The organism is Bradyrhizobium barranii subsp. barranii, from assembly GCF_017565645.3.
Lineage (GTDB): Bacteria > Pseudomonadota > Alphaproteobacteria > Rhizobiales > Xanthobacteraceae > Bradyrhizobium > Bradyrhizobium barranii.
Genome location: NZ_CP086136.1, coordinates 2,587,501 through 2,645,171 on the forward strand (window position 1 = coordinate 2,587,501; position 57,671 = coordinate 2,645,171).

The window sequence follows — 57,671 nt, forward strand, 5'->3', positions numbered from 1 at the left end:
CTATCGTGCGCCAGGCGAAGGTCCTGAAGCTGGCTCGCAGCACGGTCTACTATGAACCTCGGCCAGTTTCGGCCGAGGACCTTGCCTTGATGCGTCGGCTCGATGAGCTGCATCTCGATTATCCCTTCGCGGGAGCGCGTATGCTGCGATCGTTGCTGCGGCGGGAGGGCGTATACGCCGGTCGCCGCCACATCGCGACGCTGATGAAGCGCATGCGGATCGAGGCGGTCTATCGTCGCCCGAACACGAGCAAGCCGGCTCCGGGTCACAAGATCTACCCGTACCTGTTGCGCGGATTGAAGATCGAGCGGCCCGACCATGCGTGGGCAATGGACATCACCTACATTCCGATGCGGCGTGGCTTCGTCTATCTCGCGGCGGTCGTCGATGTGTTCAGCCGACGGGTCCTGGCCCATCGCGTCTCGATCACAATGGAGGCGGCCTTCTGCGTCGAAGCGGTCCAGGAGGCGTTGGCGAAGCACGGCAGGCCCGAGATTTTCAACACGGATCAGGGCAGCCAGTTCACCAGCCTCGAGTTCACCGATGTGCTGCTGGACGCGAAGATCGCCATCAGCATGGACGGCAAGGGCGCCTGGCGCGACAACGTGTTTGTCGAGCGGCTCTGGCGCACGGTCAAATACGAAGAAGTATATCTCCGCGCCTACGACAGCGTGTCCGAGGCGCGAGCGTCAATTGCCAAGTATCTGGCCTTCTACAATCAGGGACGCCCTCACTCGAGCCTTGACGGGCGCACGCCCGACGAGGCTTACTTCGGCACGCAAGCTATGGTGATGGCCGCATGACCGTCGCCGACGGTTTTGTCGTCGCTCTGGTCGGGCTACGCCCTCCCGACGCAACGACAAAACCGTAAAGCCCCGCGTTCAGCATAACCCGGCAGGAATCCACTTAAATCCAGCGGGGCGCTGTCCAAACAACCGGGGCCAGCTCTTTATAAATTCCGACATTCGCGCTCAGGAATAATGGTTCGAACGGACAAAGCGGCGCGGCTCCTGGCGCGGTTCATTCTATTCAAGGGAGACCAGCGTGGGCACAGCGATTCGTAGCAGCGGAATGATCCGCGAGGCCTCTCGGCTCGCCGCAGCCGGCGAGCTCGGAAATTCGGATGTCATTCGACTCTTGCAGATTCCTCATAGCAAAGAGGACGTTCAAGAAGTCCTTCGCACCTTCGAGCAGCAACTGTCCCGAGAAGCGAAGAGCAAGTTGACTTTGGACGCGTTCGTGCCGCCACCGTCCGATGTCGATAATGAGCGGTACGAACCACTCTTCGACAAGTACATCATCACGGGCAAGACCTATACGACCGCCAGCGGCGCAGTCGTGCCGAATGAGCTTCAGTATTATAACGGTCAAATGGTGCACCTCTACGGCGAGTGCTCCAATGTACCTCTCGTGAATGCCGCATTGGCCGGCAGTGGCTACAGGCCGATAACCTTGAAGTACGCGGACGGCAGGCACGCGGCTGTCGCACAGCTCTGGTCGAATAAGTTCACCGACACCTCGATCGGGCCGTATGCCGCTATGTTCATAGTGGTTGCTGCCGTGGCGGACAACGCTCCCGAAAGCCAGGCGTCCCTGAGGGCGGCCTCCAACGGCGCATCGAGCGTGCTTGTGATGCTTGATGGATCGTTCGATCCCGCAGCAGCGGTGTATGAGAACAAAGCGCGGATGTACATGTTCCGACTGCTCGATACGACCCAGGTTGCGATCGACGTCGGCCGCGAGCGCATGGGTACCGACAAGCGGCCCGGGACCATCGACATGGCGTGCAACGGACGCCGGCTTCACTTATCGATCAAAGACCAGCACAGACGTGGCGTCGTCCAGGGAGACCTGGAGCTAACCGGGGATCCGACGGCATACGGGTCCGTGTTAGCACAGGCGGCCAAAACAGCCGGCGTCACGCTGCAGGCGCTTCCGCGCGGTACCGAATGCGTCTACCCGGCGGTCGCGCGCATCGGGCAGGAGCCGGTCGTTTGCTGGCAGTGGCGAAGCGATGTCGCCCCTCGGCTGCAGCCGGTGATGCCAGGATCTTTGCACTTCGACCGGAGCTCGGAAGAAGGTCGGACCCTTCTCGCATGGGGCTTCACGCCCAAAGTGCTGGGTTTTTTTCCCAAGGTGCGGGGGGTGATCACCGGCCTGGCGGATCAGACCCCGCGTTGCGCCCGCGACAGTTCGGCTGCATGCGAGGGAATGGCAAGCGCCGGCTCGCGCCTTCGTTGGGGGGCATCCGAAGAGGCCGCCTCTGCCCCATCCCGCTTGGCTTGGAATACGAGCTTCCTCGGATCATTGAAGGTAGTGCTCCGCAAAGAATTGGTCGGCCCAATGTCCGACGGCCTCCGGGTCAATTGGCACATCACGGAAGGGACCTTCGTTGGGCCGGGTCACGATGCCGTCGTGTTACCCGGCGCGGCGGATTGGATGCATATCCGCCCGGATGGAATTGCGATCGTCAACGTCCGGGCGTGTTTCGAGACGCGGGACCGTGTTCGCGTGTACGGCGCCTACGGTGGGGTCGCCGATTTTGGTCCCGACGGCTACGCTCAGGCGCTGCGCGGTGAGTATGACCAGCAAATCTCCGCCGTGGTCACACCGACATACGAGACTGCGGATCCGAGGCTCGAATGGCTCAACCGCGTCCAGTGCATCGGTGTGGGGAAGGTGGACATGAGCGCGCTTCGCGCGCAGTTCGACATGTACGTGGTGCGGGTGGGGGAGCGAGCACAAGAGGCGTCCAGCGCTGCAGCACAGTCACCGATACCGGAGCAGATCATCACCGCGGTTGAACGTTTTCGCGCCGCGATTCCTGCCAATTTCGATCCGATCTACGTCGAGAAAGTCGTCATACCGTTCTTCCTGACGAACGTTTACGAAGGGGAGCGGCCCCTGTTGCCAATGATTGACCTTAATTTCAGTAAGGAGAATGCACTCCCTCGTGATCGTTTTGGCCTCATCTATCGTGACTGGAAACCGACCCCTGAGGAGGGCGTGATGGTTTTCCTGCAAGGTCTCGAGAAGCGGGGTGAGAATAATCTTCGCAAGCGAATCTATTTTTCGGCGGTGACGCCCGATCTCTATAAGCCGATGTACCGCGCCAAAGTTACAGCTTTTTTTGACAAGCTCTTAGATCAGAAATTCGCTGACAGGCCATTCATGCAGCATTACCTCGACCACTATTTCGACCTCTATTGGGACCTTCACCTTGGACTTGTTGGCAGCGATATTCCCCGTGATGTTCGTGAAATAGGAGAGGCGTTCAATACGGTCTTTGCCTATCGGGATCCGTTGCTGCCAGTTACCTACCAAAACTATATGAAGGTTCGTGAGCTTCAGGATTTTCTCAAATCGTGGATCGGCAAACGCATCGACGATATCCAATCGGGCAAAATCAAAAATCCCGAGAGAACCATGGCTTGGCATTGGCTGAAGAATGCCCAGGACGGCGGTCATTTCAGCAAGAAGGACATGGTCATTGAGTGCCTCCACGATTTCGTCGCGCTAAGCCAATGGGGCAATGCGATTTTCCGGGTCATGTCGCTCCTGTCGGAAGACCGCGGCGACCAGGCTGTGCGAGCATCATTTCAGAAGACAATGAGCGGAAATTTCGACACTGCCGGAGGTGCGTCTTTCTCGCCACTTGAGCTATTCGTAATGGAATTGTTTCGCGTGATTTCGCCGAACGGTGGCAGCGTCTCCGCCATCCATGATGCGAGATCAAGCGTCCGCGGGGAGGCTCCGCAGCAAAAGCTCGACATGCCGTTTGAAAGGGACAGCTATGTATCCACACCGCATGCCAGCACCAGCCTGGATCCGGTTCACTGGACGGATCCGAATACGTTCGATCCGCAACGATATCTCCGCGTCCCGACCAGCGCGCAGATCAACGATGACAAATGTCGGCAAATCGGCCTGGCACGGTGTCCCTTTGACATCACCAGTTTCAAGATCAAGGACGGACGAAATGCCCGTATTACAAATAGCGGCTTCGGCACGTTATTTGTCGTTGCGGACGAACGAAGCTATCCGGTTTGTGACTATGCCGGCTTTGCTCCGTTCGGCTTTGGATACCGACGATGTGCGGGTGAACGACTGACAATTCTCGTATTTGAGGACTTTTTGCGAAAGGTCTGGCGCGACAAGATCGCGTTTCGGAAGCTTGATCTGGCGAATCCTGCTCGCGTACCAGTCGGACTGGACGCAGTGATCCAAGACGATATCGGGTTCTACAGATCCGCCTTGCGATAGCGTATCGCGCCGCTGGCAAGCGGTTTTTCGCCGTCGCAAGCGGGCTGGCGCCGGCGTGGGGAGATCCAGCAGGTCGCCCAACTACCGGCAGCAGCCCCTGTCCTGTACACGCAATACAATGTAGTCTATTAGACAGAACCAGGATCCGAAGTCGGTCGAGCAAATGCAAGGCAAATGCTATGGATCGAAAAGCGCGGTCGAAGACTCGGGGCTCTCTCCTCCGGGGGCGTCGCCGCTGTCGCGTTTACCGGAACTTGCCGATGCGGCTGGCGTCCAGACCGGGGCGGCCCAAAAGCGCGGCCTTCTTCGACAACCTTTTGACGCGCTTCAATCAGCACGCCAAAACGCTGCGCGCTTGGGAGACTCCTCGGTGCGGCAGGCGGCGGCTTGCACACCCCCCATGGTGACCAATCCCGGCGATCTCATTGCGCGCGCACTCGAAATCCTCGCCGAGGAAGACGAAGCATGGCGGGTGCGCCGGGGTCTCGATCTCACGCCGCGGAGCGTCCGGTGAATTCCCCGTCGCGCGGATTCGTCGATAGACGGCCGTGCGTTTTCGCGGAAGCTGCGGCAAAGCCCTCGCCTATTCCGGCGTGTGACCGGTTTCTTCCGGCGCCTTCCCTGACGCTGCAAACGGATGAAGCTTTAGCTACGGCAGCATGCATGCCTTCGATGCAGCGCGCACGGGACGGCTCGGAGTTGCGATGGGGCGAGGCGGATACGCCCGTGCCCCCCGCGGTGATTTCTCCGGGAACCCCGGCATCGGTCACGGTAGCGGTCTCTCCAGTGCGGCCGGGTCACGCTGTCACGGTAGAGTACCGGGTGAACGGAGGCCCGGTCCGTCAGGCAATCGGGCAATCCGCCCCGCGCGTCCACGGTGCGAACGGTCGGCTATTCCGGGCGCTCCTGCCGGGCCAATCCGGCGGAACGGTGGAGTTTCTGCCGGTGCTTGGCTTTGCCGGCCAGCCGATCTCTCCGCGCCTACGGGAGTCCGCCAAATGTCCCCGGTACCAGGTGGGTTGCGGAGCGGCCCCGGTCGAGACCGCTGCTCTACCTGCAGGCGAGCCCCGCTGGGACTGGGATGCCACGTTCCTCTGGGCCGGCACGGTGGCCATCCGTACGGAAGTAATAGGCGTTATGCCGGATGGACTGCGGATCAACTTGCACGTCACGGAGGGACGCTTCGTTGGGCCGCGCTTCGAGGGGATCGTCCGGCCCGGCGGGGTCAACTGGCTGCGCATCCGCAAGGACGGTGTTGGAATAGTCAACGTGACGGAGTGTCTGCAGACGCGGTCTGGTGCGCGGATCGACTGCTTGTATGATGGCATCCTAGACCTGGGTGCGGACGGCTACGCACGTGCCATCCGCGGCGACTTCGGTATATTGCCGCCGTTCGTTCTTGCTCCGACCTACGCGACTGCTGACAAAGAACTCGCCTGGCTCAACCGCGCCCAGTGTATTGGCGTTGGCAGAGTGGACATGAAGACGCTTCGCGCCGCGTACGACATATACGTCGTAACGGCGGGGGCAGCAAAACATGTAGAGTGAAGACTTATTCGAAGCCGCACTCGTGGAGTGCACACCGACGGTGTTTTGAGTTCAAGATATTTGCGTTCGTGCGCAAGCACAAACGACATCTCGTTCCCGATGTATCTAATTAGGGGGGCCTCTGAGATGACAACCGATAATCCGCAAGTGCCTTGGACCGACGAGCAGTGGGCTCGCGTCAACAAAGCCGTTCAAGAGGAAGCTAGCCGCGTGCGGATCGCGGCGACGTTCCTTCCGTTGCTTGGACCGCTGCCCGGGGATACCGACTTCGTGAGGCGGGAACGTATCCCGCCGGATGCGATGACTATTCAGGACAGGCGTGTCATCCAATTGGCGACGTTACAGGTAAGGGTGACCGTGCGCGGTGCGCAGATGGCCGATCCGGAGATGACCAGCGTGCTGGCCTTATTCCGGCGCGCTGCCAGCGTACTGGCTCGTCTTGAGGACGCCGTCGTCTTCAGGGGATTGGTGCCAGACCCGGCAAACAAGGGACCGGATGATAGGTTTGCCCCTCCCATAAGTGTCGGCCCACGGCAAAGGGTCTGGGAAATCACCGGCGGCCAGGAAAGCCGTGGACTTTGGACAATCCCACACCGATTCTCTCAGGTGCCGGAGGTTGACATTGCAGCGGTGCCGCTCGCAACCAAAGACGCGCGGCTGGTGGTCGGGGTAGCCCAGGCCATTGGCCTCCTGGAAGCGCAGGGCCACTTCGGACCGTTCGCGGTGGTGCTTGACCAGGCGCTGTTTCTTGTCGCTCAGACGCCATCGCCGGCTCTTGTATTGGCGCAAGATCGCATCCTCCCGTTTCTGGGCGGCGGTCCGCTGCTCCGCTCGTCCACGCTTAATGCGGCTCCCGGCGTTGCAAACGGCGTGGTTGTGGCACTTGGCGGCGAGCCAGTCGAGCTAGTCATCGCCACAGACGTATGCGTCCAGTTCTTGCAGGTCACAGCCGAGCCGAATTTCGTCTTCCGTGTGTGCGAAAAGATGGCGCTCCGCATCAAGGAACCCGAAGCGATCGTACGGCTGATTGATTAGGTGCCGCGACTTCGGGGCACCATAGCGATTGACATTTCCGACGATCGCGGCGTGTACGGACAATGTCTCGGGGCCAAGCTCACTTGATCGCTACTCACCTCGGTACAAAACTAGGAGGAGATGCAAATGCAAATCGCAATAAACACTGCGGTTTTGAAATCTGTCCATGCGATGACAGAGGAGGAGGCCGGGGAGACAATTGGACAAACCAGAAGAGTGAGGATCAACGAGGACACGCTAATCGAACCGGAACGCCAGAAAGACGAGTTCACCGTGGAAGCGCCCAACCTCGATGACGGTCTATTGTTCATTAACTTAATTGACGTACACGGGGCGTCCATCGCTGACCTCGCATATGATCTGAAAGCAGGAAAATTCCGTCGGTTTGAATCAGACACCAAACCTGCGGCTTCCGCTAAGGCCAATCCGCAGGCCGATCCAGGGCGCGACCTTGGGCTCGCGCTGCAGATCGGTAACAGGACTGCGGTCACAACGTTTTTGAAACATCATCCCAAGGGATTCTACGCCGACCTGGCAAAGGCTCAGCTTGAGAAGATCGAGACCGAGGAAGCCGCAGCCAAGAAACCGTGAACTTTTCTACTTGGTCAAATACAGATGGCTGCTGGCGTACGTTTGGCAACTTTGGGCAATGAAGCTCGTGCTTGAAAGTGCTCGCGAGATCGTCGAGAGTGATCCGATGTGTCGCGTCCCGCGCGATCGGTGACGCCTCCAAAGCTGGCTAAAAGTCGAACTAAGTGGTCATGGCTCGGTGAAGCATGCCTACTAAAGTTATCGTCTTGGGCGGCGGTGTCGCCGGCATGAGTGCCGCGCACGAGTTGGTCGAGCGCGGCTTTGATGTCGTGGTGCTCGAGAGCGGCGATATTCCGGGAGGCAAGGCCCGCAGCATTCCCGTCATCCACGAGGGCGAGGACACCAGTGGACATCATCTCGCCGATGGCGCTGGGGCGTCGATCCAGCATCGGGTGCCCGGCGAGCACGGGTTTCGATTCTTCCCAGGTTTCTACAAGCACGTAATCGAGACAATGCGCCGCATACCGTCGTTTGACGGGCGCAAGGTGGCGGATCACCTGGTGCCGACCACGCGGCTGGAGTTCACGCAATACGACGAGCCCCCGTTCGTCGTACCGGCGGGCTTTCCGCTCTCGCCCCGCGATGCCGGCACCATGTTGCGGGACATCCTGCTGTTGTTCGAACACTCCACTGGCCTCACTCCCGACGATCTGGCATTCTTCGGTGCGCGCGTCTGGCAGATACTCACGTCGTGCCACCAGCGCCGGCTCGCAGAATACGAACGCACGAGCTGGTGGGAGTTCGTCGGCGCCGAGCAGCGGTCGGAGTCATACCAGAAGTTCCTCGCTACCGGCATTACGCGCTCGCTGGTGGCGTCCAAAGCGCGCAAGGCCAGCGCGCGCACTATCGGCGACATCTTTGTGCAGCTGGTGCTCACGATCCTGAACCCGATCGCGGGATCGACTGATCGCGTGCTTGATGGGCCAACGAATCTCGTCTGGATCGACCCGTGGCTTGCGTATCTCGAATCGAGAGGGGTGCGGTACGTCAAGAACGCGCGGGTCGAGGAGATCCTTTACGAGAGCGGACGGATCACCGGCGTCGTCGCTCGCCAGCAGGGCCAGCGCATCACGGTGCACGGCGACCACTACGTGGCGGCGCTCCCGCTCGAGGACATCGCCCCCCTGGTGAGCGACCGCCTGGCAGCTGCCGACCCGACGCTCGCCAACCTGCGCGCGCTGGCTCCGAACCTGGAGTGGATGAACGGCGTACAGTTCTATCTGCACCGCGCGGTGCCGTCGGCGCACGGGCACGTGATTCACATCGACACCGAATGGGCGCTCACGAGCATCTCGCAGCTTCAGTTCTGGCGTGATGTGCCGTCTGAGCTGTTCCGAGACAGCGATGTGCACGGCATCCTCTCGGTCGATCTTTCCGATTGGACGGCGCCGGGATCGGACGGACGCCCAGCTATGCGGTGCTCGCGTGAAGAAGTGGTGCGCGAGACATGGAATCAACTGAAGCGCTCGGTCAATGATGCCGGTGATGAAGTGCTGCGCGATGAGGATTTGCATTCGTGGTTCCTCAGCGCAAACATTGAGAACGATCCCGCGCGCCCGGGCTGGCTGCGGAATTCCGAGCCGCTGCTGGTGAATCACGTCGAAACCTGGGTCTTGCGTCCCGAGGCGACCACCGCCATTCCAAACCTCTTTCTGGCGTCGGACTACGTTCGCACGCATACCGACCTCGCGACGATGGAGGCAGCCAATGAGGCGGCTCGGCGCGCAGTGAATGGGCTGCTTGACGCCGTGAAATTCGACGGAAGCCGCTGTGAGCTGTGGCCGCTGCACGAACCTGAAATCCTCCTGCCATGGCGGCTGCACGATGCTGCGCGATACCAGGCCGGCCTGCCGTGGGACGCTTCACTCGCGCAGGTAGCTGCTCACGCCTTACGCGGTGCGTCGCCGCTCCTGGAGCAGGCGAGCTCCCTGCTCGAGCAGGTATCGCCGTTCACCCATGCCGTCGCCGACACGCTCGACCCGCACAGTGCCGCCGCGGATGATGTCGGCGCGCTTGATACGGTCGACCCGGCGACGATGGCGCGCCGCTTGGTTGATGTGCCCACCCTGCAGGATGCGTTGATCAAGGTCGCGGACACTGTGCCATTGGCCGGCGAGATCGTAGGCCCGGCCGGCTTCCTGGACCGCCTGGTGTGGTATCGCGACATGCTGGCCGATATGCTCACAGAAGGTGTACCGACGTGGGAACCGCAGCGCCACCTGTATGGGCTCGTGACGGATTTCATGGGCCGGTCAGGCAAGGGCCTTCGTCCTGCCCTCTGCATCGCGACCGCGAGAGCGCTGGGCGGCCGCGCGGAGGATGCGTTTCCTGCCGCCGCCGGCCTGGAAATGCTGCACAATGCATTTCTCGTGCACGACGATATTGAAGACGGTAGCGACTGGCGGCGTGGCGTTGCGACAATGCATCGTCGCGCCGGGATTCCAATTGCCGTGAACACCGGCGATTCCATGAACGCACTCGCTATGCGCCTTTTCCGCAAGACCGGCGAGCGGCTCGGCCCGGTGACGGCGCTGCGCATCTTCGACGAAGTCGATCACATGGTCGTCGAGACCTTGGAGGGGCAGGCCAACGAACTAGGATGGGTACGAGACAATGATCTCACAGTTACGACAGACGATTATCTGCGGCTCGTGCTCAAGAAAACGGCCTGGTACAGCTTCATTCACCCCATGCGGATTGGTGCACTCGTTGCCAACGGCGAGGACCAGAATCTCGGTCGATTTGATCGGTTTGGCTATCTGCTTGGACTGGCTTTCCAGATCACCGACGATGTTCTTAACCTGGTTGGGGACGTTGGGCGTTACGGCAAGGAGATCGACGGAGATCTCTGGGAAGGCAAACGGACGCTTCTGCTCGCGCACGCCCTGGGTCGGGCGAATCCCACTGACCGTGCGTGGATTAGCACCTTTCTGGCGCGGCCCCGCGAGCGACGTTTGCCGCGCGAAGTGCTGAGGCTACATCAGATCATCGCGGACGGCGGGAGCATCCCATGGGCGCAGCGAGCGGCAGCCGAATTTGCAGAGGCTGCAGCGCGCGAATTCCACAACTCGGCGTTCGCCGGTGTGCCTGCAGGTCCAGACCTCGAATGGCTGCGCACTTGCATAAACTTCCTGACCCAGCGCGACGCGTAATCGGGTTCAGGTTGGAATGAATGGGGACATCGTAACCCGATTGCTCTTAGATCCCTTGATTGAGTCCCGCCAGGAAAGCTGGATCTGCGCGCGACCGCGGCACAGCCGTCCTACTGCAATTTTCCAGGGTTATAGTAAGTTGTCGCGGAACGTCTGCGCGACAACGTTCGGCAGCACCGGAGAATCGTATGGAGCGCCTCAGCAAGCCAATCGATGCGGACATCCCGTTCCTTGAGAAAAGCGCTGATCAGCTCGGCTATGTGGTGCCCGATCTTGAGCAAGCCATCAAGGGCTGGATAGACCAGGGTATCGGGCCCTGGCTCACGGTTGGTCCGGTGGTGGTCACTGATAACAAGTATCTGGAGAGGCCCTCACGCCCGCTGATCATGTTCGGATTCTGCCAGGTCGGCGGGGTGCAGCTGGAGCTTATTCAGCCGCTCGACAATGAGCCGTCAAGCTGGCGCGCCTTCCTTGCGGCCGGAAGGAGCGGTCTTCAGCACTGCGGTTTTTGCGTCGCGCCGCACGATTACCAGCGGTCCGTCGCGCAGACCAAGGCGTGTGGCGCGACGATCCAGCAGATGATGTCTTTTTCGGGCGCCCGCTTCACCTATTTTTCCCTGCCTGCTCGCGCCGGTCCTCTGATGGAACGAATTCGTCTTGGAGAGGTGGCGCCTGAAAAAGCAAACGCAGTGCGCAATTCCATCGCGGGGGGTTGCGAGATCGTAGAACTGATCGAGTTCCAGCCCCGTATCCGCGAGATGTTCGCAAAAGTTATGCAAGCAGCGGCCACTTGGGACGGCAAGGCCAGGCCCGTTCGTCACCTGATAGGGCCTGTCGCAAAGGCAGCAATCGGTTCGCACTTGCTCCGAACTATGCGATTCCGGTGATGTATTTTCGTGGCGGCGCGACGCACGGTATGTGGCGGCATGCTCGCCTTTGACGGCGGCGCATTAGCCTTGATCGCGATCCGCTGCACCGGCATCACGCCGAACGAGCGCGGCCGGTTTGCGAGGCTTGGCGGCCAAGCTCGATCCGCCGACATCGCGCGGCGATCCTTTGAAATCGATGGTTGCGGTCATGGCGGCATCGATGCGCGCGCCTGTTCGAGCGATCAATTGCGCGACGTTTCGCTGCTCTCGCTCATGCCTTGAGCTGCTCCAGCAGCGATTTGGCCTCCTTCAAGTCCAGCGTGTCGAAACCCTCGGTGAACCAACCATAGACCGGGGCGAGAATATCGTGGGCCTGCTGTCGTTTGCCCTGATCGTACCACAGCCGCGCCATGCTCACAGCCGCACGCAGTTCCCAGGACTTTGCCTGCTGCTGACGAGCGACCGCCAGCGCATGTTCGAAATATTCTTCCGCTTTCGTTGCGTTTGGGTTGGGCGACGATAGCTCGATTTCGCCTGCCATGCGCTTGATCTCGGCCTCAAACCAACTTTCCTTGGTTGTTTCTACCTGGGTCATCGCTTCGCGAATGCAGTCCCGTGCTTCATCGAAGTGGTCGAGTTCAGCATGAGCGCCCGCCAGATACGACAAGCAGAATGGCACTAGCGCTGTTGCCGCCGTTGACCGACGTGCGATGATACCCGAGTCGATCACATGGACCGCGTCTGAGGCCTTCCCAGTGAGGGCCAAGACGCAACCTTGGACCACCATTCCGAGCGACCCCCAAAACAATGAACCTCTCTCGTCTGCCAGGGGGACAAGTTCATTAGCTTCGGCGCTTGCTGCCGCATAGTTTCCGCAGCAGATATGCGTAAAGGATGTATGGAACAGGGCATACATCAAAGTGGCTGCTTGGCCGATCTCGCGCGCTTCCTTGAGCGCCTGTTCAGCGTCTCTGCCTGCAGCCTCCGGGAAGCCAAGAAGCCATAGAGCCCAGGACCGATAGGATAGGGCTGCGACCCTAATGTCCTGGCCAAATCGAGCCGCCAGCGTACGATGCTCGGCGGGTTCGTAGATCGCGATCGCCTGATCGTAATGTGCCAGACTTTCTGCAAGGACGCCCGTACACGTCAGAGACGTAGCCATAATACGATGCCCAAGCATGAGCGGAACCATTGTTCCCTGCTTCTCGGCAAGCGCCAAGCACTCTGTCGCAAGGTCGAGGAGAGCGTCGCTTTTGAACTTTATATAGTTCGTGACCCAGAACCCATAGAGGACTGAAAACAGGAGCAACGGGTCTTCAGGGGGCTCTCCGAGTGACTCCGCTTGCTCGATGAAGGCGCGGGCTCGATCGAGAGATGCGATAGTCTCAGGGGCCGCGTGGCCCTTGGTGTTCATCAAGGCATTCACAAGCGCGACCTCCAGTTTGATCTGGTCGCCACGCAGCGCTGGTGTGCCCGGCAGCGTCGCAATCTGTGAAAGAGCGCGGATTAGCTGAACCGTCGCCTCTACTAGCGCTGAACGCGCTAGCGACCGCTGTCCCGCCTTGCCCCATAAGGCCGCCGCCCTCTCGATCAGCCCGGCCTCAGTGCAGTGATGTGCTAGCCGTTCCGGCTGGCTCTCGGCTGTTTCGGCGAATTGGCTTTCAATTGCTTCGGCAATGCGTGCATGGAGCGCGCGGCGGGGCTGGCGCAGCAACGTGCTATAGGACGCGTCCCGCACCAAAGCATGCTTGAATAGGTAAGTTGCATTCGGCGGCGAGCCTAACCTGAAAAGCAAACCAGCCTTTATGAGACGGTTCAGCACTGATCCCAGTTCCGCCGCTGGCACGCGCACCACCGCCGCCAGGAGAGCATGCGAAAACTCCCGGCCGATCGCCGCGCCAATCTGTGCCACTTCTTTGGCGGGGCCGAGCCGGTCGAGCCGCGACATCAATGAGGCGTGCAAACTTGCGGGGACTGCCCAGGCCGGGGACGGAATGACGGCAATCGTGCGTTCGACTGCGCCGTGGCCCTCCGCCTCCAGCACTGCCTTCGTCATCTCCTCCACGAACAGGGGGACGCCATCGGTACGTTCGATGATGTCCTGCCTGATGCCCGCCGGCAGCAGCTTGCTGCCGACTACGCCGTCGATCATGGCGCCGACTTGGTGTTTCGTCAGCCGATTGATCGTCATGGCGGTCACGTGCTGCCGCCCGATCCAGGGCGGATCGAATTCCGGGCGGAATATCACAATCATTAGCGCGCGAAGGGTCTCAATCCTGGCCACGATCCGGCCGAAAGCTTCTAGGCTCGTAGGATCGGTCCAATGCGCATCCTCAAAGATTATCAAGACTGGGCTTTGCCGTGTAAGCGCTTCTAATTGTGAGATGAGCGCTTCGAATGTTCGCTGCCTGTGCTGCTGCGGGGTCAATTTGAGGGCGGGATAGCGTCCATCATTCGGAAGCGACAGCATCTCGGCAAAGAGCGAAGCGTCCCCGATCGAGGTCGAGGTCTGAGCGAGCAGGGTATCAAGCTTGTCGAGCCTCGCGTGCAGTGTATCGTCGTGCGCCAGCCCGGCGGCACGTTCCATCTGCCCGATGATCGGATATAGCGCGCTGTCGGTGTGCTGCGGCGAGCAGACATAGCGCAAACGCGTATGCGGCTCTCCGGTGAGTCGTTCCAGAAGCGCGGCAGTGAGACGCGACTTGCCGATCCCAGCCTCACCGGCGATCAGGACCGCCTGGCCTTCACCTGTCTTTGCCCTGGCCCAACGCTGTAGAAGCAATTCGAGTTCTTCTTCCCGCCCGACGAGGGCAGTCAGGCCAGTCGCGTGTAGCGCCTCGAAGCGGCTCTCCACGGAGCTCGCCCGCAACGCCACCCAGGCCCGCGTTGGCGCGGCGATGCCCTTGAGGTCCTGCGGCCGGAGGTCTTGTAGCTCGAAGAGGTTTCCGAGCAGCCTTCGGGTGCCTTCGGCGATGACAACCGTGCTCGGCTCAGCGATCCCCTGCAGACGAGACGCCAGGTTCGGCGTCTCGCCCACCACCCCGCGTTCCTGGGCCTCGCCGGCACCAACGAGATCGCCAACCACGACCAAGCCTGTCGCGACCCCGATACGCACCCGGAGCGGCTCCTGGATACCCAGATTGCCGATCGCCTCGATGATCGCCAGTCCTGCGCGGACGGCACGCTCGGCATCATCCTCATGAGCGTGGGGATAGCCGAAATAGATGAGCACCCCATCGCCCATGTACCTGGCCACGAAGCCGTCGAACCGGGCGACCGTCTCCGCGACGCACTTATGATAAGCGCCGATTACCGAACGCAGATCCTCTGGGTCGAGCGTGGTCGAGAGCGCGGTCGAGCCAACGAGGTCGGTGAACATCACCGTCAGTTGGCGACGCTCGGCGTCGTCTCGCCGAGTTGGCTCGATATCCACGAGTGCAGAAGGTGCCGTTACGGCAGCCGAGACGTTGCTGAGATCGCGGATCGCATGCAGCATTTTCAACCGGTGGCCGAGCGAAACGCCAAGGTCTTTGAGATGTTGGTCGGTCAAGTCGGGGAGAACGGCCATATCAATGTCGTTCTCGGCGAACCTCTGCGCATACTCGGACATGCCGAGCTTTTTGAGCCAGTCCGCAATTTGTTGCACCGCGGTCACCGTGATCCGTGCGTCGCCTATCTAAGTGTTGGCCCGACGACTACAGAAAGAGATTACACAAGAAAGACCGCGAAAGCACGTCCTCACGGGCGCGGAATCGCGATACCAATCGAGCCCTGAATGCCCGCCCTGTGCGCTAGCGATTGGTATAGAGGACCAACAAATCAATGCATGACGTACCGACGCTCGACATGGAGCAGGCCCGGGCGCTATTCCGACAGTTTGCCGAATCCGTGCCCGCGCGGACCTCGGACCAGCGAATTGCTGATCGATGCGCTGGCGAAGATCGCCTGCCCGGGCCCCCCGGCAAAATTGATTTGCCGCTCGGGGCACCGGACCGTTCTCTGGAAGTCGACGACCTTGCTTCACGCAGTCGATGCAGATGAACACCGCATCGATCCAACCGCATCGATCCAAGAGCGCAGCTGCGTCCGCCCACACCCGCCGCAGTAGCAAACATGTTGCCCGCTAGACTAGGCAAATCCGCCGAGGCGCTTGGCGATGCGGTGCGGATGGCAAGTGATTTTGCTCAGCGCGTCGACATTGTCGAGCGCTGGGTCGGGTCGATGCTCGAAAGCGGCACGCAGGACTGCGCGATCGGCCTCTCGTCCCGGATGATGGTCGCCGCCGGCGGCCGCGCGCGGATCAAGGACTGTGTTGCAAAATCCGGCCTTAGCCAGTCAATTCCAGCGCCGGTTTGCGACGCAAGTCGGAATGGCACCAAAGCTGTTCGCACGCACCATCCGGGTTCGACCGGGCGCTGGCGTCTCGTCGCAATACCCCGAGCCGTCGAGCCTCTGGTCCGTTATTTGCGCAATGATCTGAAGGCTGCGCGTACCTCATCTGAAAACAGCTTCGGCTCCTCCCAGGCGGCGAAATGTCCGCCACGTTCGACCTCGCTGAAGTAGGCGAGGCCGGGGTACATAATCTCGACCCAACTTCGGGGCGCAGCAAAGATTTCGCCGGGGAACGTCGAAAATCCCACGGGAACCGCGACCGCAGGAGGAGACTTGCCGGCCGCACGGGCTGCGGCCTGTCCGGCCTCCCAGTACCACCGTGCGGCCGAGGCCCCAGTGCCCGTCAGCCAGTACAGCGTGATGTTGTCGAGGATGCTGTCCCGGGTGAGATTGCCCGCGGGCTTACCCTCCACGAACGCTTGGGAAATCTTGTAGTAGCTGTCCGTGTCATGGTCGAGCATCCAGCTCGCGAGCCCGAGGGGTGAATTCAGCAGGGAGTAGCCGATCGTCTGTGGCCGCGTCGACTGCTCTAGGAAGTAGCCAAAGCCACTCGCCCTAAACGTCGCGGCCGCCTTCTGCGCCGCGCGTTCCTTCTCGGATTCTGCGGGCAGCTTGTCGGACATTGCCGCCACACCCGCGAGCAAGTTGACGTGGATGCCGAGAAGTCCCTTGGGTGCCTGGCGCCCCATCGCATCCGTTACTGCCGCTCCTACGTCGCCACCCTGGGCGACGTAGCGCGTGTAGCCGAGGCGATCCATTAGCCCCGCCCACGCACGCGCGATGCGCGCGGCGTCCCATCCGAGTTCGGTCGGCTCACCCGAGAAGCCGTAGCCTGGCAAGGACGGCAGCACCAGGTGGAATGCATCGTCGGGAGTGCCACCATACTTGGTCGGGTCAGTCAGGGGACCGACGGTATCGAGGAGTTCGATGACCGAGCCAGGCCAGCCGTGCGTCATGATCAGCGGCAGCGCGTTCTCATGCCGGGACTTGACGTGGATGAAATGGATCTTCACCCCGTCGATCACGGTCGTGAACTGTGGCAACGCGTTCAGCCGTGCCTCGCACTTGCGCCAGTCGTACTCAGTCGACCAGTAGCGGGCGAGCGCCCGCAGCGTCGCCAGTTGCACACCCTGCGACCGATCCTCAACGAGCTCTTTGGTGGGCCAGCGCGTGGACGCGAGGCGCCGGCGGAGATTAGCGAGGTCTTCACCCCGGACATTGACGCGGAAGGGAAGAATTGCGTCGGCTTTGGTCGTACCAAACGGGGACCCTCCTTGCTTCGATTGCGCGCGTGCGGCGACGAAATGTATTGGAAGCAAGCTGACGGCACCAGTTGCGACTGACCCTGCGAGGAGGCTGCGCCGGGTGGGTGAAGAGGAGATTGCAGTCATGTTCGGCCTCCTTGTTTACAAGCCCGCTCCTAGACTAGTGAACTGCGATGCGTCGCTCTGACCCACAAAAGGTTGGCCGAGACATAGGCCCGGTAGGCTCGCACATACTCGCGGAACTCTCGAACCCACTCACGCACAGGGCTCTAACGCCTGATGTTTGCCGCTCGCCTTGACGATTTTACTCTACTTGCGAACGGCACGCCGCCAAATTCAGCGATCCTTGCTCGGCGCAGCTTGTTGAACCAGGGCCCCAGCGCTCGGCCATCGAAGTGATCCGCGATTAGCGCGCGACCTCCCTGTGATGCCCCAGGTTCGTCGGCATGGTAGTCAGCGAAAGTGAACTCACGGTCGGTATTGGCCCGAACGCGAAGCCTTGGAATCGAATCGGACCCAATTTGGCGCGACAAAGCGAGCGAAGGCTGGTGGGCCCGGCAGGACTCGAACCTGCAACCAGACCGTTATGAGCGGCCGGCTCTAACCATTGAGCTACAGGCCCCGCCGCGGGACGGCCGCGGATGTGCGGCCAGCAACGGTGCGCGGTTCGTTTACAGGGATGGAGGCGGGGGTGCAATGCTGGCTCCGGCGGATGGAAACCCCTGGCGCAGCATTGCCAATGATTTTCGAATAACCGAAATTGGTGACGATGCCCTTATGCTCCTGTTTTGCCCGACGAGTCAAATCGGCTCGCGAAGGCCCGCTTTTTCACTTTCGTAACCTACTGTGATCACACGACTTTTCTACTGTGCATGGGGCTGTTTTCGCACATTTTGATTCCGGAGGGGCCTGCAGGTCCCTCCGAATGCTTTGCCGGCGCGCTACGGCACGCCGCGCAGGGCCGTCCCTAGTCCACCGAAACCCCGGCGAACTCCACCACCTTCTTCCACTTCTCGGTCTCGTCGGCGACCAGCTTGCCGAACTCGGCTGATGTCATCGGCTTCGGGATGCCGCCGTTCTCGGTCAGCCGCGCGATGACCTTCGGGTCCTTGAGGACTTCGCCGACGGCCTTGTTGAGGATCTCGATCACTTCGGGCGGCGTGCCCTTCGGCGCGGAGATGCCGTAGAAGCCGACCGATTCGAAGCCCGGCACGGTCTCGGCGATCGCCGGCACGTCGGGCACGGTTGGCCAGCGCTGCGGCGAGGTGACGCCGAGGGCGCGGACAGTGCCGCCGCGCGACTGCTCGAGCGCGGAGGGCAAATTGTCGAAGATCAGCTGCACCTTGTTGGAGATGATGTCGGGGAAGGCGATGGCCGAGCCGCGATAGGGCACGTGCACCATGTCGCACTTGGTCATCACCTTGAACAGCTCCGCCGACATGTGCACCGAGGTGCCGTTGCCGGACGAGGCAAACGAGATCTTGCCGGGATTGGCCTTGCAGTAGTCGATGAACTCCTGAACCGTCTTCGCGGGAAACGCGTTGGAGACGACCAGCATGTTGGTGAGCTGCATGATGCTTGCGACCGGCACGGTGTCGCGCAGGAAGTCGTAAGGCAGCTTCTTGTAGAGCGAGGTCGAGATCGCGTTGTTGGGCGCGACGAACAAGAGCGTATAGCCGTCGGGGGCTGCGTTGATCGCGGCGGCGGCCGCGATGTTACCGCCGGAGCCGGCGCGGTTCTCGACGATGAATTGTTGGCCGAGGCGATCCGAAAGCGCCTGCGCCATGATCCGCGCCACGATGTCGACCGGGCCGCCGGCGGCGAAGCCGATCATCCAGTGCACGGGGCGGTCGGGGTAGCCGGCGGCGGAGGCGGGAGGGGAGGCGTTGAGGAGAGTTGAAAGAAACAGCAGCCCAAAAACAGTGTTACGCAAAATTCGCAACATGACGTCTCCCATTGTTCTATTGTCGTTGGGCTGCATGCTTTCACAAAAACCGCCCGCTGCCTACATCGCCGCAAGTCGATGTTGACGCGGGGCGGCCGGGACTCATCATGAGATTCGCAATCACAATCCTTCTCGGCGCGGCGCTGCTCGCAAATCCACTCGCAAGCCCCGCCGATGCTCAAACCGGAGGCAAGGCCATTCCGACCACGACACTCAGCCTGGGCACCGCGACGCCCGGCGGCGGCTTTCCGCTCTATGGCAACGCCTTTGCGGAAGCGATGAACGCGGCCGATCCGCAAATCACCATCGCACCCCGCAACACCAAGGGCAGCAACGAGAACATTCCGCTGCTGGAGAAGGGCGAGCTCGATCTCGCGCTGGTCGCGGGCGAGCCGGCCTACGAGGCCTTTGCCGGCATCGGCCGCGCGCCTGTGCGGTTGAAGATACTCACCGCGATCTATTCCAACCCCGGCATGTTCGTGGTGCGGGCGGACAGTCCGTACAAGACCATTCGCGATCTCGTCGGCCAGCCCGTCGCGTTCGGCGCCAAAGGCTCGGGCCTGCCGATCCTGGCGCGTTATGTGCTCGATGGCCTCGGCCTCAAGCAGGACGAGGATTTCAAGGCGATCTATCTCGACCGCGCCGGCGATGGCCCCGCGATGGTCGAGGATGGCCGCGTCGCCGCGTTGTGGGGCGCCGGCATCGGCTGGCCCGGTTTTGCCGCGGTGGCCTCGAGTGCGTCAGGAGCCCGCTTCATCGCGCCGACCGCTGAAGAGATCACGCGCATCCGCGCCAAGCATACGTTCCTGAAGCCGCTCACCGTGCCGGCCGGCTCCTATCCGAAGCAGGCCGAGCCGATCGCCTCGCTCGGCTCGTGGAGTTTCGTCCTCACGCGCGAAGACATGTCCGATGATGTCGCCTATCGCCTCGCGAAGACGCTGCACGGCGCCGAGGCGACGTTCTGCAAGCAGCTCGCGCAGGCCTGCGAGACCACGGCGTCGAACACGGTCGCAGCGGCGCCGAAGCCGGAGCTGATCCATCCGGGCGTGATGAAGTATTTTCGCGAGATCGGGGTCGTGAAATAGGACGCGACTGCATCGACAATCGTCATGCCCGGGCTTGTCCCGGGCATCCACGTTCTTGGCGCCGCACGAAAGATCGTGGATGGCCGGGACAAGCCCGGCCATGACGACGACCTCTCTCTACGCGGTCATTTCTTCACCAGCGGACACGCCGGGTCCGGTGGCCCGAACGCCTTGTCGCCCGAGATCGTCGTGAGGATCTTGTAATAGTCCCACGGATATTTGCTCTCCTCCGGCGTCTTCACCTGCACCAGCCAGAGATCGTGCACCATCAGATTGTCATCGCGTAAGTGGCCGTTGCGGGCGAAGAAATCCTCGATTGGCTTTTCCCGCATCTTCGCCGCGACCTTGAGCGGGTCGTCGGTGCCGGTCTCCTTGATGGCGTTGAGATAGTGCATCACGCTCGAATAGACGCCGGCCTGCCACATCGACGGCATCTTGTTCATCTTGGCGAAATAGCGCTTCGACCATTCGCGGGTCTTGTCGTCCATGTCCCAATAGAACGACGTCGTCAGCAACAGCCCTTGGGCGGCCTGCAGGCCGAGGCCGTGGATGTCGGTGATCAGCGCCAGCAGCGCCGCCATCTGCTGGCCGCCCTTGAACACGCCGAACTCCGAGCCGGTCTTGATCTCGTTCATGTTGTTCGGGGGACCTGCGGCAATGCCGATGATCTTGGCCTTGGAGGCCTGCGCCTGGAGCACGAAGGACGAGAGATCGGGCGTTGCCAGCGGCGGCCGCACCGAGCCCAGCACCTTGCCGCCATTGGCGGTGACGACGCTGGAAGCGTCGCGCTCCAGCGAATGGCCGAAGGCGTAGTCGTCGGTGATGAAGAACCAGCTGTCGCCGCCGCGCTTGACCACCGCATCCGCAGTGCCGACCGCGAGCGCGCGAGTGTCGAACACCCACTGGATCGCGTAGGGCGAGCAGAACTTGCCGTGGAAATCCGCGGTGCCGGTCGAGTGGGTGATGAACAGCCGCTTCTTCTCGTTGGCGACGTTCTGCACCGCGAGCCCGACCGCGGAGACCGGCACGTCGACGATCAGGTCGACCTGATCAACGTCGTACCAGCGCCGCGCGATGCCGCCGCCGATATCGGCCTTGAGCTGATGGTCGCCGATCACGATGCTGATCGGCTTGCCGAGCACCTTGCCGCCGAAATCGTCGATCGCCATCTGCGCCGCCGTCACCGATCCCTGGCCGGTCGGCGCGGAGGCGGGGCCGTTCATGTCGGTGAGCACGCCGATCTTGACGATGTCGTCGGAAACCTGCGCCGACGCCGCACCCGGCAGCAGCGCCGCCGCCAGGAACGTCGCTGCAAAGCCGGCCGCGACCGGCAGTCCAAATCTCGTTGGATTCACGCTTGTCCTCCCCTGATCCGGCTCGTTGGCCGGTGTTGCCCGGGTATGGCCCGGCTGAATTGGTTTCTTTTGCAACTATTTGGGGGCGGGCGTCAACGTCAGGCCGCGAAGCGGATCTGCCCCGCCGGCGAGGGATCGTAGCCGGTCAGCTCCTCCGCGCGCTGCCGCAGCCGTCTTTCGCTGAGGAACCGGATCAGGGCCTGCATCGGCGGGCGGAAATAGCTGCGTTGCCGCATTGCGAGATCAAAATTCTCCCAGACCAGCGGCACGAAATCGAGCCCGGCCGAGCGCGCCGCCGCACGCGTCGCGATTCCGCAATCGGCTTGTCCCGCGCGGACGATCTCGGCGAGATCCGGCCCGGTGAGGGCCGGCGTCTCGACCCGGCGCAGGTCGCGCGTCGAGGCGCCGGCGCGCTTCAACAGCACGTCGAGCAGCATCTGCGCGCCTGTGCCCTGTTGTCGCATCGCCATCCTGACACCGAGCGCAAGCACGTCGGAGAGGCCGCGCAGCCGTTTCGGATTGCCCGGCGGCAGCACGAGACCCTGCTCGCGGCGCACGAATGCGACCAGCACCGCATCATGCAGGTCAGGCGCGTCACGCAGCGTCGTCGCACTGGCGTCGGAGGCAAGATTGCCGTCGGCCTCCAGGCTGTGGAAGTGCACCGCCGCGGCCATCACCTCGTCGCGTTGCAAGCGCTCGAGCCCGCGCGCGCTGCCCTCGCTCATCGATCCCAGGCCCGAGCCGGATTCACGCAGGCTCCAGTCCAAAAGCTCGTCCTGGCTGCCGCCCACGACCGGCGGCGGCTCCGCAGTCAGCATGCCGGCCGGACGCGCCAGCCCCGACAGGACCCATAGGTCGAGCTCGTGCCGCGGGAAGAGCCACTTCCCGGTCACCTTGGTGCAAGGAATCGCGCCGGTGGTGACGAGTTCGTAGAGCTTGCGTTCGCCGAGCCGAAGGTAGTCGGCGGCTTCGCTGGTCGTCAGGAATTCCATCCTGCATTCCTATGCAAATTCTTGCTTCTTTTTGGCGTTCGACGCAGGTGGAATTCTGCATTTCAATTTTCGTCCGCCGGGACCATGCCCGATCATCTCGCTGCTTTGCAACACATCCTCACGCGCGATCTCTGCTTTGGTGAACGATCCTGAAGCACCCGCGTGGCGCGGGCCTTGCGGCCGTCGCGCTCGCAATTGCAATGGGCGCACCGCGCGAGCCGCATTGCCGAAATGTCCCGAGTGGGGAGCGCAACGAGCAAACGCGTCACGAGTGTGGCGCAATCGATCATCATCATGATCGCGTCATAGCCAACGGGAACCCGATCATGGTCGTCCGCCGCCTGTCCGTTGCACTCACGCTTCTCTGCGGCCTCGCCGCGGGCGTGGCGGCGTCATTTGCGGAGGACCGCGCGATCGTGCTGGCCTCGACCACGGCGACACAGGAGTCCGGCCTGCTCGATCATCTGCTGCCGATCTTCCGCGAGAAGACCGGCATCGAGGTGACGGTGATCGCGCGGCGTGCCGATGAAGTGCTCGACGGCGCGCGCAGGGGCGAAGTCGACGTCGTGCTGATGCACGCACGGCCGCAGGAGGAGAAGTTCGTCGCCGACGGTTTTGGCGTGAAGCGTTTTGACGTGATGTACAACGACTATGTGCTGATCGGACCGAAGAGCGATCCCGCCGCCGTGAAAGGCAAGGACATCGCCACCGCGCTGAAGGCGATCGAGGCCAAGGGCGCGCCGTTCGTGACGCGCGGCGATCGCTCGGGCACCCATGGCGCGGAGCTCGCGCTCTGGATCGTCGCCGGCATCGATATCTCCGCTGCCAAGGGCGCATGGTATCGCGAAGTCAAGCAAGGGATGGACGCAGCCCTCGACGCGGCGCGCACGGCGAACGCCTATGTGCTGTCCGACCGCGGCAGCTGGATCGCCTTCAAGGATCGCGGCGATCTCGACATCGTCGTCGAAGGCGACAAGCGGCTGCTCAATCAGTACGGCGCGATGCTGGTGAACCCGGAAAAGTTTCCGGACGTGAAGAAGGAGCTGGGGCAGACCTTCATCGACTGGCTGATTTCGCCGGAGGGGCAGGCGGCGATCGCCGGCTACAAGGTCGACGGACAGCAGCTGTTCTTCCCCAATGCGGCCAAATCCGGCGGCTGACCTTCGCATCGCCAGCGGTTGCCAAACCGGGCGATGCATGGTCCATCATGGCGCATGACCCAGCGCCTGCCGCCATCGCTGACGCCGCTCGACACTGCGCTCGCCGCGTTGCTGCGAGGCGTTGATCCGATCGCGACGATCGAGTTGCCCCTGACGGAGGCCGCCGGCTGCATCGCGGCGGGGACGCCGCTGCTTGCGGCGTCTCCGCCGCGCGACATCGCCGCTGCGGATGGCTGGGCGCTCTGCGCCAACGATATTGTCGGTGCGTCCGCCTATTCGCCGCTGCCTCTGACGACGGCGCCCGTTTGGGTCGATGCCGGCGACGCGATGCCGCCGGGATGTGATTGTGTGCTCGATGCCGACGCAGTCGAGGTGTCGGGTCCACTCGCCCAGGTGCTGGCGGAGGGTGTGCCCGGACAGGGCGTCAGGCGCGCCGGAACCGACATCGCCGGGCGGGCGCCCGCCGTGGCGGAAGGGCATTTGATCCATCCTGCCACACTGCTGCTCGCGCGCGCCGCCGGTGTTGAAAAGCTGAGCGTACGGCGACCGCGGCTGTGCATCGTCAACGTGCCGGGTGCGGCCGTGACGGCACACATGATTGCCGAGATCGCGCGCGCGGCAGGGCTGCAGGTGCAAGCGCGCGAAGCTGCCGCGCGAGATGCGGCATCGATCGCGGAAGCGCTCGGCGATCTCACTTGCGATATCGTCGCGACGGTCGGCGGCAGCGGCGCAGGCCGCCGGGATGCCGCGGTTAGCGCGCTGGCCCGGCATGGTGACGTGCTCGCCCACGGCCTCGCGCTTCAGCCCGGACGCACCGCCGCGGTCGGGCGGCTCGGACCGGTTCCCGTCGTCGCGTTGCCCGGCTCGCCCGATCATGCGCTTGCCGCCTGGCTCGCACTCGTGCTGCCGCTCGTCGATCGGCTGTCGGCGCGGCAGTTACGCCGGCGCATGACCTTGCCGCTCGCGCGAAAAATCGCATCCAGTGTCGGCATCGCCGAAATCGCCCTGCTGGCCGAGGAACATCATGCTTGGCTCCCGCTTGCGGTGGGGGATTGGCCGCTCCAGGCCATTGCCCGGGCCGATGCATGGCTGCTCGTTCCCGCCAGCCATGAGGGATTTGCGGCAGGAACGCCGGTCGATGCCTATCTGATGCGGGAGTGATATGAGTTTGGCATGACGATGATCCCGCAATCGCAAGACCGTAGCGCGCTCGAACAGGAGCAGTTCCTCAAGATCCTCTCGCGCGAGGACGCGCTGGCGCGCTTTGAAGCTGCGTTGTTCCCGCGCGCGGTCCCGAGCGAGACGCGCAAGCTTGCCGATGCGCTCGGCGCGGCGCTGGCCGAAGACATCACGGCGCCCCTCGACGTTCCGCCGTTCGACCGTTCCAACGTTGACGGCTTTGCCGTGCGCTCGGCCGATCTCGCCGCGGCCGGCGAAGGCGCGCCCGTTCGCCTTGCGCTGAACGGCGAGACCATTCACTGCGGCACCGCGCCGAAGCTGCAAGTGGCGACAGGAACCGCAACGCCGATCGCAACCGGCGGGCCGCTACCGCGCGGCGCCGACGCCGTCGTCATGGTGGAGCACACCCAGCCTGCCGGATCCGATGCGATCGACGTCCGGCGAGCCGTCTCGCCGGGACAGTTCGTGTCCTACGCAGGCTCCGACATCGCGCGCGGCGAGGCGCTGCTGCGCGCCGGCACGATCATCGGCTCGCGTGAGATCGGCATGCTGGCGGCTTGCGGCATCGCCGAGGTGACTGTCGCGCGTAAGCCGCGTGTTGCCGTGATCTCCACCGGTGACGAATTGGTTCAGCCCGGCGAGGCGCTCGCGCCGGCGGCGATCTACGACACCAACGGCGCCATCGTCGCCGCCGCAATCGACGAGAATGGCGGCGAGGCGGTGTTCCTCGGCGCCATTCCCGACGATGAGGCAAAACTCGAAGCCGCCATGCGCCGCGCGCTGGCGGACGCCGACATGCTGGTGCTCTCGGGCGGCACCTCGAAGGGCGCGGGTGACGTGTCCCATCGCATCATCGGCCGGCTCGGCCAGCCCGGCATCCTCGCGCATGGCGTCGCACTTAAACCCGGCAAGCCGCTGTGCCTTGCGGTGTGCGACGGCAAGCCCGTGGTGATCCTGCCGGGCTTCCCGACCTCGGCGATGTTCACCTTCCACGACATGATCGTGCCGGTGCTGCGCAGGATGGCCGGGCTGCCGCCGCGCTCCGATGCCAAGGTGAACGCGACCGTGCCGGTGCGCATCGTGTCCGAGCTCGGCCGCACCGAGTTCGTCATGGTCTCGCTGGTCGGCGGCAAGGACGGCCTGATCGCCTATCCCTCCGGCAAGGGGTCCGGTGCGATCACGTCGTTCGCGCAGGCCGACGGTTTTCTGCGCATCGACGCGCTCGCCGACCAGATGCCGGCCGGGACCGACGCCGAGGTGACGCTGTTCACGCCGCATGTGCGGGTGCCCGATCTCGTCATCGTCGGCAGCCATTGCACCGGCCTCGATCTCGTCACCGCACAGCTCGCGCATGCGGGGCTGACCGTGCGCTCGATCGCGGTCGGCAGCCTCGGTGGACTCGCGGCGGCGAAGCGCGGCGAATGCGATCTCGCGCCGATCCATCTGTTCGACGACAAGAGCGAGACCTACAACACGCCTTACCTCGCTGAGGGGCTCGAGCTCGTGCCGGGCTGGCGGCGCATGCAGGGCATCGTGTTCCGGAGTGGTGACAAGCGTTTTGAGGGGCTCGGTGCGAAGGAAGCCGTTGCCGCCGCGCTCGCGGACCCCGCCTGCATCATGGTCAACCGTAACCAGGGCGCCGGCACGCGCATCCTGATCGACCGGCTGCTCGGCGGTGCGCGCCCGGAAGGTTACTGGAACCAGCCGCGCTCGCACAATGCCGTGGCTGCGGCTGTCGCGCAGCACCGTGCCGACTGGGGAATGACCATTGCGCCGGTCGCCCATGCTGTCGGCCTCGGTTTCATTCCGTTCGCGGAAGAGCATTATGATTTCGCGCTGGTGACGGCGCGCAAGCAGCGGCCGGCGGTGCAGGCTTTTCTCGATGCACTTGGTTCGACCGAAGCTAGTACCCACTTTTCTTGGAACGTGAGTCGTGATTCAAGGTCGGGATGATACCCGAAGCAAGAGAAGTCCACCTTTCGAGGAAAGATCGCAAGGTGCTTGAGGCGTGCTGTCGCTCACCGGTGACGTTGCAGCGCGATTTGAAGCGGGCGCGGATAGTTCTGTTGGCGGCGGATGGGCGCAGCACCCGGTCGATCGCCAAGGAAGTTGGGGTCCAGCCGCGGATTGTCAGCCTTTGGCGGCATCGCTATGCCGACCATGGCCTTGAAGGGCTGCAAGACAAGCCGCGGCCTGGCAAGCAGCCGATCTATACGAAGACGACCGACAAGCGGATTCTGAAGCTGCTGGATAAGCCGCCACCGCAAGGGTTTGCGCGCTGGACCGGCCCCCTGCTGGCCGAGGCGCTGGGCGATGTCGATGTCCAATATGTCTGGCGGTTCCTGCGCAGCCACAAGATTGACCTGGTGGCTCGCAAGTCCTGGTGCGAGAGCAACGACCCGAACTTTACGGCCAAAGCCGCCGATGTTGTCGGCCTCTATGTCGCGCCGCCGGCGAAGGCCATTGTGCTGTGCGTGGACGAGAAGCCCTCGATCCAGGCTTTGGAGCGAGCGCAGGGTTATCTGAAGTTGCCCAATGGCCGCGCCTTGACCGGCCAAAGCCACGATTACAAGCGGCATGGCACCACAACATTGTTTGCGGCGCTCGAAGTCGCCACCGGAAAGATCATCGCGACCCATTCAAAACGCCGGCGCCGCGTCGAGTTTCTCGATTTCATGAACAGCGTCACCGCGGCTTTTCCGAACCGCAAGCTTCACGTCATCCTCGACAACCTCAACACCCATAAAAAGAACGAGGACTGGCTCAAGGCCCACCCCAACGTGCAATTTCATTTCACGCCGACAAGTGCGCCATGGCTCAATCAGGTCGAAGTATGGTTTTCCATCTTGCAGGGGCAGTCGCTCAGCGGCACCTCCTTCACGAGCCTCAAGCAGCTTCAGGAACACATCGATGCCTACGTCAACGCATACAACGACAGAGCCGAGCCCTTCGTCTGGACCAAGAAAAAGGTCCGTCAACGCCGTTTCAAAGGCCGCCGTATCACTCAGCTCTGATTCCGGGTACTAGAACGGCGTTGGAGCAGGCAGGCTTTCGGCCCGCCTAGACGACATACGACGACGCGGCGTTCAAGCCGCGCGACGGGGTGGGGGACGCGATGGCAAGGCCGCTTTCGGTTGCGATCGTCGGTGCCGGCATGGGCGGGCTTGCATCCGCCGCGGCGCTTCGGCGCGTCGGTATCGATGTGATGGTCTACGAGCAGGCCTCCCAATTCGCCCGCATCGGGGCCGGCATCCAGATCGGCTGCAACGCGATGAAGGTGTTGTGCGCGCTGGGGCTGGAGGCGCGGATGCGCGAGCACTCGTTCTATCCACGCTCCTGGAACAACCGCGACTGGAAGAGCGGCGACATCAAGTTCGACATGATTTTTGGCGAGAGCGCGGAAGAGAAGTTCGGCGCACCCTATCTGCTGGCCCATCGCGGCGATCTCCATGCTGCGCTGGCGAGCGTGGTGCCGAACGAATTGGTGCGGCTCAATCACAAGCTCGTCGGCCTCGACCAGACCGGCGATGGTGTCCGGCTGAGCTTTGCCGATGGCACGCGTGCCATCGCCGATGCCGTGGTCGGCGCGGACGGCGTCCATTCGACGGTCCGCGATCTCCTGTTCGACACCGCGCCGGCCAAATTCACCGGCCGCATCGCCTATCGCACCACCTATCCCGCCGCGCTGCTCGGCGGCGCAGGGATCGACGACTGCACCAAATGGTGGGGCGAGGACCGCCACATCGTGATCTATTACGTCAAGCCTGACCGCAGCGAGGTCTATCTCGTCACCAGCCAGCCCGAGCCGGACTTTCGCATCGAGTCCTGGTCGGCGAAGGGCGACGTGCGCGACCTGCGCGCATCATTCGAAGGTTTTCATCCGCAGGTCACTCGGGTGCTCGCCGCCTGTCCCGACGTGCACAAATGGGCGATCATGGACCGCGACGCGCTGGAGCACTGGGCCGAAGGCAAGGTGACGCTGCTCGGCGATGCCTGCCATCCGATGACGCCCTACATGGCGCAAGGCGCGGCGATGGCAATCGAGGACGCCGCCGTGCTGTCGCGCTGCCTCGACGGTGTCGGCCGCGACGGCGTCGCCAATGCATTCCGCCGCTTCGAGGCGACCCGCAAGGTGCGCGCGACGCGGGTGCAGGAGACCTCGCGCGCCAACATCTGGCTCAGGGAGCGCACCGATACGAGCTGGGTTTACGGCTACGACGCCTGGCAAGTGCCGCTGGCGGCTTGAACCGTCTGCTCGCGCTTGTGCCGACGCTTCTTGTCAGGAGGCCGCATCTAGCGCGGCCAGCCGTTCGGCTTCGGCGATGTCCTCGACCGTGTTGGCGTTGAAGAACGGATCGAGCGGCTCGGCCGGCCATGTCACCGTTGCCAGCGGATAGCGCGCGGTCCAGCGGTCGATCTTGCGGAGGTCCTCGACGACCAGCGCGTGACGCAGCTCGTCGCGCAAGGCGACGCGCCACAGACCGATCACAGGATGCGACTGGTCGCCTGATGCGGCGACCGCGAGCTGGGCGTTCTCCCGCGTCCGCGCCTCGTGCAGGCGCGCGACGAGATCGCGTGGCAGGAACGGGCAATCGCCTGCTGCGCTGAGCACCCATTCGATGTCAGGCCGGTTCGCCGCCGTCCAGTCGAGCGCGGCAAGGATGCCGGCGAGCGGACCGGGAAAGTCGGGTACGTCATCGGCGACAACGGGCAGACCGAACGCCGCGAAACGTGCGGGATCGCCATTCGCGTTGAGGATCAATCCGCTGCATTGCGGCGTCAATCGCGCGATCACGCGCTCAAGGATGGTGCGGCCGCCGATGGTCCGCATTGGCTTGTCGCCGCCGCCCATGCGCCGTGCGAGGCCGCCTGCGAGCAGCACGCATTGCGTCAGCGGAATTTCAGTCGTCACCACTTTCACCCTTGCGCTTGTGCTTGGCCGATTCCTCCTCGACATAAGCGAGGTCCTGGTCGTAGACGATGCGCTCTTCGCCAGCGAGCACGATGAAGCGCTTTCCGCGCGTGCGGCCGACCAGCGTCAGTCCGACCTGGCGGGCGAGATCGACACCCCAGGCGGTGAAGCCGGAGCGCGACACCAGGATCGGAATGCCCATGCGCACGGTCTTGATCACCATTTCCGAGGTGAGCCGTCCCGTGGTGTAGAGGATCTTGTCGGAGGCATCGACGCCGTGGCGGTACATCCAGCCGGCGATCTTGTCGACCGCGTTGTGACGGCCGACGTCCTCGGTGTAACAGAGCGGCTCGCCCTCCTTGCACAGCACGCAGCCATGGATCGCGCCGGCCTCCAGATAGAGCGAGGGCATGGTGTTGATGGTCTGCGTCATCTGGTAGAGCCAGGAGGTGCGCAGCTCGGCCTGCGGCAACGCGACGCTCTCGACCGCCTCTAACAGGTCGCCGAACGCGGTGCCCTGCGCGCAGCCCGAGGTCTGCGTGCGCTTCTTCAGCTTGGCTTCGAAATTGGTGTGATGTGAGGTGCGCACCACGACCACCTGGAGGTCGTCGTCGTATTCGACCTCGGTGACCTCGTCATTATATTTCAGCATGTTCTGGTTGAGCAGATAGCCCAGCGCCAGATATTCCGGGTAGTCGCCGATCGTCATCATGGTGACGATCTCCTGCGAATTCAGGTAGAGCGTCAGCGGCCGTTCCATCGGCACCTTGATCTCGACCTTGGCGCCGGTCTGGTCGGTGCCGGTCACGCGCTCCGTCAGGCGCGGGTCGTCAGGGTTCGGAACGATCAGGGGCACCGGGGCTTTGTCGATCTTCATCATGGCCGTGACGTTAGCATGACATTCGGGTCAAGCCGATATAAGCATGCTCACGACGATGGAGAAGGCGGTTCCGGCCGCATGACACGGCTGGCGGAGATCGAGTTGCGATGAAAGTCATCGGCCTTGCGGGCTGGAGCGGTGCGGGCAAGACCACGCTGTTGACGCGGCTGATCCCGCATTTCAACGCGCAAGGCCTGCGCGTCTCCGTCATCAAGCATGCCCATCACCAGTTCGACGTCGACGTGCCCGGCAAGGATTCCTGGCGCCACCGCGAGGCCGGCGCGGCCGAGGTGCTGGTTGCGTCGTCGAACCGCTGGGCCCTGATGCATGAGTTGCGTGGCGCCGAGGAACCGCGGCTGCCGGAGCTCCTGGGCAAGCTGTCAAGCGTCGATCTCGTCGTGGTCGAGGGCTTCAAGCGCGAGCCGCACCGCAAGATCGAGGTGCATCGCGCCGGCAACGGCAAGCCGCTGCTGTTTCCCGATGATCCCGGAATTGTCGGGATCGCGACCGACATCGCCATTGAAACCCGCCTGCCGACCGTCCATCTCGATGATATCGAGGCTGCCGCGGCGTTGCTGCTGCGTGCGGCGATGCCGGTCGAGGAAGCGGTGGCAAAAAGCGCCGCGATACGCTGACGAGGCACCATGGCGCAACTGTCGGACGATTGCTTTGCCTTCGGCGGACCGATGATGTCGGTCGACGAGGCCGTTGGTCTGATCACCACGCGCGTCAATGCGATCGCCGATATCGAGACCGTGGCACTCGTTGACGCCGATGGGCGCGTGCTCGCGCGCGATATCGCGGCGCCTCTGCCGCTGCCGCCCTTCACGAACTCCGCCGTCGACGGTTACGCCGTGCGCAACGCCGACCTTCCGGAAAACGCGGAACGGGCATTCCCGCTCGACGGCCGCATCCAGGCCGGCGGTCTTGCGCAGGCGCCGATCAAGGCCGGCCACACTGCGCGCATCTTCACGGGCGCGCCGATGCCGCCTGACGCCGAGACCGTCTTCATGCAAGAAGACGTCCGCCTCGATGAGGCCGGCAGAATCGTGCTGCCGCCGGGGCTGAAGCCCGGAGCCAATGTCCGCCCGGCGGGTGAGGACATTCCGCAAGGGCACGTCGCGCTGCGGGCCGGCCAGCGGCTGCGGCCGCAGCATGTCGCGGTTGCTGCAGCATTCGGCCTGACCCGGCTCGACGTCGTCAGGCGCATCCGCGTCGCCGTGTTCTCGACCGGTGACGAGCTGGCTTCGCCCGGCGAGCCGCGCGCGGCCTCACAGCTGTTCGATTCCAACCGCTTCATGCTGATGGCGATGCTGCGCCGGCTCGGCTGCGAGGTCTCCGACCTCGGAATCTTGCGCGACGAACGCAATGCGCTCGCGGATGGATTGAAGCAGGTTGCAGGCAGCCACGATCTGATCCTCACCACCGGCGGCGTCTCGACCGGCGAGGAGGACCACGTCAAGGCGGCGGTCGAGAGCATCGGTTCGCTGGTGCTGTGGCGGATGGCGATCAAGCCCGGTCGTCCCGTGGCGATGGGCATCATCGGCGGCACGCCGCTGATCGGCTTGCCCGGCAATCCCGTCGCCAGTTTTGTCACCTTCGTCCACGTGGTGCGGCCGACGGTGCTGGCGTTTGCGGGCAGTCTGCCGGAGCCGCTGTTGCCGATCCCGGTGCGTGCCGCGTTTACCTACAAGAAGAAAATCGGCCGCCGCGAATATGTTCGCAGCTCGTTGCGGCACGGAGAGGACGGCGCGTTGGAAGCGGTCAAGTTTCCGCGCGAAGGCGCAGGCCTGTTGTCGTCGCTGGTCGAGACCGATGGCCTCATCGAACTCGGCGACGACATCACGCGTGTCGAGCCGGGCCAGAGCGTGGGTTTCTTGTCCTATGCGGACTTGCTCTGAGGCCTCGCGTTGACGCCATCGCCTCACCCCGCCATGTTGCGCCCATGACCAGAACCACGCTCGATCTCACCGGGCTGAAATGCCCGCTACCTGCCCTGAAGACGCGCAAGGCGCTCAAACCGTTACAGCCGGGCGATCAGCTCGAAGTGCACTGCACCGACCCCTTGTCGGTGATTGACATTCCGAACCTGATCCGCGAGACGGGCGACACGGTGGAGATCACCGAGCGCAACGAGGCGCGCATCGTGTTTTTGATAGAAAAGATCAATGGATCGATAGAGAAAACCAATGGTGCGCTGCGTTCGTAGTGCACGGTCACTCTGCTGATACCTACCTTTTGTCTATCGACATCAATCGTGGCTTCTGCCCCAATTGACAACCTCCGTGCAGGCGCGGAGGTTGAGTCTTGTCTGCGATACGCGGATGAACGGGCCAAGCTCACGAAGCCTGCACGGTGTATCGGCATAGAGCCCCGCTCGAGGGGTTAACGACTCGGATGCGCGTGACGATCCTGGCGCGCGTCAATGATTGTGCGGAGCAGCAGGGACCGTGGCTGCGCCGCAAGGGCTGAGGACCAGGATTGCAGCGGCAGGCTTGCTCAGAAGGGCAACTGCAGGGGAGGACTACATGGCAACAATCGAGAGCGCTGGAACACTTTCGGGTGCCGGCGCAGGTTTTCTGGATCGCGAGCGAACCATCGCGACCGCCGGCTTCAATCGCTGGCTGGTGCCGCCGGCTGCGCTCTGCATCCATCTCTGCATCGGCATGGCCTACGGCTTCTCGGTGTTCTGGCTGCCGCTGTCGCGCGCGATCGGGGTGACCGCGCCGAAGGCGTGCGCAGACATGTCGCTGTTTCAGGAGCTGTTCACGACCAGCTGCGACTGGAAGGTCGCCAGCATGGGGTGGATGTACACGCTGTTCTTCGTGTTGCTCGGTATCGCGGCTGCAGTCTGGGGCGGCTGGCTGGAGCGCGTGGGACCGCGCAAGGCCGGCTTCGTTTCGGCGCTGTGCTGGTGCGGCGGTCTCTTCCTCGGTGCGATCGGAGTCTACACCCATCAGCTCTGGCTGTTGTGGCTGGGCTCGGGCGTGATCGGCGGTATCGGTCTCGGCCTTGGCTATATCTCGCCGGTGTCGACGCTGGTGAAGTGGTTTCCGGACCGCCGCGGCATGGCGACCGGCATGGCCATCATGGGCTTCGGCGGCGGCGCCATGATCGGCGCGCCGTTGGCGAACCTGTTGATGAACTACTTCAAGACCCCGACCTCGGTCGGTGTCTGGGAGACCTTCGTCGCGATGGGCGTCATCTACTTCGTGTTCATGATGATCGGCGCGTTCCGCTATCGCTTGCCGCCGCCCGGCTGGCAGCCCGAGGGCTGGACTCCGCCGTCCAAGGCCAACGCGATGATCTCGAAGAGCAACGTCCATCTCAACGACGCGCACAAGACGCCGCAGTTCTGGCTGATCTGGTGGGTGCTGTGCCTGAACGTATCGGCCGGCATCGGCGTGATTGGCATGGCCTCGCCGATGCTCCAGGAGATCTTCGCCGGCAAGCTGATCGGCCTGCCGGACGTCGGCTTCAACGCGCTCGACGCCGGGCAGAAGGCGCAGATCGCCGCGATCGCCGCGGGCTTCGCCGGATTGCTGTCGCTGTTCAACATCGGCGGCCGCTTCTTCTGGGCATCGCTGTCGGACAAGATCGGGCGCAAGAACACCTATTACACGTTCTTTATCCTCGGCATCGTGCTCTACGCGCTGGCGCCGACGTTTGCAGCGATGGGCTCGAAGCTCCTGTTCGTGCTCGGCTTCGGCATCATCCTCTCGATGTATGGCGGCGGGTTCGCCACCGTGCCGGCCTATCTTGCCGACATGTTCGGGACCCAGTTCGTGGGCGCGATCCACGGCCGGCTGCTGACGGCGTGGTCCACCGCAGGCATCATCGGCCCAGTCGTGGTGAACTATATCCGCGAGTTCCAGCTCGCGGCGGGCGTGCCGCGCGATCAGCTCTACAACACGACCATGTACATCCTGTGCGCGATGCTGATCGCGGGCCTGATCTGCAACTACCTGATCAAGCCGGTCGATTCGAAGTGGCACATGAAGGACGCCGACGTCGCCAAGCTGCAAGCGGCGAGCGCCAGCGCCGCTGCCGCGGGGCCGCACGGCTCCTACGGCATCGGATTTGGCGGGCTTGACGTCAAGGCGGCGATGTTCTGGGCCTTCGTCGGCGTTCCCCTGCTTTGGGGTGTCTGGAAGACGCTGGAGAGCGCGGTCAAGATCTTCTGATCGCCGTCGAGACTGCCGCGGGATGCTGATCATCGGCGTCCCGCGGCGTTTGCCTTTTAGACATCATCGAGAGTCGGACTTAATCAAGAGTGGGACTTAGGGGGATTGAAATGCTTCGCACCCGAATTTGCCTTGTGGCCGTGTTGCTTGTCGCTGGCCTTCATGCCGCATCCGCGCAGACGACGCCGCCGGCGGCGCCTGCCGCAACGACCGAAGCCAAGCCGGGCAAGATCAAGCTCACCATGCAGAAGCTGAAGGACATGAAGGCGAAGTGGGCGGCCAACAAGCCGAAGCTCAAGGCCTGCCGCGCCGACGTGAAGTCCAAGGGCCTCGCTGGCGACGACCGCTGGTTCTACATCGAAGAGTGCATGAGCAAGACGTGAGGTCGCGCCACAAATCGGATCGATGAAGGGGCATGGAGCCGCGCGGCTGCATGCCCCTTAAATGCTTATCGGAACGCATGAATTCTCTTGGCATCTGGTATGCCACAGGCTAGAGTTGGACTCGTTCTAAAGAAGAGATACGAGACGCATCGATGAGTCACGACGTGCACGAGGTCCGCTCGTTCGAACACCCGGGCGAGGGACGGAAGCGAGCCAAGGCCACGCCCAAGGGGCGGCAGGTCGATCCCACCGCCGCGCACGAGATCGAGCAGCTGCTCGGCGACAGGCCGCGGCGGCGCGACCTCCTGATCGAATATCTGCACCTGATCCAGGACAAATATCACCAGATCTCGGCCGCTCATCTCGCCGCGCTTGCCGACGAGATGAAGCTTGCCTTCGCCGAGGTGTTCGAGACCGCGACCTTCTACGCGCATTTCGACATCGTGAAGGAAGGCGAGCCTGATATCGCGCCGCTGACGATCCGCGTTTGCGATTCTCTCACTTGCGCGATGCTGGGCGGCGAGAAGCTGCTCGCCGATCTGCAGAGCACATCGGGTCCGGGCATCCGCGTCGTGCGCGCGCCCTGCGTCGGCCGCTGCGATACGGCGCCGGCGGCTGAGGTCGGCCACAACTTCGTCGATCACGCGACCGTGGCCAATGTGATGGCGGCGGCGAAGGCCGGCGACACCCATGCGCATCTGCCTGAGTACGTTGACTACGACGCCTATGTCGCCGGCGGCGGCTACAAGCTGCTCAATCGCGTGCGCTCGGGTGAGTTGCCGAAGGACGATCTGCTGAAGGCGCTCGACGACGCCTCGCTGCGCGGCCTCGGCGGCGCCGGCTTCCCCACGGGCCGGAAATGGCGCGCGGTGCTGGGCGAACCCGGCCCGCGGCTGATGGCGATCAATGGCGACGAGGGCGAGCCTGGCACGTTCAAGGACCGCGTCTATCTCGAAAGCGATCCGCATCGCTTCATCGAAGGCATGCTACTCGGCGCGCATGTCGTGCAGGCCTCCGACGTCTACATCTATCTGCGCGACGAATATCCGGCATCGCGCGAGATCCTCGAGCGTGAGATCGCAAAGCTTCCTCCGGGCGGTCCGACGCTGCACATGCGCCGCGGCGCCGGCGCCTATATCTGTGGCGAGGAATCCTCGCTGCTCGAAAGCATCGAGGGCAAGCGCGGATTGCCCCGGCACAAGCCGCCTTATCCGTTCCAGGTCGGCCTGTTCGGCCTGCCGACGCTGATCAACAACATCGAGACGCTGTGGTGGGTGCGCGACATCGTCGAGAAGGGCGCGGACTGGTGGAAGGGCAATGGCCGCCATGAGCGTCACGGCCTGCGCAGCTTCTCGGTCTCGGGCCGCGTCAAGAACCCCGGCATGAAGCTGGCACCCGCCGGCATCACTGTGCGCGAATTGATCGACGAATATTGCGGCGGCATGGCCGACGGGCACCAGTTCTATGCGTACCTGCCGGGCGGCGCGTCGGGCGGCATCCTGCCGGCGTCCATGGACGACATCCCGCTCGATTTCGGCACGCTGGAGAAATACGGCTGCTTCATCGGCTCGGCCGCGATCGTGATCCTGTCGCAAAAGGACAGCGTGCGCGCGGCGGCGCTGAACCTGATGAAGTTCTTCGAGGACGAGAGCTGCGGCCAGTGCACGCCGTGCCGTGTCGGAACCCAGAAGGCGGCGCAGCTGATGCAGAAGCCCGTCTGGAACCGCGCACTTCTGGAAGAATTGAGCCAGGCGATGCGCGATGCCTCGATCTGCGGGCTCGGACAGGCGGCATCGAATCCGCTGTCTACTGTGATCAAATATTTCCCTGACGAGTTCAAGGAAGCGGCCGAATGACCAAAATTACGTTCGAGCTCGACGGCAAGCAGGTCGAGGCCAAACCCGGCGAGACGATCTGGCAAGTTGCAAAACGCCAAGGCCGCGAGATTCCGCATCTGTGCTATTCGCCAGCGCCCGATTACCGCCCCGACGGCAATTGCCGCGCCTGCATGGTCGAGATCGAGGGCGAGCGCGTGCTCGCCGCCTCCTGCAAGCGCACCCCGTCGGTCGGCATGAAGGTGAAGACCGAGTCCGCGCGTGCGGTGTCGGCGCAAAAGATGGTGATGGAGCTGCTCGTCGCCGACCAGCCGGCGCGCGAGACCTCGCACGATCCGGATTCGAAGTTCTGGCACTGGGCCGAGACCACAGGCGTCACCGAAAGCCGCTTCCCCGCCGCCGAGCGCTGGGCGACCGATGCCAGCCATCCCGCGATGCGCGTCAATCTCGATGCCTGCATCCAGTGCGGCCTCTGCGTGCGTGCCTGCCGCGAGGTCCAGGTCAACGACGTCATCGGCATGGCGTATCGCAGCCATGGCTCGAAGATCGTGTTCGACTTCGACGATCCCATGGGCGAGTCCACCTGTGTCGCCTGCGGCGAGTGCGTGCAGGCCTGCCCGACCGGCGCGCTGATGCCGGCCGTCATGCTGGATGAGAAGCAGACCCGTGTCGTCTACGCTGACAAGAAGGTGGATTCGCTCTGCCCGTTCTGCGGCGTCGGCTGCCAGGTGACCTACGAGGTCAAGGACGAGAAGGTGATCTATGCCGAGGGGCGCGACGGCCCCGCCAATCACAACCGTCTTTGCGTCAAGGGCCGCTTCGGCTTCGACTACATCCACCATCCGCATCGTCTGACCAAGCCTCTGGTGCGGCTGCCGAATGCGAAGAAGGATTCCAACGACCAGGTCGACCCGGCCAATCCCTTCACGCATTTCCGCGAAGCGAGCTGGGAAGAAGCGCTCGACATCGCGGCCAAGGGCCTCGTCAGGATCCGCGATGAGAAGGGCGTGAAGGCGCTGGCCGGCTTCGGCTCGGCCAAGGGCTCGAATGAAGAGGCCTATCTGTTCCAGAAGCTGGTGCGCACCGGTTTTGGCTCGAACAATGTCGACCATTGCACGCGGCTCTGCCACGCCTCGTCGGTGGCGGCGCTGTTCGAAGGCCTGAGCTCGGGCGCGGTGTCGGCGCCGTTCTCGGCTGCGATGGATGCCGAAGTCATCATCGTGATCGGCGCCAATCCGACCGTGAACCATCCGGTCGCCGCGACCTTCATCAAGAACGCGGTCAAGCAGAATGGCGCCAAGCTGTTCGTGATGGATCCGCGCCGGCAGACGCTGTCGCGCCACGCGACCAAGCATCTGCAATTCAAGCCGGGCTCCGACGTCGCCATGCTGAATGCGATGATCAACACGATCATCACCGAAGGCCTGACCGACGACCAATATATCGCCGGCTACACCGAGGGATTTGAGGACCTCAAGGAGAAGATCAAGGAATTCACGCCGGAGAAGATGGAGGCGATCTGCGGCATCCCGGCGCAAACGCTGCGCGAGGTTGCGCGCACCTATGCGCGGGCAAAGTCGTCGATCATCTTCTGGGGCATGGGCATCAGCCAGCATGTCCACGGCACCGACAATGCGCGCTGCCTGATCGCGCTCGCGCTGATCACCGGCCAGGTCGGCCGTCCCGGCACAGGTCTGCATCCGCTGCGCGGCCAGAACAACGTGCAGGGCGCCTCCGACGCCGGCCTGATCCCGATGTTCCTGCCGGATTATCAGCCGGTCAGCCGCGACGATCTGCGCGGCAATTTCGAAAAGCTGTGGCACCAGGATCTCGATCCCGTCCGCGGTTTGACCGTGGTCGAGATCATGAACGCGATCCATGCCGGCGAGATCACGGGCATGTATATCGAGGGCGAGAATCCCGCGATGTCCGATCCCGATCTCCAGCATGCGCGCCAGGCGCTGGCCATGCTCGATCATCTCGTCGTGCAGGATCTCTTCGTCACCGAGACCGCGTTCCATGCCGACGTCATCCTGCCGGCCTCGGCCTTTGCCGAAAAGGACGGCTCCTTCACCAACACCGATCGCCGCGTGCAGCTCGCGCGCCAGGTGATCAAGCCGCCGGGCGATGCGCGGCAGGATCTCTGGATCATCCAGGAGATCGGCAAGCGGATGGGCCTGCCCTGGAATTATTCCGGCCCCGGCGACGTCTACACCGAGATGGCGGAGTTGATGCCCTCGCTCAAGAACATCAGCTGGGAGCGGCTGGTGCGCGAAGGCGCCGTGACCTATCCGGCCGATGATCCGAACAAGCCCGGCAACGAGATCATCTTCACCACGGGCTTCCCGACTGCGAGCGGCCGCGGCAAGATCGTGCCGGCCAAGGTCATCCCGCCGGATGAGCTGCCCGACACCGAATATCCGATGGTGCTCTCGACCGGTCGCGTGCTCGAGCATTGGCACACAGGCTCGATGACGCGCCGCGCGCAGGTGCTCGACCAGATCGAGCCGGAGGCGGTCGCGTTCATGTCGCCGAAGGACATGCACCGGAAGAAGCTCGCGCCCGGCGATTTCATCCGGCTGGAGACCCGCCGCGGTGCGGTCGAGGTCAAGGTCCGCTCCGATCGTGACGTGCCCGAGAACATGGTGTTCATGCCGTTCTGCTACGCGGAAGCGGCGGCCAACCTGTTGACCAACCCGGCGCTTGATCCCTTCGGCAAGATCCCGGAGTTCAAGTTCTGCGCGGCCAGGGCCGAGCGCGTGGAGATGCGGGACGCGGCTGAGTAGGCGATTCGCCGTTTGGCAGCACGGTCTCGCCAACCCACCGCTGTCGTCCCCGCGAACGCGGGGATCCATAGCGCGTGATCTATCGATTGCGGACGGTCGCGATCCCGGACCATGAGCCTCCGCCAAACTTCTCCCTGTGGTTATGGGTCCCCGCGTTCGCGGGGACGACACCGAATGTGTGGCGGGTATATACCCGACATCGCCACGGCTTCGCTCCGGTGGTAAACTTGGCGCATGTCCAAAGTCACTCCAGCCACGCGCGCGCTTGCAGCCGCAGGCGTTGCCTTCACTGTCCACACCTACGACTACGATCCTGACGCCGAGAGCATCGGGCTCCAGGCGGCGTCGGCTCTCGGTGAAGATCCGTCGCGCGTGCTGAAGACGCTGATGGCGCTGGTGGACGGCAAGCCGATCTGCGTCGTCGTCCCGTCCGACCAGGAAGTCTCCATGAAAAAGCTCGCCGCTGCCGCGAGCGGCAAGTCGGCGCAGATGATGAAGCCGCCCGAGGCCGAGCGGGTCACCGGCTACAAGGTCGGTGGCATCAGCCCGTTCGGGCAGCGCAAACCGGTGCGCACCGTGATCGAGCAGAGCGCGCTCGCGCATGATCAGGTCTATCTCAACGGCGGCCAGCGCGGCTTGCAGGTTCGGCTGAAGCCGGGCGACGTGCGGGATGTCCTGAAAGCGGTCGTCGCGGATGTGGTCGCGTGAGCGCCGCGCGCTACTGCTTCTGCAGCAACTTGAGCCGGCAGCGCAATGCCTCGCGGATATGCGCCCTCGCAAGCTGCTCGGCCTTGTCGCCGTCGCGCGCGGCGATGGCGTCGATGATGGCCTGATGCTCGCCGTGGCTGGTCGAGGGACGGCCCGTCACCGTGAAGGTGGTCGGGCCCAGCAGCGCGATCCAGTCCTGCAATTCGCGCGAGGCGTTGTCGAGATAGCGGTTGCGCGCGGCGCGGCAGATGGCTTCGTGGAAGGCGCGGTTGAGCCGCGCCATCTCTGCAGCGTCTGACGCCGACGCCTCGACAAAGGCCTGCTCGATATCCCTGAGCGCGTGGACTTCGGGAGTGGAGGCGTGCTCGGCGGCCAGGCGCGCTGCAGCACCTTCCATGATCTCCCGCATGGCGTAGAGCTCGAGCACCTCGGAAATGTCGAGGTCGCGCACGATCAACCCGCGGCCGCCGGCGGGCTCGACGAAGCCGCGGGCCGCGAGACGGCCAAGCGCCTCCCGGACTGGCGTGCGGCTGACCTTGAGCCGCTGCGCGACCTCTTCCTCGCGCAGTCGGTCTCCGGCGCGGTAACTGCCGGCTTGGAGCGCCTCGCACAGCGAGCGGAACACGGCTTCGCCCAGTGCCACGCCGCCGCCGCGTGCGATCGATCCGCCTGTCTTTGCCGCGCGCTTGGCCATATTCCCTCACGGCGCATCCTGCCCATGCAGAGATGCCACTTGCACCGCCGATGTATATCTTTGTATACAAAGGTACGCAATGGCTGCCCTTGGGTCGATCGGGGTCCTCGGCGGCAGAATGTCTCTAACTTCGTCGCATCGGGCAGACGGGATGAGCAGCAAATACGACGTGCTGGTGATCGGCGGCGGCAATGCGGCACTGTGCGCGGCGATCTCGGCGCGCCGCGGCGGTGCCTCGGTGCTGGTGCTGGAGGGCGCGCCAAAATTCTATCGCGGCGGCAACACCCGCCACACCCGCAACCTGCGCTGCGCCCATGATGCGGCGACTGAGATCCTGACCGGTCCCTACACCGAAGAGGAATTCTGGCAAGATCTGCTGCTGGTGACGGGCGGCCAGACCGACGAGGTGCTCGCCCGGCACATGATCCGGGAGTCCAAGGATATCCTGAACTGGATCGTGGAGCAGGGCGTGCGCTGGCAGCCCTCGCTCGGCGGCACGCTGAGCCTTGGCCGCACCAACTCCTTCTTTCTCGGCGGCGGCCGCGCGATGTTGAACGCGCTCTATCTCACCGCCGAGCGGCTCGGCGTCGACGTCGAATACGACGCCGAGGTCACCGATCTCGTGATCGAGGACGGCATGTTCCTCGCCGCGCGCCTCAAGCGGCCGATCAAGGGCGAGAGCGAGATCCGCGCGACGTCGCTGGTCGCCGCGGCCGGCGGGTTCGAGGCCAACATCGAATGGCTGAAGCAATATTGGGGCGACGCCGCGGACAATTTCCTGATCCGCGGCACGCCCTATAACCGCGGCTCGATCCTGAAGATGCTGCTCGACAAGGGCGTGCAGGAGGTCGGCGATCCCACCCAGTGCCATGCGGTCGCAATCGACGCCCGTGCGCCGAAATTCGACGGCGGCATCATCACCCGCCACGACTCCGTCGTGTTCGGCATCGTCGTCAACAAGCATGCCCAGCGATTCTACGACGAGGGTGAGGACATCTGGCCGAAGCGCTATGCGATCTGGGGCCGGCTGGTCGCGGCGCAGCCCGACCAGATCGCCTACATCATCTTCGATTCCACCGTCGTCACGAGCTTCATGCCGACGCTGTTCCCGCCGATCGCCGGGCAGACCGTCGCCGAGCTGGCCGACAAGCTCGAGCTCGATCCGGCTGCGCTGGAGAAGACCGTCACCGAGTTCAACGCGGCCGTGCGGCCCGGCACCTTCGATCACACCATTCTGGATGACAGCGTGACTGAAGGCATCACGCCGCCGAAGACGCATTGGGCGCGCAAAATCGAGACCCCGCCCTATCTCGCCTATCCGGTGCGGCCCGGCATCACCTTCACCTATCTCGGCACGCGCGTGAACAAGGAGGCGCGGATGCTGATGGCTGACGGCAAGCCGTCCGCCAACATGTTCGCGGCCGGCGAGATCATGGCCGGCAACGTGCTCGGCAAGGGGTATGCCGCCGGCATGGGCATGACCATCGGCAGCGTGTTCGGGCGGATCGCGGGACGGGAAGCGGCGAAACATGCACGGAACTAGGATTCTGGACGAAGCCGACCGTCTGATGACGGTCTGCAATTCCTGCCGCTACTGCGAGGGTCTTTGCGCGGTATTTCCTGCCATGGAGATGCGGCGCGCCTTCTCCGACGGAGATCTCAACTATCTCGCAAACCTCTGCCATTCCTGCGGCGCCTGCTACGTCGACTATCAGTTCTCGCCGCCGCACGAGTTCAACGTCAACGTTCCGAAGACGCTTGCGGTCGCGCGTGCCGAGTCCTATGCGGCCTATGCCTGGCCGCAGGCGCTGTCCGGTGCCTTCGCCCGCAACGGGCTCATCATCAGTGTCATCGCCGCGCTCAGCATGGCCGCCTTCATTCTCGGCTTTGCCGCCCTCAACGACCACAGCGTGTTGTTCGGTGTGCACACCGGGCCGGGCGCGTTCTACAAGCTGATGCCGCACAACGCGATGGCCGCATTGTTCAGCGCCGCCTTCCTCTACGCGATCCTCGCGCTGGTCATGAGCGTGCGTGCCTTCTGGCGCGACATCGGCACCCCCATTGGCGGTCGCGCCGACGGCGGCTCGATCTTCCAGGCTGTCCGCGATGCCGGCGAGCTGCGCTATCTCCACGGTGGCGGCGTCGGCTGCTACAACGAGGACGACAAGCCGACCGACCGGCGCAAGCTTTTCCACCACCTGACGTTCTACGGTTTTCTGCTGTGCTTCGCCGCGACGTCGGTGGCGACGCTCTATCACTACCTCTGGAGCCGCGAGGCGCCGTATCCGTGGTGGGATCTGCCTGTCGTGCTCGGTACGCTCGGCGGCATCGGCCTCATCGTCGGTCCGATCGGGCTCTTCGCCGCGAAGATGCGCCGTGATCCGGCGCTGCTCGACGAGCAGCGCTACGGCATGGACGTCGGCTTCATCGCCATGCTGTTCCTGACCGGCTTCACCGGCATGGCGCTGCTAGTCCTGCGCGAGACCGCGGCCATGGGGCCGTTGCTGGCCCTGCATCTCGGCGCAGTGTTCGCGCTGTTCATCACCATGCCCTATGGCAAGTTCGTGCACGGCATCTATCGCTTCGTGGCGCTGGTGCGTTATGCGCAGGAGCGGCGCAGCGAAGCCGGCTCTTGAGAGGCATGCGCGGCTGACGTATCTCTTGGGCCCGCTCGCGCACAGCGCGAATCGCTTAGGGAGCCCGCGCTCATGTACATGTTTCTGCCTTTTCTACTGGCGCTCGCGGGCTGCGCGAGTGTCTGGCGTTCGCGCGCGGGACTGAGCTATGCGCTCTGGAGCGCAACAGTCGTGGTCACGGTCGCATGGTTCTTCCACCACGCGACCGATCCGCTCAAATTCTCGTTCTGACGGTGTCGAGATGGGCACTGCAGAGATGAGCGAGCAACGGCCGGTCGGCGCGATCCTGAACATGCTTGGGCTGCTCGGCATCTCGTTGATCCTGACGGTGGCGTTCGCCTATCAGCTTGCGCTCGGCGAGTTGCCTTGCCCGCTTTGCCTGTTGCAAAGGGCTGGGTTCATCGCGGTCGGCATGGGGTTCCTGTTCAACATGCGCCTCGGCGAACGCGGGTCTCACTACGCGATGATTCTCGTTTCCAGCCTCGTCACCGGCTGCATCTCGATGCGGCAGGTGTCGCTGCATCTTGCGCCCGGCGATCCAGGATACGGCTCGGCGCTGTTTGGGCTGCATTTCTACACCTGGGCGCTGATCGCGGCGATCGGGATCGTCTGTTATGTCGCGCTCGTCTTCATCCTGAAGGATGTGACCGGCAAGCGAGACGGGGACGCGCCTTTGAACGGTGCGGCATCGAACACGGTCTTCGCGATCTTTGCGTTGCTGGTCGCCGCCAATCTCTTGTCCACCGTGCTGGAGTGCGGCGCGGGGCAGTGCGACGACAACCCGGTTCGCTATCTCCTGCTCAAGTGATCGGATTGAAGCGGCCGTCGTGCAGGAACGCGATCGTCTGCTCGATCGCGACGGCATTTCGTGGAAGTCCGGTGTGCGATGCCTTGACGACGATGTGGTCGGCCATGTCGGCCAGTTTCGCGCTTGCGACTGAAACCCGTCCGTCATTGGGCCGCGGCAGGACAAAGGCCGAGGCGATTGGCGCGATGGTGCGGCATCCCGCGATGACGCCGATCGCATAATCGGGCGGCGGCAGGGCGGCGAGCACAGGGGGCTGGGCTGTCGAAAGCTGCAAGCCGGCCGGCCCGAAAACAGCGCGGTAGAGCGAGAGGTCCTTCAGGAGATCGGCGACTTCGCTGCCGCCGTTGGGCGTGCCCAGCATCACGACGCGGCCGAGCCGCACCGGTCGATATCGCGCGATGTAAACCCTCGTGAGCAACCCGCCCATGGAATGGGCGACGAAGTGGATAGCGCCGTCGCATTGCGCTGCAAACGCGACGACCGGCGCGTGGATGTCTTCCGCAAGCTCCTCGAGCGGCTTCTTGCGGCTGGGGTAGCCGAGATTGAGCGTGGCGAAGCCGTGACGCTGCAACGCTCGATCCAGCCTCTTCAGCGTCCAGGCACCGACTCCGATGCCGTGAAGCAGGACCACGCGGTCGCACCGGGCTTCCGCCGGAGCGACGGCCCGGCGACGACGCCTGTTCGCGCGCCATCGTCGTTGCCGTGACATAGTCGGTCTTGCCGGTGCCGAGCAGCGGCACCTTGTCGACCACCATGATCGCCGCGGGCACGGTCAGCTCGGACGCGCCGATCGCCTTGGCCTGGCCCTGCATCGCGCTGCGCTCGGCGGTCTTCTCCGTCGTCAGCAGCACGATGCGCTCGCCCTTGCGCTGGTCGGGGATCGACACGGCAACCGAGGCGGCCTGCGGCCACAGCGCCGTCGCGATGCTCTCGACGGCCGACAGCGAGACCATTTCGCCCGCGATCTTGGCGAAGCGCTTGGCGCGTCCCTTGATGGTGATGAAGCCGGCCGCGTCGATCGCCACGATGTCGCCGGTGTCGTGCCAGCCCTCGGCGAGCGGTTCGAGCACGCCGGGGTTTTCGGCCCTGAGGTAACCGAGCATCACGTTCGGTCCGCGCACCGAGAGGCGTCCGCCTTCCTCGATGCCGGGGACCGGATCGAGGCGGCTTTCCATCAGCGGTGACAGGCGGCCGACGGTGCCGGGACGGTTGGCCATCGGCGTGTTCATCGCCAGCACCGGCGCGGTCTCCGTGACGCCGTAGCCTTCCAGGATGCGGATGCCGTAGCGCTCCATGAACACCTGACGTGTGCGATCCTTCACCGCCTCGGCACCGGCGATCACCAGGCGCAGCGTGCGGAAATCGTAGGCATGCGCCGAGCGTGCATAGCCGGTGAGGAAGGTGTCGGTGCCGAACAGGATGGTGGCGCCGGTCTGGTAGATCAGCTCCGGCACGATGCGGTAGTGCAGCGGCGAGGGGTACATGTAGATCGGAATGCCAGCGAGCAGCGGCATCATCATTCCGCCGGTCAGCCCGAACGAGTGGAACACCGGCAGCACGTTGAACACCTTGTCATTGGCGTTGGCATCGACCCGGGCCAGCGCCTGCGCCGCATTCGCAAGGATGTTGCGATGGGACAGCACCACGCCCTTGGGCGTGCCTTCCGAGCCCGAGGTGAACAGCACGACAGCCGGATCGTCGGCCTGGCGGGCGACGCGCGGCGCAGTGCCCGCGAGCAGCCCCTTGATCTTGTCGGCCGTACCGATCGAGGCGCGGACGTCCTCGAGATAGACGACGCGGGCCTCCGCGGAGATCGCGGCCATCAGCTTGTCGAGCTTGCCCTTCTCGATAAAGGCCTTCGACGTTAGCACGGTCTTGACCTGCGCGGCCTTCATGGCGGCGAGGACGTTGACCGGTCCGGCCGAGAAGTTGAGCATGGCCGGGACCCGGCCGATGCTTTGCAGCGCCATGAAGACGACGGCGACGCCTGCGGAATTCGGCAGCAGCACGCCGACATTCTCGCCGGCCGTGGTGCCGGCTTCGAGCTTGCGGCTCAAGACCTGCGCGCCGAGGATCAGCTTGCGATAGGTCAGCTTGGTGCCGAGCGCGTCCTCGATGATGACCTTGCCGGTGTCACGATCGCGATAGGCGTGTCCGAGTGCTTCGAACAGCGTGTGATCGAGCATGGCGTTCTTCACCATCGCATCGATCATCACGTCCTGAAGTGCGGCGCCCGCGGCATTGCGGCGTGCCTTGCCCTTCAGCGTCGGATCGACCGGAAGCTTGACCGGCGGCAGGATCGTGACCGTCACCCGCGGGAACCACGAGCGCTTGATCTGGCTGCCGTTGAGATAGCTGAGATGCGAGCGCTGCGCGCCCTCGATGCGAATGGGCACGACCACCGCATCGGCCTTGTCCGCGATCATCGCGGTGCCGTCGTAGACCTTCATCAGCGAGCCGGAGACGGTGATGCGTCCCTCCGGGAAGATCACCACGGGCTCGCCGGCGGCGACGAGCTTGATCAGGTCGCGGGCGGCCAGCGGCTTGGTCGGGTCCATGGTGTAGTGCTTGACGACGCGCAGGAACGGCTTGGCCCACCAGGCCTTGGAGATGCCGGTATCGACCGCGAAGCTGGCGTCGATCGGCAGCACGGCGTGCAGCAGCGGGCCGTCGATCAGGCTGACATGGTTGGGCGCGATCAGCATGCGCGTGCCCGGAGGCGGCAGGTTCTCGAGCCCGCGAACCTCGGTGCGGAACAGCGCGCGGAACAGCAGCCCGCCGAAATCGCGGACGCCTTCCTTGCCCCACTTGGTCAGCACGAACCACACTGCGCCGAAGCTGGCGACGCCGAGGCCGAAGAAGATCCAGCCGACATGCAATCCGCCCGCCTGCAACAGCGCGACGAACAGCGAGCCTGCTACCATGAAGGCGGCTTGCAGCACGTTGCCGGCGGCGATGATGCGGGCGCGCTCGGACGGTGCCGACCAGGCTTGCACGGCGGCGAAGGAGGGAACGACGAACAGGCCGCCGCCGAACGCGAAGGCGACGAAGTCGATCAGCATGCGCAGCCCGGCGAACGAGGTCGCGAAGTCGGCCGCGGTGATGTCCTGCCCCTTGGTGGTCACGGCGATGGCCCAGGCGAGATCGAGACCGGCAAAGCCCATGATGATGGCGCCGATCGGCACCAGCGCGAGGTTCGGGCGAACGTGGCTCAGGCTGGCGGCGAACAGCGAGCCGATGGCGATGCCGATCGCGAACGTCGCGAGGCACAGCGTCACCACGCCTTCGGTGCCACCGACGACCTCCTTGACCAGCGCCGGCAGCAGCGACAGCACGATGGCGCCGACCAGCCAGAACCACGAGACGATCACGGTGCCGTCCCACAGCCGCTTGTCCGCGTAGAGCGTCTTCAACAGGCCGACCGTCGAGGTCCAGGGATTGGCGTTGACGGGCAGGTCGGGGGCGGATGGCGTCGTCTGCGGAATGCGGGAGGCGAAGGCCCAGGACAGCAGGGCCAGCACGACCACGGCCGATGCGACCCAGCCCATATGCGCGGAGCCGGCCACGAACTGGCCGCCGGCGACGGTGCCGAGCAGGATGGCCATGAAAGTCGCGCCTTCGACCAGCGCGTTGCCGGTTGCGAGCTCACCGAGTTCGAGCTGGTCAGGCAGCATGGCGTATTTCACAGGGCCGAACAGGGCGGCGATGGTGCCGAACAGCGCGAGTGCCGTGAACAGCAGCGGCACCGAGTGCAGGAAGAAGCCGGCGGCGGCAAAGGCCGCAGCAAAGATCTCCGCGAATTTGAGCCGCCGCGCGACGACGGATTTGACGTACTTGTCGGCGAGTTGGCCGCCGAGCCCCGACAGGATGAAATAGGGGAAGATGAAGACGGCGCCTGCGACCGTCACCAGCGCGTCGCCGTGACCGGTTGCGGCACTGTAAAGCAGAATGATGACGAGTGCGGAGCTATGGCTGATTTTGGGTGACGCGGCCTGATCAGGCGGCGTGGCTTTCAGTGTTCGGAATGACTTCGATTCCGTCGATGAACTTTACACCGGCGATGACTTTCGGCAACTGGTTCGTGCTCTTCAATCGCCGCCAGGTCTTCGATGCGGCGTCGATGAGCTTGAACACCATCAGCTTCGCAGTTTGTTGCGACAGCGATCCCTTGGTCCGCACCGTTCGGTGGCGCACCGTGGCGAAGACGCTCTCGATCGGGTTCGAGCTGCGTAGGTGGATCCAGTGCTCAGCAGGGAAGTCGAAGAAGGCGAGCAGCGCATGGCGATCCTTGATCAGGCACTCCACCGCACGTCCGTATTTGACGTGGTATTTCTCGACGAAGACGTCGATCGCGGTTTCAGCTTCGGCCCGGTGTGGGGCCAGATAGATGTTCCGCAGGTCGTTCTTCATGGGGCCCTGCACGGATTTGGCGACCTTGTCGAGTACGTTGCTCACTTTATGGCACCAGCATCGTTGGTGCCGCGTGCCGGGAAAGGCCTCGTCCAGTGCCTTCCAGAAGCCGAGGGCGCCGTCGCCGATGGCGAGTTGCGGGGCAATCCGTAACCCGCGTTGCCGCAGGTCGATCAGGAGTTCGCGCCAGCTCTGCGCGCTCTCGCGCACGCCGACCTGGAAGCCGATCAGCTCCTTCTTGCCTTCCGGCGTGGTGCCAATCAGCACCAGCATGCATTCGCTGTGATCTTCCATGCGGGCCTGCAGGTACACGCCATCGGCCCAGATGTAGACATAGCGACGCGCCGACAGATCGCGTCTCTGCCAGCGTTCGTACTCGACCTGCCAATCGGCCTTCAGGCCGGCGATCACCGAAGGCGACAGGTTCGGCGCATCCTTGCCGAGCAGCGCCGAGAGCGCCTCCTGGAAGTCGCCGGTCGAGATGCCGCGCAAATAGAGGACCGGGATCAAGGCATCCAGGCTCTTCGTCCGCCGCGCCCATAGCGGCAGGATTGCCGAACTGAAGCGGAGGCGGTCGCCTGGCCCGCTCGCTCCGCGGTCGCGGACCTTGGGACGAGCGACCTCCACCGGACCGATGCCGGTCGCAATCTCGCGCACCGGACCGTGCCCATGTCGGACCAGGCGCGCTCGACCGTCGGGCAGCGTCAGATTGGCCTTGCTGGCCAGAAACGCGCCAACCTCGATCTCGATCGCCCTGGCAAGCAGGTCCCGCGCGCCGGCTCGAACGATATCGGTCAGTGGATCATCAACCGCGGACGGCTGACGGAAAGCAAGAACATTGGTAGTCTCGGTCATGGCGTATCGCTCTCCTCGAGAGGTTCTGGCAGGCTCGTCACCCGCCTCGATACGCCGCCTTCCTCACACCGTCATCACCCAGATTCCGCCATAGCTCACGAGTGCGTTCTTGAGCACGTTGTCATTGAGCGCCGAGAAAAATTGCGCCCAGAACAGCGGCGCGAAGCGGCGTGACGACATCAATTCCCTGATCATGACAAGTCCTGTTTTGGGAAGGCAGCCTGAGATTGTTACGTTGTCGGTGAGGCGTCACGACCGGAAGCTTACGGGACGAACGATGGCTGGATGACGACGGTCGCCGGCCTGCTCTGTCCCCTCGACCCTTCCGATCCTGTTGGTCTCCAAATGGTCTCGTTAGGTTCGCAAATATCTGGTCGCAGCCGTGGTTCGGACGGACCGGCTGCGCTTTTTCGGATACCGCGCCGGGCGATGAGGAAATGTTGAACCGCATCGCCAAAGGCCGCGACATCGGCTGCGAATGTCGGGACATGGTAAGTCCTTCCTTGCAACCGGGTCTTGCATTCGAGCCGACCGGAACGTCCCGGGAGCGCGCGTCTCACGTGAGATGAGCGAGGTGGCGAAAGGGCGAGAGGCGGCCGAGCAGGCTGAACCGGCGGCCCGCGTGACGGCTACGGGCGCGGCTCGCCCGCCACATCCGGAAGGTCGCGCGGCGCTCGGTGAGCACGCCGGCAATGTCGCAGGCATTTGCGATGCGATCGACCGGTTGCATCGCGAACTTGAGGACGGCCCGGCCAAGGCCGGCCACCAGAGCCGCGGCGTCGTCGACGAAGGTGGAGGCGACATCAACAGCGAGGGTTTGCATTTTGCAGATCTCCGGGTTAATTTGAACAATGTTCACATGAGTAGCTTGAAAATGAACAATGTTCAAGAAGAATCGCCACGCGACCAGAAAAAAAATCGGCGGAGGCTCCAGATCCTGGAGATCGCCCGCGGCATTATTTCAGCTAAGGGACTGAGATCATTGAAAGTTCGTGACGTTGCGGAGGCCGCCAATTGTTCGGTGGGCAGCGTCTATAACGAATTCGGCGACTTCGACGGGGTGATCCTGACGGTCAATCGGGAGACGGTTCAGGCCCTCACGGTGCGGCTTGGCGAGGTCCCGGGGGAAGATCCCGTTCGCCAGCTCTACGGCCTGGCCGCGACCTATCTCGAATTTTTCGCCGAGCACGCAAACCTGCTGCGCTCGCTGTTCGAGCATCGGATGGAGGACGACCGTCCTTATCCCGACGACATCCTTCAGATGGTGATGGACGCTTTCGCGCTGATGCATCCACCGCTGGTGCGGCTGCTACCGGATGCGGACGACGTGCGGATCGCGCTGCTGTCGCGCACGCTGTTTTCCGCTGTGCATGGAATCATCTCGCTCGGCCTCGAGGAGCGCATGGTGGCGGTGCCGTCCCAGATGCTGCGCCAGCAGGTCGAGCAATTCGTCGATACCCATCTCGCCGGCCTCGGGATCGTGCCGATCGGCGCACGGTCGCCTTGAAGAGACCAAGCGGCTACCACGCGTATCGCAGGCTCGCGGTGCCGGAATAAGTGGTGCTGCGCGCCGCGAACTCGCCGTCGAACTTCGCCGACAGGGCAACGCCGTTCGAAAACTTCAGCTCGGCACCGGCAGATGCGAGCGCGGCGTCCTTTGCCGGCGTTGCGCCATTGACGATGAAGCTCGCGCCGGGCAGCGCCTGGAATGCGGTGACGAGCGTCGGGTCGCTCACCCAATCATGGGCCCAGGCCGCGCGGCCGCGCAACGTGAGGACCGAGTTCGGCGTGACCAGCGTCGCGCGATCGAAGCGCGCGCCGAGCTCGCTCCGTGTGTCGGAGGCCGTGCGTCCCTGATAGGTCAGGCCAAAGCCGCTGCCGGCCAGATCGGCCTCGGTATAGGTCGGTGTGCGGAAAGCCTGCGCCTGCGCCGCCACATATGGCGTGAAGCCGCCGATCGGCGTGGCGAAGCGATAGCCGCCCTCGATGCGGCCTCCGACGGTTTGCGCGTCGAATTTGGCGGTGAGCTGGTTGCCGAACGGTGCGAGCCGGTCTGTCGACATCCAATGATTGGCCACGGCGAGAGAGGCGGCGAAATAGGCCGGCCCCGTACGCACGGCGGTGTAGACGCCGGCCTGGATTGCATCGCTCTTGCCGCCGCCGATCGCCTGAGCGAGGTCCCATTTGGTGCCGCCGCCCGACAGTGCGAAACCGACCAGCGCATCGCGGCCGAAATGATAATCGGCACCGGCCGCGACGCCGCCGGCGCGCGCGCTCAGGTCGTGACTGCCGATCATGACGGGGTCGCCGCTGGTGCGGTTGGTACCGCCGAACGCCGTGCCCCAAGCCGTCCAGCGCTCCGCAAAGGCTGGAGCCTTCATCGCCGGCGTCCCCAGCACCTTGTTGTAGGCGAGGGCGATATCGTCCGGCAGCGCGGCGCGTTCGGGGCTGAAGCCGAGCGCCGTGCGACCCGCGTCGACGATGCCACTGCCGCGGCCATCGACGAATGGATCTAGCATCAGGCCGAGGAACTGGCCCGTGAACTGGAAGGCGCCTTGCCGCGCGCCGGTCGCAGCTTCGCCCGAGAGCTGATCGAGATTGTAACGGAGCTGGGCGTCGCTCTGGCCTGCGAAGGAGGAGAGGAAAGGCAGGTTGGGACCGAACGCGCTCAAGGCGCCGGCCACGGCCTTCTGGTTTTGCGTTTGGGCGATCGAGAGGAATGCAGCGTTGTTGTAGTTGAGCGTCAGGAAGACGCTGAACCCGTCATAGCTGAGGAAGGAAGCGAAGAGCTGCGGATTGTATCCGCTGACAGTGACGCCCGAGAAGCTGCCGGTGACGCCAGTCGTCGTGCTGAGGATCGTATATTGCGTCGAGGGGTTATAGGCGCCGGCGATCGTGTTGACTGCGACGGTGCCGCCGTTCAACGCTGCGCTGACCGCGAGGATCTTCTCGGATTGTCCGGTAGCGGTGACGGAGATCGCGTAGGTCGAGCCGGCGTTGAATGTGACATTGCCGGAGCTCGTCAGCGTACCGAGATTGCCGGGCAAGACCGTGCCGCCCGATAGCACCGTGATATTGCCGACGGCGCCGTTACCGCTGAGGATGCCCGCGCTGACGGTCGTCGCGATGTTGGGCATCGAGCCGTTCACCTCGACGGTGCCGGCCAGGACATTCATGGTCGCGATCTCCGTCGTCGAGCCGTTCATCGTCCAGGTGGAGCTGCCGGTCTTTTCCAGCACCTCGAATTCCCGGAACTGACCGGCCGCGCCGAATATGCTGAGATTGAACGCTGCGTTGGTGGCCCCGCCCAGGCGCAGCGTGTCCGTTCCGTTGCCGCCGAGGACCCATCCCGTGATGCTCGATCCCGCTCGCAACTCGAAGACGTCGTTGCCGCCTTTGAGGTCGGCAGCCGTGCTGACGCCACCGCTGATGATCGTGCCTGAGTTGATGATGGTGTCCTGATTGGCCGAGCCGATAATTGCCGTGCCCGAGGCACTCGATATCGTGCCGGCGTTGTTGACGACGTTGCCGTCTGCCGCGCCGCTTAGATCGACGGCCGCGACATTGATGGCATGGACAAAGCCGCTCGACAGGATGTTCGCCTGATTGTTCGCCGACCCGCCGCCGATGCTGATGCTGATGGCTCCGGTAACGCCGTTTCCGACCGTACCTCCGATCACGACGATGTTGTTGCTCGAATTGGCCAGTGCGAGCCCCGACGTGCCGAGGCTCGATGACCCAACCATGGCGCCGGCATCCACGATGATGGTGTTACCGCCGCCGCCGATCACTGCAATGCCGTCGCTGTTGGCGGACGTGACCGTTGCGTTGCCGAAGACCTTGGCCGCGCTATTGGATGCCGCCTCGAGGACAACGCTGGCAAAGGTCGGGTCGTTCACGGAGGTCGCGGTGCCGTCGCCAATGTTGACGGTGACGCCGCTGACCACAGGCGCCGTCTTGACCTGGGTGTTGCCCGCTCCGGTGCAGATGATGGAATCGCCTGACTGCAGCGCTGCCTGCGCGCCGCTTCCGGTCACCACACAGGCCGCCTCTGCCGGCGTCGCGAGCCACGGCAGCGCACTACCTGCGGCAACGGCGCCGATCGCGGTGCTCAAGAGAAACGCATGCCGCCGACACGTCTTCGCGCGACGGATCTGGGGCGGGGGCAACAAACCATTCCAGGGCACCTGCAAACTCCTCTTTCGGCACGGTCCGGGCGGAATTCGGACCGCAACGTTGGCTGGTGCCATGCTTAGCGGGGGAGGTTCCGGCCATCGTGGATCAGCGCGCAAGGCGGTGTGGCGGAAAGCGAAAGACGCAGTTTTTTCGGGAGCAATGTGGCCGCGGCGTCACACAGCTTCGCCGTCGCGACGCCGTTGGACGATGTCTGCAATCGGATGCCGGGGTTGAGAGGGCGCCGGCGCCTATCAGCCTCGCGCCGCGACGGCTTCGCGCGGACGGGTTGCAACGACGACGACGTCCGGTCTGCCGTTGTCGACCTGTACCCGGTTGCGCCCCTTTTCCTTGGCACGGTAGCAGGCGGCATCCGCGCGCCGCATGGCGTCCTCGAGCGTGGTGTTGCCGTCCGCGATACAGGCGACGCCGATGCTGGCGGTCACCGCAAAGCAACGATCATCCCAGGCGAAGGTGAACAGCTCGAGCGATCTGCGCAGGCGTTCGGCGATATCGACGGTGGTCGAGGGCGAGCATTGCGGCAGGATCAGGCCGAATTCGTCGCCGCCGAGCCGGGCCACCAGATCATGCGGCCCCCGGTCCTGTTGCAGCAGGCGCGAGACCTGGCAGAGCAGGCGGTCGCCGGCGAGGTGGCCGCAGGTGTCGTTGACGCTCTTGAACTGGTCGAGGTCGAGCAGGATCAGGCCCAGCGAGCCCGCCGCGGTGGTGTCCAGCACGTTTTGCAGGCGCGCCTCGAAGGCGCGGCGGTTGGACAGGCCGGTCAACCAGTCGTGCGATGCCTGCCATGCCAGGCGCTCCTTCTCGGCATGCAACGCATCCTCGAACGCCTGTCGTTGCAGCATCAAGCGCCGCGTGTGCCAGATCAGGAGCAGGATCAGCGTCGCGGCCGCCACGATGTTGATGCACGTCAGCGTTACCTTGATGGCGCGCGAGCCTTCGCCGAGGACGGTCGAGAACCGCTTTGCATGCACCGTGAACTGCGTGTTGAGCTCCGAGAGCCGCGACGACAGCAGCCGCAGGCGGTCGCGGTCCTCAATGGGGCCGTGCGCCAGCTCGGACCGGATCACCTCGCCGAACACGCTGAGCTCCAGCAGCATGGGATCGGTGGCCGCCCACTCGTGGATCGCTTCCTGGAGGAAGCTGACGCGGTTGAAATAGCGGAACAGCCAGATCAATCCCGGAACGTCATCGGGATGGTTGCCGCCTTGCAGAAACCCGACGCGGGCGGCCTCGACGTCGACCGGATCGCGCTCGAGTGCCCAGCGCGCGAACTCATCGCCGATGGGAACGGCAAGGGACGCCTGGTAGTGGGTGAACTGGCTCGGTTCGCCTGAATGCAGATAGAGATTGAGGAAATAGACAGCGTTCTTCTGTGACCGCGACCACATCGCTTCGCCCGCGACATAGGCACGGACCGATGACATCACCTCGAGGCTGAATCCCGCGATCGTTGCCTGGAGCACGACGACCATCACGAATGGCGAGACAAGTTTGATGACGTGAAGGAAACTACGCCCCTTCGTCGACGTCGCTGTTCTGCGAAACACCCTGCATTCCCCAAATCGATCAACGACCCCACCGGAGCGTCGCGCCTGCAACGCCAAGTAGAGGGGAAAGTTGCTTAACTCGACCCCAAAGACGCAGGCGACTGCACTGCAGGGTGAAAGCGTCGTGAAGCGGATGCCCGCAGATCGTTGCAAATGCCGACGAACCGGAACCGATGCGGTCGTGGCGAACCAATGCCTCGCATTCGTCCTGCGCGGTTTACCTGATCGAGAGAGTTTGGTCCGGCGCTAGACCAGCACCGGCTTGCGCACGCGGCCAGCGTCGCCGAACACGCGCAAATAGCGTTCGATCTCGGATGGCATGCCGGTCGCCTTCTCCGGATTGTCAGAGAGCTTGACGGCCGGGTGGCCGTCAACCGACGACACCTTGCAGACCAGCGAGATGGGATCGAGATTGAACGAGCCGTCCGGCGGGCAGCCGACGAAATCATTGGTGAGGTTGGTGCCCCAGCCGAAAGAGAGCCGCGAGCGACCGGAGAAGTGGTGATAGGTCTCCTCGATCGAGCCGACATCCATCGCATCGGAGAAGACGAGCAGCTTGTCCTTGGGGTTGCGGCCCTTCTTTTCCCACCAGGCGATGATCTCCTCGCCGGCCTGGATCGGTGGCGCGCTGTCGGGGCGGAAGCCGGTCCAATCGGCGACCCACTCCGGCGCATCGCGCAGGAAGGATTTGGTGCCGAAGGCGTCGGGCAGCGCGATCAGGAGATTGCCGCCATAGGTCTGGCGCCATTGGTCGAGAATGCGATAGGGCGCCCAGCGCAACTCCTCGTCGTCCTTGGCAAGCGCGGCCGCGACCATCGGCAGCTCATGCGCATTGGTGCCGATGGCTTCGAGATCATTGTCCATCGCCAGCAGCACGTTGGAGGTGCCGATGAAGGACGGGCCCAGGCCTTCCTTCACCGCCTCGACGCACCAGCGCTGCCAGAGGAAGCCGTGGCGACGGCGGGTGCCGAAGTCGGAGAGCCGCAAATTCTCGAGCTGGCGCAGCCGCTCGACCTTGGTCCACAGCTTGGCCTTGGCGCGGGCATAGAGCACGTCGAGCTCGAAGCGGCCGCGGCCCTTCATCGCGGCGCGCGACCGCAGCTCGTTGAGGATGGCGAGCGCCGGAATTTCCCACATCGTGGTGTGGGTCCAGGGACCGTGGAAATGCAGCTCGTACTGGCCCTCGACCTTGCGCAGCTCGTATTCGGGCAGCCGGAATTCGGCCAGCCAGCGGATGAAGTCCGCCGAGAACATGTGGGTCTTGCCGTAGAAGGTGTTACCGGCAAGCCAGATCAGCTCTTTCTTGGCGAAGCGGATGGTGCGGGCGTGGTCGAGCTGGGCGCGCAGCTCGCCCTCGTCGATGATCTCGGCCAGCCGCACATGGCGCGAGCGATTGATGACCGAGAAGGTCACCTGCTGATTCGGATAGTCCTCCCGAATCATCTGCAACATCAATAGCTTGTAGAAGTCGGTATCCAGCAGGCTGCGGATGATGGGGTCCAGCCGCCAGCTATGATTGTAGGTCCGGCTCGCAATATCGGTCACTGTCATAGGACAATTCTAGCGTGGCGGCCCTCGCGCAACCAGTGGGTTTGGCGAAGGGCAGACTTCCCTGAAACCGTAACCGAGGCTCAGTCTCCGGCCGCCGTTGCCGCCACGGTTTCGAGCTGGCCGCGGATCCAGCGATGGGCCGGGTCTTTCTGATAGCGCTGATGCCAGACCATGAACATCGGCAGTTCGGCCAGCGTCTTTGTCCGCGACGCTAGCGGAATTGGTACATGCGCGAAACCGCGCATCACACCGGAGGCGAGCAGGCTCGGCATGCTCGCCAGCATCTGCGAGCCGCGCAGGAAGGACGGCACGCCGGAAAAGCTCGGCACGGAGATGGCGATGTCACGAAGAAAGCCGTTCGCCGCCAGCCGGCGGTCGAAGTCGAGCCGCTCGTTGTCGGTATAGACCACCGTGATGTGGCGTGCCGCGAGATAGGCGCTGCGGCCGGCCGGCGCGG

General features: G+C 63.8%; 43 protein-coding genes, 1 tRNA gene and 1 pseudogene (2 of these 45 only partly in view). 27 read left to right on the forward strand and 18 right to left on the reverse strand.

What is annotated here, in order from left to right; translation table 11 throughout:
* The 8 genes from J4G43_RS12555 to J4G43_RS12590 all read left to right on the forward strand — a co-directional run.
* Positions 1–803 (forward strand): IS3-like element ISRj2 family transposase gene (locus tag J4G43_RS12555; protein WP_085967151.1); it begins 327 nt to the left of the window's first position. Within the gene, positions 1–803 belong to an annotated coding region that runs on past the window's edge; the region does not span the whole gene.
* 241 nt (positions 804–1,044) lie between these two features.
* Positions 1,045–4,263 carry a DUF3237 family protein gene (locus tag J4G43_RS12560; protein WP_208084983.1) on the forward strand — a complete coding sequence of 1,073 codons (3,219 nt, stop codon included), beginning with the start codon at positions 1,045–1,047 and terminating at the stop codon, positions 4,261–4,263.
* Positions 4,264–5,193: 930 nt separating this feature from the next.
* Positions 5,194–5,811 carry a DUF3237 domain-containing protein gene (locus tag J4G43_RS12565; RefSeq protein ID WP_208084984.1) on the forward strand — a complete coding sequence of 206 codons (618 nt, stop codon included), beginning with the start codon at positions 5,194–5,196 and terminating at the stop codon, positions 5,809–5,811.
* Between the two features lie 126 nt (positions 5,812–5,937).
* On the forward strand, positions 5,938–6,846 hold the full coding sequence (locus J4G43_RS12570; protein ID WP_208084985.1) for an encapsulin: 909 nt from the start codon (positions 5,938–5,940) through the stop codon (positions 6,844–6,846).
* Positions 6,847–6,972: 126 nt separating this feature from the next.
* Positions 6,973–7,437, forward strand: coding sequence for a hypothetical protein (locus tag J4G43_RS12575; RefSeq protein ID WP_208084986.1), 465 nt, complete (start codon positions 6,973–6,975; stop codon positions 7,435–7,437).
* A 227-nt stretch (positions 7,438–7,664) separates the two neighbouring features.
* Positions 7,665–10,589, forward strand: a complete 2,925-nt coding sequence (locus J4G43_RS12580) for a polyprenyl synthetase family protein (protein ID WP_208084987.1) — start codon at positions 7,665–7,667, stop codon at positions 10,587–10,589.
* A gap of 188 nt (positions 10,590–10,777) precedes the next feature.
* Positions 10,778–11,476 carry a VOC family protein gene (locus tag J4G43_RS12585; protein ID WP_208084988.1) on the forward strand — a complete coding sequence of 233 codons (699 nt, stop codon included), beginning with the start codon at positions 10,778–10,780 and terminating at the stop codon, positions 11,474–11,476.
* A gap of 9 nt (positions 11,477–11,485) precedes the next feature.
* Positions 11,486–11,740 carry a hypothetical protein gene (locus J4G43_RS12590; RefSeq protein WP_208084989.1) on the forward strand — a complete coding sequence of 85 codons (255 nt, stop codon included), beginning with the start codon at positions 11,486–11,488 and terminating at the stop codon, positions 11,738–11,740.
* Here the strand turns inward: J4G43_RS12590 and J4G43_RS12595 are convergent.
* From J4G43_RS12595 to J4G43_RS12610, 4 genes are all read right to left on the reverse strand, one after another.
* Positions 11,730–15,113, reverse strand: coding sequence for an adenylate/guanylate cyclase domain-containing protein (locus J4G43_RS12595; RefSeq protein WP_208084990.1), 3,384 nt, complete (start codon positions 15,111–15,113; stop codon positions 11,730–11,732). The two genes, J4G43_RS12590 and J4G43_RS12595, sit on opposite strands and share 11 nt — an antisense overlap.
* 805 nt (positions 15,114–15,918) lie before the next feature.
* Complete coding sequence (locus J4G43_RS12600) at positions 15,919–17,241, reverse strand: epoxide hydrolase family protein (protein ID WP_208084991.1); 1,323 nt, start codon at positions 17,239–17,241, stop codon at positions 15,919–15,921.
* Positions 17,242–17,661: 420 nt separating this feature from the next.
* Positions 17,662–17,737, reverse strand: a tRNA-Ile gene (locus J4G43_RS12605).
* 345 nt (positions 17,738–18,082) lie between these two features.
* Positions 18,083–19,060 carry a Bug family tripartite tricarboxylate transporter substrate binding protein gene (locus J4G43_RS12610; protein ID WP_166103725.1) on the reverse strand — a complete coding sequence of 326 codons (978 nt, stop codon included), beginning with the start codon at positions 19,058–19,060 and terminating at the stop codon, positions 18,083–18,085.
* Between the two features lie 107 nt (positions 19,061–19,167).
* Between J4G43_RS12610 and J4G43_RS12615 the strand changes: the two genes are divergently transcribed.
* Positions 19,168–20,145 carry a TAXI family TRAP transporter solute-binding subunit gene (locus tag J4G43_RS12615; RefSeq protein ID WP_208084992.1) on the forward strand — a complete coding sequence of 326 codons (978 nt, stop codon included), beginning with the start codon at positions 19,168–19,170 and terminating at the stop codon, positions 20,143–20,145.
* Positions 20,146–20,270: 125 nt separating this feature from the next.
* On the opposite strand, the gene J4G43_RS12620 is transcribed toward J4G43_RS12615, so the two are convergent.
* Positions 20,271–21,500, reverse strand: coding sequence for an ABC transporter substrate-binding protein (locus tag J4G43_RS12620; RefSeq protein WP_208084993.1), 1,230 nt, complete (start codon positions 21,498–21,500; stop codon positions 20,271–20,273).
* 98 nt (positions 21,501–21,598) lie between these two features.
* Positions 21,599–22,492: a substrate-binding domain-containing protein gene (locus J4G43_RS12625; protein ID WP_071916308.1), complete on the reverse strand. Its 894-nt coding sequence runs from the start codon at positions 22,490–22,492 to the stop codon at positions 21,599–21,601.
* Positions 22,493–22,818: 326 nt separating this feature from the next.
* Between J4G43_RS12625 and J4G43_RS12630 the strand changes: the two genes are divergently transcribed.
* The 5 genes from J4G43_RS12630 (at position 22,819) to J4G43_RS12650 (ending at position 29,077) form a co-directional block, all read left to right on the forward strand.
* On the forward strand, positions 22,819–23,652 hold the full coding sequence (locus tag J4G43_RS12630; protein ID WP_208084994.1) for an ABC transporter substrate-binding protein: 834 nt from the start codon (positions 22,819–22,821) through the stop codon (positions 23,650–23,652).
* A gap of 54 nt (positions 23,653–23,706) precedes the next feature.
* A complete protein-coding gene (locus tag J4G43_RS12635) occupies positions 23,707–24,813 on the forward strand; it encodes a molybdopterin-binding protein (protein WP_208084995.1) in 1,107 nt (368 codons plus the stop codon).
* Between the two features lie 12 nt (positions 24,814–24,825).
* Positions 24,826–26,784, forward strand: a complete 1,959-nt coding sequence (locus tag J4G43_RS12640) for a molybdopterin biosynthesis protein (RefSeq protein WP_208084996.1) — start codon at positions 24,826–24,828, stop codon at positions 26,782–26,784.
* Positions 26,781–27,845 carry an IS630-like element ISRj1 family transposase gene (locus J4G43_RS12645; RefSeq protein WP_039228620.1) on the forward strand — a complete coding sequence of 355 codons (1,065 nt, stop codon included), beginning with the start codon at positions 26,781–26,783 and terminating at the stop codon, positions 27,843–27,845. The genes J4G43_RS12640 and J4G43_RS12645 overlap by 4 nt, the downstream gene beginning before the upstream one ends.
* A gap of 101 nt (positions 27,846–27,946) precedes the next feature.
* Entirely contained in the window at positions 27,947–29,077 is a 1,131-nt protein-coding gene (locus J4G43_RS12650) for an FAD-dependent monooxygenase (RefSeq protein ID WP_208084997.1), read from the forward strand.
* Positions 29,078–29,110: 33 nt separating this feature from the next.
* Here the strand turns inward: J4G43_RS12650 and mobA are convergent, their stop codons facing one another.
* Both mobA and fdhD read right to left on the reverse strand, forming a co-directional pair.
* Positions 29,111–29,788: a molybdenum cofactor guanylyltransferase MobA gene (gene mobA, locus J4G43_RS12655; RefSeq protein ID WP_208084998.1), complete on the reverse strand. Its 678-nt coding sequence runs from the start codon at positions 29,786–29,788 to the stop codon at positions 29,111–29,113.
* Positions 29,733–30,623 carry a formate dehydrogenase accessory sulfurtransferase FdhD gene (gene fdhD, locus J4G43_RS12660; protein ID WP_208084999.1) on the reverse strand — a complete coding sequence of 297 codons (891 nt, stop codon included), beginning with the start codon at positions 30,621–30,623 and terminating at the stop codon, positions 29,733–29,735. The genes mobA and fdhD overlap by 56 nt, the downstream gene beginning before the upstream one ends.
* Before the next feature lie 107 nt (positions 30,624–30,730).
* On the opposite strand from fdhD, the gene mobB reads away from it, so the two are divergent.
* The 8 genes from mobB to ybaK all read left to right on the forward strand — a co-directional run bounded on the left by mobB (position 30,731) and on the right by ybaK (position 40,519).
* Complete coding sequence (gene mobB, locus J4G43_RS12665; protein WP_208085000.1) at positions 30,731–31,258, forward strand: molybdopterin-guanine dinucleotide biosynthesis protein B; 528 nt, start codon at positions 30,731–30,733, stop codon at positions 31,256–31,258.
* Positions 31,259–31,267: 9 nt separating this feature from the next.
* Positions 31,268–32,524 (forward strand): molybdopterin molybdotransferase MoeA, encoded by a 1,257-nt coding sequence (locus tag J4G43_RS12670; protein WP_208085001.1) that lies wholly within the window; start codon positions 31,268–31,270, stop codon positions 32,522–32,524.
* 44 nt (positions 32,525–32,568) lie between these two features.
* The gene (locus J4G43_RS12675; RefSeq protein ID WP_014497569.1) at positions 32,569–32,832 is read left to right on the forward strand and encodes a sulfurtransferase TusA family protein; all 264 of its coding nucleotides are present in this window, start codon (positions 32,569–32,571) and stop codon (positions 32,830–32,832) included.
* Positions 32,833–33,151: 319 nt separating this feature from the next.
* The gene (locus tag J4G43_RS12680) at positions 33,152–34,807 is read left to right on the forward strand and encodes an OFA family MFS transporter (RefSeq protein ID WP_208085002.1); all 1,656 of its coding nucleotides are present in this window, start codon (positions 33,152–33,154) and stop codon (positions 34,805–34,807) included.
* 110 nt (positions 34,808–34,917) lie between these two features.
* On the forward strand, positions 34,918–35,190 hold the full coding sequence (locus J4G43_RS12685) for a hypothetical protein (protein ID WP_063985265.1): 273 nt from the start codon (positions 34,918–34,920) through the stop codon (positions 35,188–35,190).
* A 152-nt stretch (positions 35,191–35,342) separates the two neighbouring features.
* Complete coding sequence (locus tag J4G43_RS12690) at positions 35,343–37,046, forward strand: NADH-ubiquinone oxidoreductase-F iron-sulfur binding region domain-containing protein (protein ID WP_166349986.1); 1,704 nt, start codon at positions 35,343–35,345, stop codon at positions 37,044–37,046.
* Positions 37,043–39,811, forward strand: a complete 2,769-nt coding sequence (gene fdhF / locus J4G43_RS12695) for a formate dehydrogenase subunit alpha (protein WP_208085003.1) — start codon at positions 37,043–37,045, stop codon at positions 39,809–39,811. Before J4G43_RS12690 ends, fdhF begins: the two co-directional genes overlap by 4 nt.
* Positions 39,812–40,045: 234 nt before the next feature.
* On the forward strand, positions 40,046–40,519 hold the full coding sequence (ybaK, locus tag J4G43_RS12700; RefSeq protein ID WP_208085004.1) for a Cys-tRNA(Pro) deacylase: 474 nt from the start codon (positions 40,046–40,048) through the stop codon (positions 40,517–40,519).
* A gap of 10 nt (positions 40,520–40,529) precedes the next feature.
* Here ybaK and J4G43_RS12705 read toward each other — a convergent pair whose 3' ends face one another.
* Positions 40,530–41,213 carry a GntR family transcriptional regulator gene (locus tag J4G43_RS12705; RefSeq protein WP_208085005.1) on the reverse strand — a complete coding sequence of 228 codons (684 nt, stop codon included), beginning with the start codon at positions 41,211–41,213 and terminating at the stop codon, positions 40,530–40,532.
* A 151-nt stretch (positions 41,214–41,364) separates the two neighbouring features.
* On the opposite strand from J4G43_RS12705, the gene tcuA reads away from it, so the two are divergent.
* From tcuA to J4G43_RS12725, 4 genes are all read left to right on the forward strand, one after another.
* A complete protein-coding gene (gene tcuA / locus J4G43_RS12710; RefSeq protein ID WP_208085006.1) occupies positions 41,365–42,756 on the forward strand; it encodes an FAD-dependent tricarballylate dehydrogenase TcuA in 1,392 nt (463 codons plus the stop codon).
* Positions 42,743–43,849, forward strand: coding sequence for a tricarballylate utilization 4Fe-4S protein TcuB (gene tcuB / locus J4G43_RS12715; protein WP_208085007.1), 1,107 nt, complete (start codon positions 42,743–42,745; stop codon positions 43,847–43,849). Before tcuA ends, tcuB begins: the two co-directional genes overlap by 14 nt.
* A 72-nt stretch (positions 43,850–43,921) precedes the next feature.
* Positions 43,922–44,080, forward strand: a complete 159-nt coding sequence (locus J4G43_RS12720) for a DUF5993 family protein (RefSeq protein WP_166349997.1) — start codon at positions 43,922–43,924, stop codon at positions 44,078–44,080.
* A 25-nt stretch (positions 44,081–44,105) separates the two neighbouring features.
* Positions 44,106–44,657: a disulfide bond formation protein B gene (locus tag J4G43_RS12725; protein WP_225004831.1), complete on the forward strand. Its 552-nt coding sequence runs from the start codon at positions 44,106–44,108 to the stop codon at positions 44,655–44,657.
* On the opposite strand, the gene J4G43_RS12730 is transcribed toward J4G43_RS12725, so the two are convergent.
* The 5 genes and pseudogenes from J4G43_RS12730 to J4G43_RS12745 all read right to left on the reverse strand — a co-directional run bounded on the left by J4G43_RS12730 (position 44,650) and on the right by J4G43_RS12745 (position 50,745).
* A complete protein-coding gene (locus J4G43_RS12730; RefSeq protein ID WP_208089303.1) occupies positions 44,650–45,366 on the reverse strand; it encodes an esterase/lipase family protein in 717 nt (238 codons plus the stop codon). The genes J4G43_RS12725 and J4G43_RS12730 overlap by 8 nt on opposite strands.
* Positions 45,317–48,622 (reverse strand): annotated as a pseudogene (locus J4G43_RS12735) (acyl-[ACP]--phospholipid O-acyltransferase); the annotation flags it as partial. The pseudogene J4G43_RS12735 and the gene J4G43_RS12730, both read right to left, overlap by 50 nt.
* Before the next feature lie 31 nt (positions 48,623–48,653).
* On the reverse strand, positions 48,654–49,922 hold the full coding sequence (locus J4G43_RS12740) for an IS256 family transposase (RefSeq protein WP_208083632.1): 1,269 nt from the start codon (positions 49,920–49,922) through the stop codon (positions 48,654–48,656).
* 63 nt (positions 49,923–49,985) lie between these two features.
* Entirely contained in the window at positions 49,986–50,117 is a 132-nt protein-coding gene (locus tag J4G43_RS55300) for a hypothetical protein (RefSeq protein ID WP_256461526.1), read from the reverse strand.
* A 361-nt stretch (positions 50,118–50,478) separates the two neighbouring features.
* Positions 50,479–50,745 (reverse strand): hypothetical protein, encoded by a 267-nt coding sequence (locus J4G43_RS12745; RefSeq protein ID WP_228411359.1) that lies wholly within the window; start codon positions 50,743–50,745, stop codon positions 50,479–50,481.
* 51 nt (positions 50,746–50,796) lie between these two features.
* On the opposite strand from J4G43_RS12745, the gene J4G43_RS12750 reads away from it, so the two are divergent.
* On the forward strand, positions 50,797–51,429 hold the full coding sequence (locus J4G43_RS12750; protein ID WP_208089304.1) for a TetR/AcrR family transcriptional regulator: 633 nt from the start codon (positions 50,797–50,799) through the stop codon (positions 51,427–51,429).
* A gap of 13 nt (positions 51,430–51,442) precedes the next feature.
* Here J4G43_RS12750 and J4G43_RS12755 read toward each other — a convergent pair whose 3' ends face one another.
* The 4 genes from J4G43_RS12755 to J4G43_RS12770 form a co-directional block, all read right to left on the reverse strand.
* Positions 51,443–54,037, reverse strand: coding sequence for an autotransporter outer membrane beta-barrel domain-containing protein (locus J4G43_RS12755; RefSeq protein ID WP_225004832.1), 2,595 nt, complete (start codon positions 54,035–54,037; stop codon positions 51,443–51,445).
* A 312-nt stretch (positions 54,038–54,349) separates the two neighbouring features.
* Complete coding sequence (locus J4G43_RS12760) at positions 54,350–55,663, reverse strand: GGDEF domain-containing protein (protein ID WP_208085009.1); 1,314 nt, start codon at positions 55,661–55,663, stop codon at positions 54,350–54,352.
* 246 nt (positions 55,664–55,909) lie between these two features.
* Complete coding sequence (gene pncB, locus J4G43_RS12765; protein ID WP_028159033.1) at positions 55,910–57,214, reverse strand: nicotinate phosphoribosyltransferase; 1,305 nt, start codon at positions 57,212–57,214, stop codon at positions 55,910–55,912.
* A gap of 80 nt (positions 57,215–57,294) precedes the next feature.
* A protein-coding gene (locus J4G43_RS12770) for a LysR family transcriptional regulator (protein WP_208085010.1) crosses the window boundary here: on the reverse strand, positions 57,295–57,671 show its 3' portion. It continues 553 nt past the right edge of the window; 377 of the gene's 930 nt are visible here — the last part of the coding sequence; its start codon lies off the right edge, out of view; it ends in the stop codon at positions 57,295–57,297.

Excerpts from the sequence above, each read along its gene's own strand:
- J4G43_RS12670 (WP_208085001.1), top strand. The coding sequence starts at position 31,268 with ATGGCGCAACTGTCGGACGATTGCTTTGCCTTCGGCGGACCGATGATG.
- J4G43_RS12730 (WP_208089303.1), bottom strand. The coding sequence starts at position 45,366 with ATGTCACGGCAACGACGATGGCGCGCGAACAGGCGTCGTCGCCGGGCC.
- J4G43_RS12640 (WP_208084996.1), top strand. The coding sequence starts at position 24,826 with ATGACGATGATCCCGCAATCGCAAGACCGTAGCGCGCTCGAACAGGAG.
- fdhD (WP_208084999.1), bottom strand. The coding sequence starts at position 30,623 with ATGATGAAGATCGACAAAGCCCCGGTGCCCCTGATCGTTCCGAACCCT.
- J4G43_RS12680 (WP_208085002.1), top strand. The coding sequence starts at position 33,152 with ATGGCAACAATCGAGAGCGCTGGAACACTTTCGGGTGCCGGCGCAGGT.
- J4G43_RS12580 (WP_208084987.1), top strand. The coding sequence starts at position 7,665 with ATGAGTGCCGCGCACGAGTTGGTCGAGCGCGGCTTTGATGTCGTGGTG.
- J4G43_RS12745 (WP_228411359.1), bottom strand. The coding sequence starts at position 50,745 with ATGCAAACCCTCGCTGTTGATGTCGCCTCCACCTTCGTCGACGACGCC.
- J4G43_RS12630 (WP_208084994.1), top strand. The coding sequence starts at position 22,819 with ATGGTCGTCCGCCGCCTGTCCGTTGCACTCACGCTTCTCTGCGGCCTC.
- J4G43_RS12650 (WP_208084997.1), top strand. The coding sequence starts at position 27,947 with ATGGCAAGGCCGCTTTCGGTTGCGATCGTCGGTGCCGGCATGGGCGGG.
- J4G43_RS12635 (WP_208084995.1), top strand. The coding sequence starts at position 23,707 with ATGACCCAGCGCCTGCCGCCATCGCTGACGCCGCTCGACACTGCGCTC.
- J4G43_RS12625 (WP_071916308.1), bottom strand. The coding sequence starts at position 22,492 with ATGGAATTCCTGACGACCAGCGAAGCCGCCGACTACCTTCGGCTCGGC.
- J4G43_RS12750 (WP_208089304.1), top strand. The coding sequence starts at position 50,797 with ATGAACAATGTTCAAGAAGAATCGCCACGCGACCAGAAAAAAAATCGG.
- ybaK (WP_208085004.1), top strand. The coding sequence starts at position 40,046 with ATGTCCAAAGTCACTCCAGCCACGCGCGCGCTTGCAGCCGCAGGCGTT.
- J4G43_RS12570 (WP_208084985.1), top strand. The coding sequence starts at position 5,938 with ATGACAACCGATAATCCGCAAGTGCCTTGGACCGACGAGCAGTGGGCT.
- J4G43_RS12610 (WP_166103725.1), bottom strand. The coding sequence starts at position 19,060 with ATGTTGCGAATTTTGCGTAACACTGTTTTTGGGCTGCTGTTTCTTTCA.
- J4G43_RS12690 (WP_166349986.1), top strand. The coding sequence starts at position 35,343 with ATGAGTCACGACGTGCACGAGGTCCGCTCGTTCGAACACCCGGGCGAG.
- mobA (WP_208084998.1), bottom strand. The coding sequence starts at position 29,788 with ATGTCGAGGAGGAATCGGCCAAGCACAAGCGCAAGGGTGAAAGTGGTG.
- J4G43_RS12645 (WP_039228620.1), top strand. The coding sequence starts at position 26,781 with ATGATACCCGAAGCAAGAGAAGTCCACCTTTCGAGGAAAGATCGCAAG.
- J4G43_RS12685 (WP_063985265.1), top strand. The coding sequence starts at position 34,918 with ATGCTTCGCACCCGAATTTGCCTTGTGGCCGTGTTGCTTGTCGCTGGC.
- J4G43_RS12575 (WP_208084986.1), top strand. The coding sequence starts at position 6,973 with ATGCAAATCGCAATAAACACTGCGGTTTTGAAATCTGTCCATGCGATG.
- J4G43_RS12675 (WP_014497569.1), top strand. The coding sequence starts at position 32,569 with ATGACCAGAACCACGCTCGATCTCACCGGGCTGAAATGCCCGCTACCT.
- J4G43_RS55300 (WP_256461526.1), bottom strand. The coding sequence starts at position 50,117 with ATGATCAGGGAATTGATGTCGTCACGCCGCTTCGCGCCGCTGTTCTGG.
- J4G43_RS12740 (WP_208083632.1), bottom strand. The coding sequence starts at position 49,922 with ATGACCGAGACTACCAATGTTCTTGCTTTCCGTCAGCCGTCCGCGGTT.
- J4G43_RS12600 (WP_208084991.1), bottom strand. The coding sequence starts at position 17,241 with ATGACTGCAATCTCCTCTTCACCCACCCGGCGCAGCCTCCTCGCAGGG.
- J4G43_RS12615 (WP_208084992.1), top strand. The coding sequence starts at position 19,168 with ATGAGATTCGCAATCACAATCCTTCTCGGCGCGGCGCTGCTCGCAAAT.
- J4G43_RS12725 (WP_225004831.1), top strand. The coding sequence starts at position 44,106 with ATGAGCGAGCAACGGCCGGTCGGCGCGATCCTGAACATGCTTGGGCTG.
- pncB (WP_028159033.1), bottom strand. The coding sequence starts at position 57,214 with ATGACAGTGACCGATATTGCGAGCCGGACCTACAATCATAGCTGGCGG.
- tcuB (WP_208085007.1), top strand. The coding sequence starts at position 42,743 with ATGCACGGAACTAGGATTCTGGACGAAGCCGACCGTCTGATGACGGTC.
- tcuA (WP_208085006.1), top strand. The coding sequence starts at position 41,365 with ATGAGCAGCAAATACGACGTGCTGGTGATCGGCGGCGGCAATGCGGCA.
- J4G43_RS12585 (WP_208084988.1), top strand. The coding sequence starts at position 10,778 with ATGGAGCGCCTCAGCAAGCCAATCGATGCGGACATCCCGTTCCTTGAG.
- J4G43_RS12720 (WP_166349997.1), top strand. The coding sequence starts at position 43,922 with ATGTACATGTTTCTGCCTTTTCTACTGGCGCTCGCGGGCTGCGCGAGT.
- mobB (WP_208085000.1), top strand. The coding sequence starts at position 30,731 with ATGAAAGTCATCGGCCTTGCGGGCTGGAGCGGTGCGGGCAAGACCACG.
- J4G43_RS12705 (WP_208085005.1), bottom strand. The coding sequence starts at position 41,213 with ATGGCCAAGCGCGCGGCAAAGACAGGCGGATCGATCGCACGCGGCGGC.
- fdhF (WP_208085003.1), top strand. The coding sequence starts at position 37,043 with ATGACCAAAATTACGTTCGAGCTCGACGGCAAGCAGGTCGAGGCCAAA.